At 59.2% G+C, this 55802-nt stretch carries 57 protein-coding genes and 1 pseudogene (2 of these 58 cut by a window edge); 28 read left to right on the top strand and 30 right to left on the bottom strand.

What is annotated here, in order from left to right:
- On the bottom strand, positions 1 to 3634 hold the 5' portion of the coding sequence (locus tag AMC88_RS30865) for an AAA family ATPase (RefSeq protein WP_064824089.1). 2315 nt of this gene lie to the left of the window's left edge; only the first 3634 of its 5949 coding nucleotides appear in the window; the start codon lies at positions 3632 to 3634; its stop codon lies off the left edge, out of view.
- 462 nt (positions 3635 to 4096) lie between these two features.
- Positions 4097 to 4288: a hypothetical protein gene (locus tag AMC88_RS30860; RefSeq protein WP_010021640.1), complete on the bottom strand. Its 192-nt coding sequence runs from the start codon at positions 4286 to 4288 to the stop codon at positions 4097 to 4099.
- A gap of 309 nt (positions 4289 to 4597) precedes the next feature.
- Here AMC88_RS30860 and AMC88_RS30855 point away from each other — a divergent pair, with 309 nt between their 5' ends.
- Positions 4598 to 5692: a nucleotidyltransferase family protein gene (locus tag AMC88_RS30855; RefSeq protein WP_064820393.1), complete on the top strand. Its 1095-nt coding sequence runs from the start codon at positions 4598 to 4600 to the stop codon at positions 5690 to 5692.
- Positions 5693 to 5923: 231 nt separating this feature from the next.
- Here AMC88_RS30855 and AMC88_RS30850 read toward each other — a convergent pair whose 3' ends face one another.
- The 7 genes and pseudogenes from AMC88_RS30850 to AMC88_RS30820 all read right to left on the bottom strand — a co-directional run bounded on the left by AMC88_RS30850 (position 5924) and on the right by AMC88_RS30820 (position 14531).
- On the bottom strand, positions 5924 to 7231 hold the full coding sequence (locus tag AMC88_RS30850) for an HlyD family type I secretion periplasmic adaptor subunit (protein ID WP_064826477.1): 1308 nt from the start codon (positions 7229 to 7231) through the stop codon (positions 5924 to 5926).
- Positions 7232 to 7239: 8 nt separating this feature from the next.
- A complete protein-coding gene (locus AMC88_RS30845) occupies positions 7240 to 8997 on the bottom strand; it encodes a type I secretion system permease/ATPase (RefSeq protein ID WP_064826339.1) in 1758 nt (585 codons plus the stop codon).
- Between the two features lie 68 nt (positions 8998 to 9065).
- The gene (locus AMC88_RS30840; RefSeq protein ID WP_418314176.1) at positions 9066 to 9731 is read right to left on the bottom strand and encodes a calcium-binding protein; all 666 of its coding nucleotides are present in this window, start codon (positions 9729 to 9731) and stop codon (positions 9066 to 9068) included.
- Positions 9626 to 11608, bottom strand: a complete 1983-nt coding sequence (locus tag AMC88_RS30835) for a calcium-binding protein (protein WP_150128067.1) — start codon at positions 11606 to 11608, stop codon at positions 9626 to 9628. Before AMC88_RS30835 ends, AMC88_RS30840 begins: the two co-directional genes overlap by 106 nt.
- A 48-nt stretch (positions 11609 to 11656) precedes the next feature.
- Positions 11657 to 11737 (bottom strand): annotated as a pseudogene (locus tag AMC88_RS34760) (calcium-binding protein); the annotation flags it as partial.
- A gap of 280 nt (positions 11738 to 12017) precedes the next feature.
- On the bottom strand, positions 12018 to 12797 hold the full coding sequence (locus AMC88_RS30830) for a hypothetical protein (RefSeq protein ID WP_064826342.1): 780 nt from the start codon (positions 12795 to 12797) through the stop codon (positions 12018 to 12020).
- Between the two features lie 1278 nt (positions 12798 to 14075).
- Positions 14076 to 14531, bottom strand: a complete 456-nt coding sequence (locus AMC88_RS30820; protein WP_064826478.1) for a hypothetical protein — start codon at positions 14529 to 14531, stop codon at positions 14076 to 14078.
- Between the two features lie 257 nt (positions 14532 to 14788).
- On the opposite strand from AMC88_RS30820, the gene AMC88_RS30815 reads away from it, so the two are divergent.
- Positions 14789 to 15106, top strand: coding sequence for a sunset domain-containing protein (locus AMC88_RS30815; protein WP_064826344.1), 318 nt, complete (start codon positions 14789 to 14791; stop codon positions 15104 to 15106).
- Positions 15107 to 15273: 167 nt separating this feature from the next.
- Here AMC88_RS30815 and AMC88_RS30810 read toward each other — a convergent pair whose 3' ends face one another.
- From AMC88_RS30810 to AMC88_RS30790, 5 genes are all read right to left on the bottom strand, one after another.
- Positions 15274 to 15630 carry a type II toxin-antitoxin system HicB family antitoxin gene (locus tag AMC88_RS30810; protein ID WP_064826345.1) on the bottom strand — a complete coding sequence of 119 codons (357 nt, stop codon included), beginning with the start codon at positions 15628 to 15630 and terminating at the stop codon, positions 15274 to 15276.
- Positions 15627 to 15881 carry a type II toxin-antitoxin system HicA family toxin gene (locus AMC88_RS30805; protein WP_064826346.1) on the bottom strand — a complete coding sequence of 85 codons (255 nt, stop codon included), beginning with the start codon at positions 15879 to 15881 and terminating at the stop codon, positions 15627 to 15629. Before AMC88_RS30805 ends, AMC88_RS30810 begins: the two co-directional genes overlap by 4 nt.
- Before the next feature lie 213 nt (positions 15882 to 16094).
- Positions 16095 to 16670, bottom strand: coding sequence for a dihydrofolate reductase family protein (locus AMC88_RS30800; RefSeq protein ID WP_037146207.1), 576 nt, complete (start codon positions 16668 to 16670; stop codon positions 16095 to 16097).
- A gap of 298 nt (positions 16671 to 16968) precedes the next feature.
- Positions 16969 to 17730, bottom strand: coding sequence for a class I SAM-dependent DNA methyltransferase (locus AMC88_RS30795; protein ID WP_064826347.1), 762 nt, complete (start codon positions 17728 to 17730; stop codon positions 16969 to 16971).
- Between the two features lie 48 nt (positions 17731 to 17778).
- On the bottom strand, positions 17779 to 18024 hold the full coding sequence (locus AMC88_RS30790) for a DUF1127 domain-containing protein (RefSeq protein ID WP_010678589.1): 246 nt from the start codon (positions 18022 to 18024) through the stop codon (positions 17779 to 17781).
- Between the two features lie 95 nt (positions 18025 to 18119).
- Between AMC88_RS30790 and AMC88_RS30785 the strand changes: the two genes are divergently transcribed.
- The gene (locus AMC88_RS30785) at positions 18120 to 18911 is read left to right on the top strand and encodes an AraC family transcriptional regulator (RefSeq protein ID WP_064826348.1); all 792 of its coding nucleotides are present in this window, start codon (positions 18120 to 18122) and stop codon (positions 18909 to 18911) included.
- On the opposite strand, the gene AMC88_RS30780 is transcribed toward AMC88_RS30785, so the two are convergent.
- Positions 18833 to 19204, bottom strand: coding sequence for a hypothetical protein (locus AMC88_RS30780; protein ID WP_064830285.1), 372 nt, complete (start codon positions 19202 to 19204; stop codon positions 18833 to 18835). The genes AMC88_RS30785 and AMC88_RS30780 overlap by 79 nt on opposite strands.
- A 45-nt stretch (positions 19205 to 19249) precedes the next feature.
- The gene (locus tag AMC88_RS30775) at positions 19250 to 20248 is read right to left on the bottom strand and encodes a LacI family DNA-binding transcriptional regulator (RefSeq protein WP_004680351.1); all 999 of its coding nucleotides are present in this window, start codon (positions 20246 to 20248) and stop codon (positions 19250 to 19252) included.
- Between the two features lie 369 nt (positions 20249 to 20617).
- Here AMC88_RS30775 and denD point away from each other — a divergent pair, with 369 nt between their 5' ends.
- The 6 genes from denD to AMC88_RS30740 all read left to right on the top strand — a co-directional run bounded on the left by denD (position 20618) and on the right by AMC88_RS30740 (position 26900).
- Positions 20618 to 21604, top strand: coding sequence for a D-erythronate dehydrogenase (gene denD, locus AMC88_RS30765; RefSeq protein ID WP_037146199.1), 987 nt, complete (start codon positions 20618 to 20620; stop codon positions 21602 to 21604).
- Positions 21601 to 22374, top strand: a complete 774-nt coding sequence (locus AMC88_RS30760) for an SDR family oxidoreductase (protein WP_010023924.1) — start codon at positions 21601 to 21603, stop codon at positions 22372 to 22374. Before denD ends, AMC88_RS30760 begins: the two co-directional genes overlap by 4 nt.
- A gap of 76 nt (positions 22375 to 22450) precedes the next feature.
- On the top strand, positions 22451 to 23518 hold the full coding sequence (locus AMC88_RS30755; protein WP_012489698.1) for an ABC transporter ATP-binding protein: 1068 nt from the start codon (positions 22451 to 22453) through the stop codon (positions 23516 to 23518).
- Positions 23519 to 23674: 156 nt separating this feature from the next.
- Positions 23675 to 24979 (top strand): ABC transporter substrate-binding protein, encoded by a 1305-nt coding sequence (locus tag AMC88_RS30750; protein ID WP_064826350.1) that lies wholly within the window; start codon positions 23675 to 23677, stop codon positions 24977 to 24979.
- A gap of 79 nt (positions 24980 to 25058) precedes the next feature.
- Entirely contained in the window at positions 25059 to 25991 is a 933-nt protein-coding gene (locus AMC88_RS30745; protein ID WP_004680343.1) for a carbohydrate ABC transporter permease, read from the top strand.
- Between the two features lie 9 nt (positions 25992 to 26000).
- Positions 26001 to 26900: a carbohydrate ABC transporter permease gene (locus AMC88_RS30740; protein WP_064826351.1), complete on the top strand. Its 900-nt coding sequence runs from the start codon at positions 26001 to 26003 to the stop codon at positions 26898 to 26900.
- 20 nt (positions 26901 to 26920) lie between these two features.
- Here the strand turns inward: AMC88_RS30740 and AMC88_RS30735 are convergent, their stop codons facing one another.
- From AMC88_RS30735 to AMC88_RS30720, 4 genes are all read right to left on the bottom strand, one after another.
- The gene (locus AMC88_RS30735) at positions 26921 to 27226 is read right to left on the bottom strand and encodes an AzlD family protein (protein WP_004680341.1); all 306 of its coding nucleotides are present in this window, start codon (positions 27224 to 27226) and stop codon (positions 26921 to 26923) included.
- Positions 27223 to 27957 carry an AzlC family ABC transporter permease gene (locus AMC88_RS30730; RefSeq protein WP_004680340.1) on the bottom strand — a complete coding sequence of 245 codons (735 nt, stop codon included), beginning with the start codon at positions 27955 to 27957 and terminating at the stop codon, positions 27223 to 27225. The genes AMC88_RS30735 and AMC88_RS30730 overlap by 4 nt, the downstream gene beginning before the upstream one ends.
- 36 nt (positions 27958 to 27993) lie before the next feature.
- Positions 27994 to 28851 carry an AraC family transcriptional regulator gene (locus AMC88_RS30725; RefSeq protein ID WP_064824289.1) on the bottom strand — a complete coding sequence of 286 codons (858 nt, stop codon included), beginning with the start codon at positions 28849 to 28851 and terminating at the stop codon, positions 27994 to 27996.
- A 142-nt stretch (positions 28852 to 28993) separates the two neighbouring features.
- Positions 28994 to 30940, bottom strand: coding sequence for a putative bifunctional diguanylate cyclase/phosphodiesterase (locus tag AMC88_RS30720; protein ID WP_064826352.1), 1947 nt, complete (start codon positions 30938 to 30940; stop codon positions 28994 to 28996).
- Positions 30941 to 31168: 228 nt separating this feature from the next.
- On the opposite strand from AMC88_RS30720, the gene AMC88_RS30715 reads away from it, so the two are divergent.
- The 7 genes from AMC88_RS30715 to AMC88_RS30685 all read left to right on the top strand — a co-directional run bounded on the left by AMC88_RS30715 (position 31169) and on the right by AMC88_RS30685 (position 38176).
- Positions 31169 to 32206, top strand: a complete 1038-nt coding sequence (locus tag AMC88_RS30715; protein WP_064826353.1) for a class I SAM-dependent methyltransferase — start codon at positions 31169 to 31171, stop codon at positions 32204 to 32206.
- A 296-nt stretch (positions 32207 to 32502) separates the two neighbouring features.
- Positions 32503 to 33387, top strand: coding sequence for a dihydrodipicolinate synthase family protein (locus AMC88_RS30710; RefSeq protein WP_150128071.1), 885 nt, complete (start codon positions 32503 to 32505; stop codon positions 33385 to 33387).
- A gap of 7 nt (positions 33388 to 33394) precedes the next feature.
- Complete coding sequence (locus AMC88_RS30705) at positions 33395 to 34072, top strand: GntR family transcriptional regulator (protein ID WP_012489705.1); 678 nt, start codon at positions 33395 to 33397, stop codon at positions 34070 to 34072.
- Between the two features lie 55 nt (positions 34073 to 34127).
- Complete coding sequence (locus AMC88_RS30700; protein ID WP_064826355.1) at positions 34128 to 35456, top strand: ABC transporter substrate-binding protein; 1329 nt, start codon at positions 34128 to 34130, stop codon at positions 35454 to 35456.
- Positions 35456 to 36397 (top strand): carbohydrate ABC transporter permease, encoded by a 942-nt coding sequence (locus AMC88_RS30695; protein ID WP_037118732.1) that lies wholly within the window; start codon positions 35456 to 35458, stop codon positions 36395 to 36397. Before AMC88_RS30700 ends, AMC88_RS30695 begins: the two co-directional genes overlap by 1 nt.
- Positions 36397 to 37212 carry a carbohydrate ABC transporter permease gene (locus AMC88_RS30690; protein ID WP_004680329.1) on the top strand — a complete coding sequence of 272 codons (816 nt, stop codon included), beginning with the start codon at positions 36397 to 36399 and terminating at the stop codon, positions 37210 to 37212. Before AMC88_RS30695 ends, AMC88_RS30690 begins: the two co-directional genes overlap by 1 nt.
- Positions 37213 to 37228: 16 nt before the next feature.
- Positions 37229 to 38176, top strand: a complete 948-nt coding sequence (locus AMC88_RS30685) for a sugar kinase (RefSeq protein WP_012489708.1) — start codon at positions 37229 to 37231, stop codon at positions 38174 to 38176.
- Between the two features lie 83 nt (positions 38177 to 38259).
- On the opposite strand, the gene AMC88_RS30680 is transcribed toward AMC88_RS30685, so the two are convergent.
- The 4 genes from AMC88_RS30680 to AMC88_RS30665 all read right to left on the bottom strand — a co-directional run bounded on the left by AMC88_RS30680 (position 38260) and on the right by AMC88_RS30665 (position 41178).
- Positions 38260 to 38868: a LysE family translocator gene (locus AMC88_RS30680; protein WP_004680327.1), complete on the bottom strand. Its 609-nt coding sequence runs from the start codon at positions 38866 to 38868 to the stop codon at positions 38260 to 38262.
- A gap of 712 nt (positions 38869 to 39580) precedes the next feature.
- A complete protein-coding gene (locus AMC88_RS30675; protein WP_064826356.1) occupies positions 39581 to 39874 on the bottom strand; it encodes a hypothetical protein in 294 nt (97 codons plus the stop codon).
- Between the two features lie 18 nt (positions 39875 to 39892).
- A complete protein-coding gene (locus AMC88_RS34395) occupies positions 39893 to 40102 on the bottom strand; it encodes a hypothetical protein (protein WP_037118727.1) in 210 nt (69 codons plus the stop codon).
- Positions 40103 to 40257: 155 nt separating this feature from the next.
- The gene (locus AMC88_RS30665) at positions 40258 to 41178 is read right to left on the bottom strand and encodes a LysR family transcriptional regulator (RefSeq protein ID WP_064826357.1); all 921 of its coding nucleotides are present in this window, start codon (positions 41176 to 41178) and stop codon (positions 40258 to 40260) included.
- Positions 41179 to 41275: 97 nt separating this feature from the next.
- Between AMC88_RS30665 and AMC88_RS30660 the strand changes: the two genes are divergently transcribed.
- From AMC88_RS30660 to AMC88_RS30650, 3 genes are all read left to right on the top strand, one after another.
- Positions 41276 to 42067 (top strand): SDR family NAD(P)-dependent oxidoreductase, encoded by a 792-nt coding sequence (locus tag AMC88_RS30660; RefSeq protein ID WP_037146175.1) that lies wholly within the window; start codon positions 41276 to 41278, stop codon positions 42065 to 42067.
- A gap of 13 nt (positions 42068 to 42080) precedes the next feature.
- The gene (locus AMC88_RS30655; protein WP_010003757.1) at positions 42081 to 42383 is read left to right on the top strand and encodes a putative quinol monooxygenase; all 303 of its coding nucleotides are present in this window, start codon (positions 42081 to 42083) and stop codon (positions 42381 to 42383) included.
- A gap of 116 nt (positions 42384 to 42499) precedes the next feature.
- Positions 42500 to 43249 carry a sulfite exporter TauE/SafE family protein gene (locus AMC88_RS30650; protein WP_037146173.1) on the top strand — a complete coding sequence of 250 codons (750 nt, stop codon included), beginning with the start codon at positions 42500 to 42502 and terminating at the stop codon, positions 43247 to 43249.
- A gap of 24 nt (positions 43250 to 43273) precedes the next feature.
- Here AMC88_RS30650 and AMC88_RS30645 read toward each other — a convergent pair whose 3' ends face one another.
- Positions 43274 to 43885, bottom strand: coding sequence for a CGNR zinc finger domain-containing protein (locus AMC88_RS30645; RefSeq protein WP_010021981.1), 612 nt, complete (start codon positions 43883 to 43885; stop codon positions 43274 to 43276).
- 77 nt (positions 43886 to 43962) lie between these two features.
- On the opposite strand from AMC88_RS30645, the gene AMC88_RS30640 reads away from it, so the two are divergent.
- The gene (locus tag AMC88_RS30640; RefSeq protein ID WP_004680318.1) at positions 43963 to 44904 is read left to right on the top strand and encodes a DMT family transporter; all 942 of its coding nucleotides are present in this window, start codon (positions 43963 to 43965) and stop codon (positions 44902 to 44904) included.
- A gap of 78 nt (positions 44905 to 44982) precedes the next feature.
- Here AMC88_RS30640 and AMC88_RS30635 read toward each other — a convergent pair whose 3' ends face one another.
- From AMC88_RS30635 to dinB, 4 genes are all read right to left on the bottom strand, one after another.
- On the bottom strand, positions 44983 to 45990 hold the full coding sequence (locus AMC88_RS30635; RefSeq protein WP_064826358.1) for a DUF3618 domain-containing protein: 1008 nt from the start codon (positions 45988 to 45990) through the stop codon (positions 44983 to 44985).
- Complete coding sequence (locus tag AMC88_RS30630; protein ID WP_029531736.1) at positions 45990 to 46406, bottom strand: phage holin family protein; 417 nt, start codon at positions 46404 to 46406, stop codon at positions 45990 to 45992. The genes AMC88_RS30635 and AMC88_RS30630 overlap by 1 nt, the downstream gene beginning before the upstream one ends.
- Positions 46399 to 46920, bottom strand: coding sequence for a nutrient deprivation-induced protein (locus AMC88_RS30625; protein ID WP_010023844.1), 522 nt, complete (start codon positions 46918 to 46920; stop codon positions 46399 to 46401). Before AMC88_RS30625 ends, AMC88_RS30630 begins: the two co-directional genes overlap by 8 nt.
- 194 nt (positions 46921 to 47114) lie before the next feature.
- Positions 47115 to 48203, bottom strand: a complete 1089-nt coding sequence (dinB, locus tag AMC88_RS30620; protein ID WP_064823871.1) for a DNA polymerase IV — start codon at positions 48201 to 48203, stop codon at positions 47115 to 47117.
- Positions 48204 to 48404: 201 nt separating this feature from the next.
- Between dinB and AMC88_RS30615 the strand changes: the two genes are divergently transcribed.
- The 3 genes from AMC88_RS30615 (at position 48405) to AMC88_RS30605 (ending at position 50732) form a co-directional block, all read left to right on the top strand.
- A complete protein-coding gene (locus AMC88_RS30615) occupies positions 48405 to 48605 on the top strand; it encodes a hypothetical protein (protein WP_012489716.1) in 201 nt (66 codons plus the stop codon).
- A gap of 268 nt (positions 48606 to 48873) precedes the next feature.
- The gene (locus AMC88_RS30610; protein ID WP_064826359.1) at positions 48874 to 49713 is read left to right on the top strand and encodes an SIR2 family protein; all 840 of its coding nucleotides are present in this window, start codon (positions 48874 to 48876) and stop codon (positions 49711 to 49713) included.
- A 137-nt stretch (positions 49714 to 49850) separates the two neighbouring features.
- Positions 49851 to 50732, top strand: a complete 882-nt coding sequence (locus AMC88_RS30605; protein ID WP_064824291.1) for an NAD(P)/FAD-dependent oxidoreductase — start codon at positions 49851 to 49853, stop codon at positions 50730 to 50732.
- 112 nt (positions 50733 to 50844) lie between these two features.
- Here the strand turns inward: AMC88_RS30605 and AMC88_RS33845 are convergent, their stop codons facing one another.
- A complete protein-coding gene (locus AMC88_RS33845; RefSeq protein WP_225881208.1) occupies positions 50845 to 51069 on the bottom strand; it encodes a hypothetical protein in 225 nt (74 codons plus the stop codon).
- A gap of 237 nt (positions 51070 to 51306) precedes the next feature.
- Here AMC88_RS33845 and AMC88_RS30595 point away from each other — a divergent pair, with 237 nt between their 5' ends.
- The 5 genes in view from AMC88_RS30595 to AMC88_RS30575 are tightly spaced (at most 10 nt apart) and all read left to right on the top strand, a layout consistent with a single transcriptional unit that may run on beyond the window.
- The gene (locus AMC88_RS30595) at positions 51307 to 52848 is read left to right on the top strand and encodes a UbiA family prenyltransferase (protein WP_081277778.1); all 1542 of its coding nucleotides are present in this window, start codon (positions 51307 to 51309) and stop codon (positions 52846 to 52848) included.
- 10 nt (positions 52849 to 52858) lie between these two features.
- Entirely contained in the window at positions 52859 to 53290 is a 432-nt protein-coding gene (locus AMC88_RS30590; RefSeq protein WP_064826360.1) for a GtrA family protein, read from the top strand.
- A gap of 6 nt (positions 53291 to 53296) precedes the next feature.
- The gene (locus AMC88_RS30585) at positions 53297 to 54619 is read left to right on the top strand and encodes an FAD-binding oxidoreductase (RefSeq protein ID WP_064826361.1); all 1323 of its coding nucleotides are present in this window, start codon (positions 53297 to 53299) and stop codon (positions 54617 to 54619) included.
- The gene (locus AMC88_RS30580) at positions 54616 to 55365 is read left to right on the top strand and encodes an SDR family oxidoreductase (RefSeq protein ID WP_016735501.1); all 750 of its coding nucleotides are present in this window, start codon (positions 54616 to 54618) and stop codon (positions 55363 to 55365) included. Before AMC88_RS30585 ends, AMC88_RS30580 begins: the two co-directional genes overlap by 4 nt.
- On the top strand, positions 55299 to 55802 hold the 5' portion of the coding sequence (locus AMC88_RS30575; RefSeq protein ID WP_237353195.1) for a hypothetical protein. Its footprint extends 1185 nt past the window's final position; only the first 504 of its 1689 coding nucleotides appear in the window; the start codon lies at positions 55299 to 55301; the stop codon falls past the right edge of the window. Before AMC88_RS30580 ends, AMC88_RS30575 begins: the two co-directional genes overlap by 67 nt.

Below are 55802 nucleotides of genomic sequence, written 5' to 3'. Positions count from 1 at the left end.
AGTGCGCGGCCCAAGTGTCGAGCTGCCGGCGGTGAGCGCGTATGGCCTTGCGATAAAGCGCTCCTTCAGTCGTCGACCCTTGCAAAGCAGAGGCCAATGAAAGGCCGGTATAGAAGTGATATTCCGCCCGCTCGAAAATAGCGGGAGTCATCCAGAGGAGGCTTTCTGCTTTCGCCGCTGCCGAAAGCGCTGCGAGGGTATTCCCGGCAAATACACAGGCCTGTAGCTTGCGGATCCAGTACAGGCAACTGCCCGGCTTGCCGTCGGTCTTAAACTCGAATTGCTGCTCGTCGAACCCTTCATCGTTGAAGCATCCGAAGATTGGCGTCAGCCCGCGAAGCGTTCGGATGAGTTGGAGCTGACCGCTGATGAAACCGACGGCGACCCCGAAACCGGCCTGACGCGCGAAGTACAGGCCGGCTTCCGCATCGCGCTGAACCTGCGAGAGGGGCTCGCCAGCGGCGAGAAGATAAGTCACAAGGTTATTCCGGCTTAAGACGGCGTAGGTGAGATCGCCGACCTGCTGTGCCGTTTCGAATACGCGCTGCGCCAGTGCACGGCCGGTGCGGACATGACGCGGCGACGATTTCGCAAGGTTGCCGAAGGCGAGGTAGACTCGTGCCCTCAGGCGTTCCATTCCGGGCTGTTCCGTCAGGTCCAGTCCAAGCAGGCCGAACCGAAAACCGGCTTCATAGTTGCCGAAATAGGGCCCAAGCACCGTGCCCACAGCAGTGAAGGCATAAGGCGATGTATCGCTGTTGCCGTGTTTGAGGCTGATGTTCCCCATTCGCCCGATAACGAGGCAGCGCAGATTCTCGTTGGTAAATAGGGCCGGAGTAACAAGTGAAGTCAGAACGTCCATGGTCGCGAATGCGACCGGGTCCGCCATAGGGGGCGAATTAAGCAGCGCTTCGATCGGGCGGCCCCCAAGTTGTCGCCAAAGCCGCGCGTATTCCTGGCGCACCTGGCTCCTGGTCGGGTGAGACGACCACGAAATGCCGACCCGGTGTAGGTAGTCGAGACCGAATATGATGGCCTGATCGCTCCGACCCAGGCTCATGAAAAGATCGACGCGCAGGCGCGTGACGCGGGCCAGATCGGCGAGGCTGGTGGCTCGGCTTGCCAGTTCTGCGAGGCGGGCCTGCGCCTCCGCCGGTGCCCCGGTCAAGAATTCGCATTCGGCCCTGTGGAGTTCGAGACTAAAAGCGAGTTCGTATCGGCGCTCCCAGGCATCGTCCGGCAAGTAAGCCACACCCGTTCCGGCATAGGCCAGCGCCGATTCGTATGCAGCCGACGCCTTGGCGCGGCGCGTGGCAAGCAGGTTCAAGTCGGCGAGACGCTCGCGCTCTTCACCGGGCGCGATGAGCGCGCCGCCGCAGTTGAGTTGGCCGACAATTTCGAAAATATTCTCATCGAGTGCCTGCGGCGGCGTATGCATCAGCAGGAGGCGGCCGATGGAAAGATGCGCTGCCGCCCGCTCATCTTCAGGGATCAGCCCATACGCGGCCTCCTGAACACGATCGTGCAGGAAGCGGTATGATGACCCCTCTTCACGCAGCACGAGTCCGGCCCGCGCCGCGGCCCAAAAGGCTACATGAACCGCGTCGTGATTTTCGCTCCTGATCAGAGCCAGTGTATCAACCGCCGCATGGTTGCCGAGACACGCTAGCATGTTCAGGGCAGCCTGCGTGGTATCGGGCAGGCGCCGCAGCTTGCTTAGCATAAGATCCACGACGTTATCGGTATAGCCTTTGGCTCGTATGCGATCGAGATCCCAAACCCAGTGCGTCTGTTCGCGATTGAATTCGAGCAGGCCTTCGTCCGGCAGCGTGCTCAGGAACTGGAGCGCGAAGAAAGGATTGCCTCCGCTCTTCTTGTGCACGAGCCGCGCAAGCGGTTGGGCACGCTTTCTTCCGCAATGAAGCGCGTCGGCCAGCATCCGGGTGAGATCTTCCAGCCTAAGCGGTGTCAGTTCGATTTCATGCACCTGGCCACCGGCCTCCCGGATCGCTGTCAGCCGGCGGATAAGCGGATGGGTGGACGATACTTCGTTGTCGCGATAGGCGCCAATGAGCAGCAGGTGACGCATATCCTGCTGGGTGCACAAATCTTCAAGTAGATCGAGCGTTGCAGCGTCCAACCATTGGAGATCGTCTAGAAACAGCGTGAGCGGATGTGCTGCTGTGGCAAACACTCGCAGCAGGCGCCTGATGTTCAATTGGAAGCGCCGTTTGGCGTCCTGAGGCGGCAGATCCGTAACCGCCGGAAGCTGGCCGATGAGAGACTCAAGTTCCGGAATAAGCGTTACCAACAGCCGACCGCTCGCGCCCAGTTCTTCCGAAAAAGCAGCGCGCCAGGGCGCGAGTTCAGCATCACTCTTACCCAGCAGCACTCGGAGGAGGCCTTGCAGGGCCTGCGCAACGCTCGCATAAGGAATGTGACGCTGATTCTGGTCGAATTTGCCGGAGGCAAACAGCCCACGCGGCGGCACGAGCGCGCGGTGGAGCTCATTCACGACCATGGATTTGCCTACGCCGGCATGACCCGAAACCAGCACCAATGTCGGCCCGGCGCCCGCGACGACCCGGTCGAATGCGGAGGTTAGGGCGGCGATCTCGCGTTCGCGACCGTAGGGCCGCTCGGGAAACACCAATCTGTCCGGAACATCGCGTGTCCCAAGCGGAAATTCTGCGATCCGCCCATACTTCTCGCTCTCTATGAGGGCACGCCGCAGATCCGCCTCTAGCCCGGCGGCCGTCTGGTAGCGTTCCTCTGCGTTCTTGGCGAGCAGCTTCATCACGATTGCTGAGATAACGCCTGGTAGCTCCCTTACACGCTCGGACGGCGGCACCGGTCGCCTGGCAACGTGGCAGTGCACCCATTCCATCGGCTCCGAAGCAGTGAACGGTAACTGGCCGGTGACCATTTCGTAGAGCGTGATGCCAAGGGCGTAGAGGTCACTACGCGAGTCCACCGATCGGTTCATGCGGCCGGTCTGTTCGGGCGCCATGTATGCGAGGCTGCCAGCAATGACCTCAGGGGGCTCGGCGGCCTGGTGCTCACGAGAAAGATGCGACGCCACTCCGAAGCCCGTGAGACGGACCCGCCCTTCCGCCTCGTGCGCCAGTATATTCGCCGGCTTGATGTCCCGATGAATGAGGCCGCATCCGTGAACCTTGCCGACTGCCGCCGCAATGCCCTTGGCAAGGCGCAAAAAGACAGTGAGTTCGTCGGCCATGCCATGGCTGTGCCGTCCCATCAACTGCGGGAGGGGCACGCCGCCGCAATCTTCGAGGACGAGCACGATACGACCATTTTCCGTTTTTAAATCCAGCGGTTTGGCCGCCCACTCCCGGTCGAGTTCGTCTTTCAGGCGATATTCGTGGGCCAGTCTGTCAAGACTGGTTCGACTGGGATGTTCGGCTGCAAGCTGCACCCTCAGAACGGCTTTTGATGCGCCGTTGCCGCTCCCGATCAGCTCCCGAGTAAAGATGCGATCACCGTCAGTCCAGGAGGATTGTGGCTCGTGGTACCGAAGGTCAGTCGATGTCTGCTGGCTGATGGAAGCGAGAGCGCGCTTCCGTCCGAACATGTTCCTCCTGGTGTTCTGCGCATCTTTGACCGTGTCGTCCATGGCACACCGCTCGCTTCGATGCCGCCCGCATGCATCTCAGGTGCAGGCATCGCAGATCCAATCAAGCTTCACCGACTTTCCTCTCATGTCAACGAGCCTATGCTTCGGATTATTGAGGCGGTCGCATCTGGGTTGATCTTCCTCCGCCTCAGGTTCCGGTGCATGTTGTTAAGTCAGTTTCGCGACGAGCAAAGCTGCGGCAACACGGTTTCATGCTTGAAGAAGCGCCGCGCCGGCGGGGTGAAGGTCTCGCGGTCAAGCAAAACGCCGGCGCGGCAAGTCGGCCCGTGATGGGAGGGTGTCTCTTTTAGGGGCCGTTGCAACATTAACTCTGCCTAGAGTGCCCTCGCTATTATGCCGAAGTATATTTGTTTAGCCCTTTCGCCCGATTCCTAAACCAAACCAATTCTGCCGGATGTATCAGGTCGCCCTCTTTCGTGCTGATCAACCAGCCGCGAGCATTCAATACCGGCGGATCCCAATGGAGGCTATCTGCAGCGAGTGGCGCAACTTCTTTAAGTCTGCACGCGGGCCGAACAGGAGCTCAACGCGCTTCAGATGACGCGCAATATGCTCGAACGCCTTCGGGAATCGCAGCAACGGGCCGGGCTGGCGGACGAGGGTGGCGTAGATCTCGTCATCGTAGGCACCCATGGGCGGGCGTACTGAATCTTCCTCTGGGCAGCGTGGCATCTCGTATTGTTAACGAGATTGAGAACGATGTGTTGTTGGTACTGAGCAGCGTTCATTAACCTCCGGCGCGCGACAAGGACGGCAGGTGGAGCGGATGGTGCGCAAGAAGGTTCTCCAACGCTGAAGCGGTCAGCCATTGAACTCGTGAAGGTTCGTGCTTTGCACAATGCGATTCGGCTGCGATGGTGGAGCTTGTCGAGGCGTCTTGTTCCCTTCCCTCCCCACGGTTATACTTTTTTTGAAAAACAGTATAACGCCGGAGTGGAGCTTATGAAGTCCATCGACATCATGTATCAGACGATGCTTGCCGAGCTAGGCCAGCGCTCGCTCGACGCCGCTTGGACGGCCGATTTCCCTCCAGAGGGCCGGTTCACCCCCGCAAACATCAAGGGGCGCAAGTACTGGTACTTCGACATCCCGGATGGACATGGTGGTACGAAACGTCGCTACGTCGGTCCTGCTGACGATCCGGATATATCGCAGCGCGTGGCCGATCATAAGCGGGACAAGGACGATTTACGCGCTCGCAGGCGCTTGGTAAATACCCTGACCCGCGAAGGCGGGATGATCGCCCCCGACGCCATGTCGGGGGACATTGTCGAGGCCCTTGCCGACGGCGGTCTCTTTCGACTCCGGGGCGTTCTCATCGGCACAGTGGCCTTCCAGTGCTATTCAGGACTGCTCGGTGTCCGCCTTCCCATGGCTGCGATCCTGACCGGCGATGCGGACATCGCCCAAGACTATGCCATCAGCAGGGAGGTTGAAGACAGCCTGCCTCCGATCATAGAACTGCTGCAGGGCGTCGACGCCAGCTTCCGCCCGGTTCCCCATCGATCAGGATCCGCGGCCTCGTCGGCGTTTCAGAATGCCGACGGCTACAGGGTTGAATTCCTGACGTCGAACCGTGGTTCGGACGACTACCTCGACCAGCCGGCGAAGATGCCCTCCCTCGGCGGTGCCAGCGCGGATCCACTGCGCTTTCTCGACTTCCTCATCAGGGAACCAGTCAGAACAATGCTGCTCCACCGAAGCGGGGTCCCTGTCGTTGTCCCTGATCCGTCCCGGTATGCGGTCCACAAGCTCATCGTCGCCAGCCGCCGACACACTGGCGGACAAGGGCCGGCGAAGCGAGAGAAGGACATACGTCAAGCTGCGCTGCTCTTTGAAGCCCTGCAGCAGACAAGGCGATCTGCCGACTTGGCGCTCGTCTACAACGAAGCATGGGAGCGCGGGTCTGCGTGGCAAGAAGGTATTCGAACAGGGGCGGGAATGCTGCCGGCACAAGATGCCGAGCGGTTCGGGACAGTCCTGATCGAGGGGGCAAAAAAAAACCGCGAAGTAATTGAACTTCCGTTTGGAGGATAGGTGGTCTTCCGCTTCCAAAGCCAGCCAGTTGATTTAATTCGACGTGGCGGAGACAAATATGGTGCCGAGAGTTCGAGTCCGCTCAAGGCGAAGATTGGTGGCACCAGCCATCCTTTTGAGGAAGAGGCCGAGGGACGCCTTCCAAGCCGCCCTCTTTCCAGGATCTTCCGCAGACGTTGGCGCGTAACGCCGAAGTGCGACTTGATCGCTCACATCACAAGAGGACACAGGCTACTCTTCAACGAATGCGAGCTGCATCGTGTCAAACACCGGCCTCAAAAGGTATTCGAAGAAGGTGCGATCCTCGGTCGTGATAAACGCCTGGACTGGCATACCGGGATGAAGGTCCCCCGCGGTTAATGCAAACGGGAGCGGATCGGATATTTTCAGGAGCGCCCGATAATACGGTTGTTTTGTCGCCTCATCGATCAACTTATCTGCCGATATGTCTTCGACGACTGCGTCGACCTCAGGCGTCAGCCGGGCATTCAACGCCGTCAATCGCAGTCGAGCGGCCTGCCCTTTATGCACGGCGTCAATATCATTCGGCTGCAATCTTGCCTCAACTAGGGGCCTTGACGTCGTCGGCAGGATTTCCATAATACGTTCACCCGGACCAATCACGTTGCCGACGAAATTATAGATCGAACTGACGACGATGCCGTCGGCCGGGGCGCGTATGACAGTCCTATCGAGAACAGCTACTGCCGATGCGAGTTGTTCCTCGACATCGCGCAGGTTGGTTCTCGCCTCATTCAACTTCGTGACTGCATCTTCGATCCGCTCGCTCGGCAGGCGTTCGATCTGTTCCTTGGCCTCGGCGATCTGTGAGGCGGTCGAGGCCTGGCCTGACACGATCGAAGCGGCCTGCCCTCCCAAATCGGCGTCGATCCGGAGAAGCTCGGTATAGTCAGATCGGTTGATCAATCCTTTTTCAAGGAGAGCCTGCTTTCTTTGCAGCTCATCACGGATGACGGCCTGCTGTCTTTCCACGGCTGCGCCTTGAGCCAGCAAGCCTGCCCTCGTCTCAGAAAGTTGGTCGAGCCGTTGCCCCAGGATAATCAGCTCCGACCGAAATCGTGTCAGGCGAGCCGAGAACTCCTTCTGCTCCTCCTCGACTATCGCCGCCCCATCAGATGTGGCGATTGGGATACCTGCAGATGAACCGACAAATCGGTCGGCGCCGTCGCGCTCCGCTCCCAATCGGCTGACGCGCACCGCAAGCGAAAGCCACTGTTTGGAAAGCCGATTCACCTGCGTCCGTGCAGACGTGTCATCCAAAACGAGAACGACATCGCCTTTATGGACTTCGTCTCCTTCACGAACTCTGATTTCTCGAACGATGCCACCTTCTAGGTGTTGCATCTGAACGTTACGCCCTGCCGCCGCGATTGTTCCGGCTGCGACGGCGGCTCCGCCAATTGGTGCTATGGCGCCCCACAAACCGAACGTTGCCAACATTGCCAAGGTGGCAACATAGCCGACCAAGGCCGGCGTATTAGTCGACTTCCTAAGTTTGTGCTCCCATCCCGACGTCATGTGCACGATCACTCCGCCGCGGCCACGGATGCCGGATTACTATCGCTTCTCAAAGGACCGGCTTGCTGGGCTGCAGGGATCGTCGCAGCGCGCCTTCCCTTGACGGTCCCAGATAGGCGCTGCACGACGTCGCCCGCGCGTCCGAACATTTCCGCAGCGCCTTCGTTCAAGACGAGGGCCTTGTCGCATTTGAGAATGATCGATGTCCGGTGCGTTACCAAAACGACGGTCGTGCCGGCTTTTTTCGCATTAAGTAGCGCCTTCTCCAGTGCCGCTTCTCCCTCGGAGTCGAGATTGGCATTGGGTTCATCAAGTACGAGCACCTTTGGAGAAGCATAGAACGCACGCGCAAGACCGATGCGTTGCCGCGTACCACCGGACAAAGTCGATGCCGCTCCCTCGATAACTGTTTGATACCCGTTGGCGAGCCCTGAAATCAGCTTGTGCGCTTCGGCTGCGGCCGCCGCATCGGTGATCGATTGGTCAGAAGCGTCTTGAGCAAACCTAGCTATGTTCTGGGCGATCGTCCCGGGCAGCAGTTGAACATCCTGAGCGAGATACCCGATCGCGCTGCCCAGTTGGATGGGATCCCAGGTCGAGTACTCGGCGCCATCCAATGCGATAGATCCCCCTGTCGGCTCAATGACGCCTGCAAGCAGCCGGGCGAGCGTCGACTTTCCAGCGCCGCTGGGGCCAAGAATTGCGAGACTTTCTCCTGGTTCAAGTTCGAGACTGACCCGTTTCATTATTGGGGTAGATCCACCACCCTGCTGGACTGGTCCCCAGACAAGGTCGCGGGCCGTGAGCTTGCCATTTGGGGCGGGCAGAAAAATTCGCTTTTGCTGAAGATTCTCGATCGAAGCGACGGCTTGCGAAAGCCGATGGAAGGCCTTTCGTGAGTCGGCAACCTGTCGCCATCCTGCTACCAATTGGTCGATAGGCTGCAAGGCCCTTCCCGATATCGTCGATGACGCGAAGATCATTCCGGCCGTCATCTCGCCCGTCATGACGAGCACTGCTCCAGCCGCGAGAATCGAGAGTTGCAGGACCATACGGAGCGTCCGCGAGGATCCGGCGTATAGGGCATTCACAAAAGCCGCGCGGTCCTGCAGCTTCGCGGATTCTGCAAACCGATCACCCCAGACCTCAGCTACGTTGGATTGCATGCCCATGCCGCGGATGGTGTCGGCATTGCGAGCAAAAGCCTGAGCCAGCAGATTTGCGTAAACCTGCGACTCCTGACTTCTTCCTGCTGCCGAACGCGCTGCATAATGGTTTGCCACGACTAGAAGGACGAGCAAGCCCGCCCCACTGACTGTGACAATGGCAAGGATTGGGTGAATGAAAAAGAGCAGACCGACGAACAGCAGCGCGAAGGGTAGATCTATCAGGTTCGCCAAGCCTTTGGAGGCGACAAAATTCCGCACTGTCGACAAATCCCGTAGGGCTTGGATGTCCCCGGCGGCGCCTCGTGATGACAAAAGCGAAGCATTGAAAGCGCTCCTGCCAAGCTCACGATCGAGACGGAGCGCCACCCGCTGGCAGTAGATCGATCTAACGATTTCCATGAGCGCCAGAAACGCCAGCGAAGCGACAGCGATTAGCGAAAGATATACGAGCGTCGGCAGGGTAGAACTGGGAAGAACGCGATCATAGACCTGCATCATATAGAGTGGTGGTACGAGCAGGAAAAGATTAATGACCACCGAGAAGATTGCGAGCTCGACCCAGCTTCGGCGTAGACTGCGACGGATTGCAGAAGACATCAGGAACAAATCTCACAAATAGGCATGAAATGAGGAAACGCGCCAGATCGCGTTTCCTCTCGGCTAGTTTAGATCACCGACCCAATCGGTTCAGGCTCGAACCACAGATCGGAGTCGCTCGTGACCTCCTCGTGACTGTTCATGAAGTCCTGTAGCGATATCACATCGGCGCTAAACTCAGAGTTTGCGCCATCGCCATGAGCAGCGCTTTCTAGTGCGATCGGCTGGATATCATGACGCTCCATGGTGTTGATCATCGGGAACGAGATGATCTCGGCGCTCGCTGTAAGAGAAGCTTCCGAGGTTTCCCCCGACGCCGACTCGATCGACACCGACTCGGGTGCAGCGACGTGCGTGCTCGTGGTGGCGACATCACCTTCCGCAGCGCTGCTACCGGTGTCACCGTTGAGGAAATCATCGATATTGACGATTTCGTCGACTTCGCTGTCCGGATCGTCGAAGACCAACCACTCGCCATCCTCTACCCATATTGTGGTGTTCGGACCATCGATCTGCACGGTAACGTCGTCGTAGACTGAGAGGATGTAGCTGGATCGAGGACCGTCGAATATGACGGTGTCGGATCCTGTTCCACCATAGAGGTCGTTGCTGCCGTCGCCGGCATGGATCACATCATTGCCGGACCCTGCTTCGACATGGTCACCGCCTTTGGCAAAGATCGTATCGCTGCCGCCATACCCATATATAACATCGCGTCCGGACGTACCTTGAATTGTGTCGGCGCCATCTGTGCCAGCGAACTCGCGCGCCACATGTGCATCAAGGAAGCAGCGATATCGACTGAGTGGTCAGAGCCACCCTCTGGGGCGCCAAACGTTATCATCTCCGCGTCCCGGATGATGGAGTTGATGCCATCCGCCTGGACGAGAACAGTATGAGTATCGACCGCGGCCAGAGTGAAGTCTGAGAACACGCCGGTGAATATGACCGTGTCGTCCCCATCGCCGGCGTTAATAACGTCGTTGCCGGCGCCACCATTGATCACATCGTCTCCTGCACCCGCATTGACAATATCGCTGCCGTTGTCAGCGGTGATTGTGTCGTCTCCCTCTAGGCCGTTGATGATGTCGTTGGACGCAGTGCCATTCAAGCTATCGTCGGCGGCAGTTCCCTCGATCAACGCTGCCGTCTGCAAAAGCGGGGCAAGATCGCTGACGTTGTAATTCTGGCCGCCGAGCGCAATGATCTCGACGTCAAGGAGCATGTCGATGCCGTCTAACGCACCGACAATCGTTACGGCGTCATCAGCGGTACGAAAGATTGTATATTCAGCAATATTGCCGCCCGAAAGGGCCACCGTATCGCTGCCATCACCGCCGTCAATCGAGTCATTGCCGACGTCTGCGACGACGAAATCATTGCCCTCACCGCCAAGAACAATATCGTTGCCGATCCCATTCTCTAAGTGATCGTTGCCAGCGCCTCCAAGCAATGTATCGTCGCCGAGCCAGCCATAAAGAGAATCGTCACCAGCGTTGCCGGTAAACACATTGCCAGTGGCACTGCCCCAGAGAGTGTCGTCGAACGCTGTACCGATGACATTCTCAACAGAGTCGAAAGTGTCGCCGCTCGCGTCGCCGCCGTCACCTCCGTAATCGAGGTCAAGCGAGACGCCTTCGGACGACGCACTGTAGTCGACGGTGTCCCGCCCGCCCCAACCGTGAAAATCCTGTTCGTCGGCATTGCCAGCAAGAACGTTATCAGCGTCACGTTGTAGGTTCGTCAAGTCGACCGTGGGGACCGTGTTATTTTCGTAGCCATCCGGTCTCAGGTGGAAGCCTTCCCAACGCACCTCGTGCTCCGATGTCGGATCCCCAACAAGGTCGTATGTCTTCGGCACAATGTAGGCCGCATTCTTGGACGGGTCATATCTCGTGGTGTCGGAAGAGGTGACATTGATCTGCTGAACGGTCGTCGTTACCTCCAACCGACCGGTGATCCCATCCCCGACGAAATGAATGCCAGCAGCGCCGTCCACGAACCCTTCCAGGACGAAGTGGCCGAAAATAGCGACAAGGCCGTTTGCACCCCCGCTAAGCGCCGTCTGATCGAATCCAGGCGTATCGAAGTAATCCATCTGGCTTCTGGTTTCAGTCCGCGTCATACTTTCAGAGTAATGCCAATCCCATCCGTCATTACCGTGATGGTCGAATGTATAATCAAAAACGAATCCAGTATCCTCGTTCTCGATATCTTGAACAACAACAGCATTGGTAATTTCCGTACCCTCTACGAATATCTTATCCTGCTGCTCCAAGTTGATAATGATGTAATCATAGGACCATTCATTGTCGTAATTGAACAGAGAGAATAGCGCGCTCGTGCTCAGGTTCTTTAAGAGATCTTCTGTAATCCCGTCAACGCTCACAGACAACACATACGTGTTGTCTGCAAAATAGAATGAATCAGCACCGTCTCCGCCCCAAATAACGGTTTGGACTTGGGATGACCCGTTGTCGAGCGGCGGCATCACGAAGTGCGCCACATCGTCACCAGCACCCAAAGAGACAATGTCAGAACCACCACCCACTGAGACGATGTCGTTTCCGGCACCAGCAAAAACCATATCGTTCCCAGCGTCTTCAGCCACCGCTTCGCTGCCAGCGTATATGGTATCCGCGCCGCTGCCGCCGTCGATGTAGTCATCCCCGTTGCCGCCGCTGATCGCATCGTCATTGTCGCCGCCAAAGGCAATGTCGTTGCCGTCGCCACCGTCCAGAGTGTCGTCGCCCTCTCGACCAATTAAAGTCGTATAAGAGACCTGCCCTTGTCACACCACGAATAAAGGCGTTCGCCTCGCTGCTGAACGAGTTGGCATTGATCTCAGCAGCTTTTCCCAACCAGTATTCAAAATCGTCATACGCGCTGTCCGATTCGATGATCGAGAGCAGATAATTATAGCCCTCCCAGTAATGTGGCCCACCTTCGTACGTGATCGCGTTCAACACAGCTAACTGCGTTTCCGAGAGCGTAATCATCGAAGCCCTCTTTGAGTCGAGTTATTTAGGTAATTTCCAGCTTCGAAGCAGGCGAGCCAGCGTCTTGCCAATATTAGCGTGAAACGGAATGGCCTCTCCAGGCGCCAAGAAATGCACGGCAAGATGCTCTTCTTTGAGATCGAGGAACCCTTGGCATACTTGGCGCGGAGTTCCCTTTAGGCATGTGAACAAAAGACTTTGCTCAGGGCCTGTCGTAAAGGAAGCAAAGTCTCGGAACTCGGGCCCCTCAGTCTTTACCACGGTGAGTTCGCCCCTCTGTTCTGTCGTTCGGTTCAATTGGAGAACGTTGGCGATTAGTCGATCAGGATTAGTATCGGCAGGAGGCTGAGTTTCGTAATATTTGACGGTCGTGATTTTAATTACCCAATCCTCGAGGGTTGGTGTCGGCCTGCCCTTCTCCGAGGGATTGAACTCAGGTTTCCAGAACAAATCCCTTTCTGGCGCTTCGCCGTCGGGGATCCAGAACTGCACTCCTAAACCCTTCAATTTGCAACTGGCCATGACTTTCGGTGGCCTAGGATGAAGGTACTTCCAGGGAACAGCATAACGATGAGGGCCGATGTCGACATAGAACGGTCGCTCGGGATCAAGAGCGATTCCGTACGTCGCTTCATATCGCTCTTTTGGCTGAACGCATGCGGCAGGTGCGGCCACTTCGTCCCGACCCGCCGCTAATGCAGCGCCCTGTTGAGCGATCAAAAACAACATCGCGGCCTGAGCAACGTTCCGGACAAGGCGCCCGATCGCTTTGCCAAAAATTTTTCTATGATCGGAACGCATGCATCAGCACCCCAGCGGAACACAGCTCCCGACAGAAATAACTTAGTTGTGTTAGGCTGAGTGAAGACATAGGGCGCTCCCACGTCACGCACTGTGCTTCACTGAATTCTGCCTGTAATAATTTGTGCGAATGGCAACGCTTAGTCAATCAGCGTTTGCAATCTTTTCTTCGTACAAGTTATAGTCATCAGGTCCAGTCGAGATGTGCCACGATAGGATAAAACTCGGAGGGCGCCTCGTACTTGGCCTAAAGCAAGCCTGCTTCCGTTGGCCAAATCAAGGATCCAGGGAGTGATTCGCTTTTCGGGATCGGTGCAGAAGGTCGAGCCGATAGCAAACGCGGCCTAATCCCGCGCTCGGTCCTCCCGCTGAAATTCATCGGAATAGTACGGCACCTTCGTCGACGGCGGAATCGCGTTCGACCGAATGTCACGCCGTCGCCCGAGCACGCCAAGAAAGGCCATCATACCTACAACCGGTGGCACCCAGACCGGCCAGAAGAAGATGAATAATAGGCCGATCACGGGCGATATCCCCCAGGTTAGGAACTTCACCAGATAAAATGTGGATACGAGGGCGACGATTGAAATAACGATCCATCTTCGGAGGAATCGAAGAAAAGTAGTCATCTTAAACGCGACTTCTATCAGCATCCTGATGTGCCTCTGCGGAATGATCGACAACTATAGCATACGCCGCTCTAACGCGCATCGCTCACGTTCCTTGCTGAAATACTGGCACCCCTCGTAACGCCCCAAGCCCCGCCCTCTGAGGAAATATTCGATCGCGTGGTTGAGATGAAGCAGGTGGACAATTTCTGCCAATTGCGTGGCACGTTCCTTCGCAAATACAAAGGACGCTCACAGCGTTGCCGACTGTGCCCCGTGTATTGAAATGGCATCAGTCGCAACGTGTGCTCTGTGGAGTGGGTGCTCGGGAGATCGACACTAGCTTCAAATCTTCGGATCAAAGCTGCAGCCCTTTTCCAATTACGGTCTACACTGGCATCATAATCCTAGACCCGGACGGAATCGTTGTCAGCTGGAGCAAAGGCGCCAATCTGCTTCGCTGGACTCCCGATGGACAATAAGTGGTCACCAAGGAACCAAAGCTTTGTCGGCGGCAAACGGTCTATAACGCAACGGAGAAGTTCGGTCGTGTCGTGGAAGCAGGTAGAACTCGTCTGTGGGATCTCCTGCGATGCAAGACTTTGTTGGCACTGAGGAACAAAAGGCCGCTTGCGGCGGCCTTCCGCATTCTGAAAATCTAGGCCTTCGTTCAGCCAGCGGCCTTGATGCTCGTGTTGCAAAGGCTCCAATAGCCGCCGCCCTTCTGGATCCACTTCAGATCTCCAAGCGTGCCGGCGTCCTTGGCCGAATGATAGGCATCGACGCAGGTATGGAGGCGGGCCTTTGCAGGCGTCTCGGTCGAATATTTCTTGTCGATCGCCTTCGGGAACTTGACGCTCTTCGGCGCCGCGGTCGTCGCCTTTTCGGGTTCCTTGTCAGTTGTCTTTGCGACGTCCGCCTCGTCTTCCTTGTCGGCGGCAGCAGCGTCCGCGCCACAGAATTTGGCGCGGAAATCGTTCCACTTCATGTCTTTGGCAGAGCCGTCAGCTTTGGCCGCCTGATATTTTGTGCTGCATTCCTTCATTGTCAGCGCGTGCGCCGGCGTCGACATGATAAATGCAGCAAGCAACGATCCGGCAGCGGAGAGAAGCAATTTGTGCGACATGTGATTGGCCTCGGTCGATGATGTTGACGTTTCCATCTTCTCTTCCGCCTGCGCTATGGCGCCGATGACGGAAGGGCTCCATTGGTGCTCCTGCTCAATGAACCTCCGATGAACAGTGGCGCTGACAAATCATCGCAGCCACACCCGCGCATGCGGGCGACCCAGCAAGTTCTGAACGTCGACATAAGCCTTTTGGATAGATATTCGCCGTGCCCCAGCGCAGTTACAATCCTCGCGCGAAATGATGGGGATGGGGGATGCGTCGCAGTTATCGCAATCCGCAGAAGCGGTCGGTGCTTCTCAAGTTTCCGGGTTTGGTCATCGGCGCGCTCGCCTTTGGTGCTGCCGGCGGCTGGACCGCGAGCGACTTGCTGGCCTCATGGAGCGCTTCGGGCAGCTCCGGACAAACGTGCAAGATCAAGGGCAATGTCAGCATCAATACCGGCGAGCGCACCTTCCACGTACCGGGGCAGCGATACTACGCACAAACGAAGATCAGTCCCCAGTATGGCGAACGTTGGTTCTGCTCGGAAGCCGAAGCTTGGGCGGCCGGTTGGCGGAAATCGAAATCGTAATGAAGTGAGGATTCGGAATGGACGATCCTTTGTGGCACCGCGTGCTTTCGGGGCCACTGCCTGACTAGTTGCTAGGATGTTCATGTTTTCGGCCAGAAAGATCGCATAATGGATCGAAGGGAACAGCAATTCATCGGACACGCCGAGGGGCGGTACGGTGAAGGGAACTACGCCGGCAAGCGCGCCTCGGCAAAATGGTCGGCGGCCTCTTTCAGCACCTCTTCTGCCCACTGGTTCAGACTCTTTCCCGAAAGCTCAGCAGCAAGAGCTGCTCGGCGATGGACTTCGGGAGCGACACGAAACATCATCTTCCCAGAATAGGGTCGCTGAGGCTCTTTGCCGATTTTCCTGCAGGTCTCCAGGTAGTCATCGACTGCCTCATGGAAGGCTTTCTTGAGTTCAGCGACACTGTCACCGTGAAAGCCGATTACATCGGAGATACCTGCAATCCTGCCGAAAAACACATCGTCCTCAGCGTCGAATTCGATGCGAGCGTGATATCCGTTGTAGGTCATGATGTTCATGGCGTTCCTCCAATCTGCATCAGGAACTCGCGAGCATCGCGCACCTGATAACGCTTTGCTTCCTTGGCCGGATGTGGTCTATGGAAGCTCGCAATGATCCCGTCCTTTTCAAACTTAACGCGGGAACCGTTCCCCTCAATGAGGTCGGCCCCGGCAGCCACAAGCAGATTCTCTATAGCGGCCCATTCGATGGTTCCCGAGACCGGGTCCTTGAAGACCGCCGCGAGAGTCTTTCTCTGCTTGCTGTTCATGCTAGCAAATATAGAGACGCTTGCTGATTATGCAAGCACAAACTCAACCTCTGGAATTCATCCCAAAGGTCGAACGGAGGGCGTGGTGGGGCAATAATCGGGTCGGCAGTTCGTATCCCTTCAAAGGCGTGGTATTCGAACCGGCGACCCTGCTGTTCCAGCACCTATCCTTTTGACGACTATTTACTAATGTGGCATGGCAGTTGCCTTCTCTTACTTCACAACGCGATACGCGATATGCCGAGCGAGCGGCGTCTCGAGCATGCTGGTGGGCTCAAGCTTGATTTGCTCGGGCAGCGTGTCAAACAGGCGAGTCCCAGCGCCAAAGAGCACCGGCACGATATGCAACTCGATCTCGTCGACGAGCCCGCCGGCCAGAGCTTGACGAAAGATATCGGCTCCGCCCATGAGGCTCACATCCTTGTCTCTGGCCGCCGACGTCGCCTGCTTCACCGCGTCGGGAATTGTCCTAACCGCGTGATAGATTCCAGTGCTGTGCGAGGCGAGTAACGGCCGGTGGGTGACGACGAAAAGCGGCAGCCTTAGCGCACCCGTCGGCCCGTTCTCGTCCCAGTATGGGATCGAGTCGTCATAGCATTTGCGCCCGCAGATCACGGCGCCAATATTGCTGGTGAGGCGCTGGACATATGCATCGCCCTCTGCACCGCTGCTGAAGAACCATTCGTGAAGAAATTCGCCGTTCTTGCCGAGTGGTTCCTCCCTGGTCTGGTTTCCTGCGGTAATGAAGCCGTCGAGCGACATGCTGATATTGAAAGCGACCTTGGTCATGTTCGTTCTCCGCGACCGATCGGTTAAGGTTACGCTTTCATGACGTATGAGCGTCGGTCAAATCTACATCTGGGGCAGCGAATACGTCGCGGCCTTTTGAAGCGTCCCAACCCCTCGGCCATTATCGGACTTATGGGGGTGATCCGGACGCTGCGGTCGGAAGGCATAATCCGGTTTGAGTTTCCCACACCCTTATCCGTTATCAGGACCGAGAGTTTTCCCGATGCACCTATCGCAGAAGTGCAGATCAAAGCCGTCGGAAAGTCGGTGCATGCAGCGCGGGTCACCATAGTAGAAGTCACGGTCCAGGGGCTTGAGCGTGTTCCCTATTTGCGATCTTCTGCCAAACGGAAACATGTCGATCGCTGACCTTTGTAAACGGCTCCTTTTTCCAGCCACCCCATCGGTCTTTGAGTTTCAAGCCGGCCAGTCGCGCCATAAGATCGAATTCCGCTGGCCATGCATAACGAAATGGGACGGAGAAATGCCTATAGCTTCCGTCCCGGAACCAGATGTGATGGGACGAGAAGTTTTGGTTTACCACGTCGTATTCGTCGATGCCCCAATGCGTCTCGGAGCGGCCGAACGCCAGGAGCGTCTCACCGAGCGGAAGCCGCTGAAGCGGCGGTACACCAACCTCGATCAGGAAGTACCCACCAGTTTCCAGATGCGCGGCCGCGTTTAAAAAGCAAGCGACCTGCGCTTCCTGCGAAGTCAGGTTGTTGATCGTGTTGAAGGCCAGATAAACGAGGGAAAAGCGCCGCTCGACACGGGTCGTGACCATGTCGCCGATCACCACCGGAATTTCCGCGCCGCCCTCTTTGGCGCGAAGGCGAGACACCATCGCTCTCGAAAGCTCGATGCCTTCCACCTGAACCCCTTTCCGCGCGAGAGGGAGCGCCAAGCGGCCCGTACCGATCGCGAACTCCAGGACCCGCCCACCTCCTGCCAACTCGGCCAGGAGATTGACCGCCGGATCAACGACCTCCGGGGCCGAGATGCCACCCTCGTCGTCATAGGTTGCTGCAATCTCTTCGTCAAAAAGCCCGTCGTCGTGCATCTTGCTTACCTCGCTGATAATGCGGTTGCTTGAGGACCGGTTTCGCCATCACCTTGCCCGCCGCTTCGCGGGCATCGCAAAAGTTGGCGCTTGCGACCGCGCCACCTCGCGGATCTCATGGCGCGCGACACCTATATCGGCCAGATCACGGTCCGATAGCCACTGTAGTGCCTCTTCCGTCTCGCGCCGTTGCCACCAGCTAAAGATGACGGGCGCTCGCAAAGCTGCCAGCTTCGTCAACAAGCTCGGAGCAAAGCGATCCGAAAATTCAGTTTGTCGGAGTTCGAATGTCATAACTTACGTCCAAGTTGTTCTGCGGTGATATCAATCTAGTGAAATGTCGTCCGACGTGTTATCGGCAGTCTGTCAAATTGTGTCTGTGAGACGCCATGATTGCCCGTGACAACCTGACCAATGTTCATCTGCCGGAAGACGAGTTCGGGGACTATCCGCACACGGCCGTTGCCCAGGGTGGAGCAGAGCCGGCCGGGCGAACCTATTCTTTCCACACGCACCACCGCGCTCAGCTTTTCCAGATCGTACGTGGATCGCTAAGACTGGAGACCGAGCGGGGCTACTTCATCGTTCCGCCTGAACGTGCCGTATTCGTGCCGTCCGGCGTCCTCCACGAAGTGACATACCTGCAGGAGACGGAGCGCAGCTACCTCTTCTTTCGCCCCGACGCGGTCGTGAACCTCAGCTCCCACGTCTGCGTGATCGGTACGACACCGCTCCTGCGCGAACTGATCCTGGCGTTCCTCGAGATACCTCGTGCGGACGCCGGCAGTGCCCGTGCCGAACGGCTTGTCGCCGTCATTCTCGACCAGCTTGAGACGAGTCCGGTCGCGCCGCTGTCCCTTCTCTCGCCGGCATCCGAACGCCTCCGGAGAATCGCTTCGGATATCCGGAACGAACCGGGTGCAGATTGGCCTCTCGATGAACTTGCGTCACGGGCGGCCATGTCCCCCCGAAGCTTCCAGCGCCATTTCCAAGCGGAGACAGGCGTGAGTTTCCGCGCCTGGCGCCAGCAGGCGAAACTCCTCAAAGCAGTGGAGTGGCTCGCCGCCGGTCGAAGCGTCAGCGATATCGCCTTCTCGCTCGGCTACTCGGGCCCCAGCGCCTTCATTGCGGTGTTCAGGACGGCCTTCGGGGTCTCTCCCGGACAGTATTTCCAGCCGTAAACGAAGCCTTGTCTCCGGCGGGCGTCTTCCTTTGGGTCTGCCCTTGCCTGTACGCCCTCGAAAAGGTGGCTGGCGGATAGCTTTCTGCTGCGATGAGTGTGTTTGCGCGCGTTTCGTGACACTTTGATCCCGATGCCGGCGACGAAGGCACCGAGAACCGTGTGCACACCGATCAGGTCGGTGATTATCGCCATCGCGCCCATGATCGCGACAATGGCGCTGCGGACAGGCAAATCGCTTTTGAATTTATCTTTAGTCGGCCGAATGATTTCGAAGACGACGCCATCAGCCATTCCACAAGCGGGGTGGAGCGGCTTTGTTGACGGGATTCCCGGAGCCTAATCGACGCCGGTAATCTCGGGATCGAAAGCAATGATCTTTTCTGCAGGCGGATTTCCGTCGCGTCTGCTCGCAGCCAGCAGAAGTGCGGCGGCGACTTCGCCCATCTGACGCCGCGGCGAGATCGACGTCGCAATCCTGACGGGGAGGGCGCGGGCGACGTCAAGCCCGTTAAACCCGGCAATCAGAATGTCGGCGGGGCTGGAAACGCCGAGTTCCAGGCACGCGAAGACGCCGCCGGTCGCCATGTCGTCGTTGGAATAGTAAATGCAATCGAGATCGCGCGTCTCCGCGAGCATGGACATTGTCAGCCGCTTGCCGTGGGCCACCGAGGAAAAGGCGGCGTTGAACCGCTCATCGACGAAGGAAAGGCCGCTTTCGCGCAGGGCCTTCTCAAAACCGGCCTTGCGTTTGCCCGCCCGCAAGTCCCTGTCGATCGCGCTGCCGATATAGCCAAACCGCCGCCGGCCGCCGGCCAAAAGCGCTTTTGCCATTTCCTCTCCCGCCTTCCCGTGAGACAGCCCGACGTTGAAATCGATGGGGGTGCCGTCGAGGTCCATCAGCTGGATGACCGGGATCTCCGCATTCCGCAGCATTTTGACCGTTTCTGCCGGCTGGTCGAGGCCTGTCACGATGATGGCGGCAGGCCGCCAGGAGAGCATGTCGCGGATGATCTCGCGCTCCTTCGCCATGTCGTAGTCGGAGATGCCGAACACCGCCTGCATGCCGGATCCCCGCAATCCGGCCGAAATGCCCGCCAGCATCTCGGGAAAGACGATGTTGGACATGCTCGGAACGACGACGGCGACGAGGTTCGTGCGCTGTGACGACAGCGATAACGCCAGCCGGTTGCCGACATAGCTCAGCCGCTCGGCCTGCTGGAGCACTTTCTCGCGCGTCTCCTTGGAGACGTCGGCCGCACCGCGAAGGGCACGCGATGCCGTCATCTTGCTGACGCCGGCCGCGGCGGCAACCTCTTCCAATGTGGATTTACGCATCGAACCGATTCCTTAGTCGAATTGCCTCGCCAGCGGCCAACACCAGATTCATAGGCTCTTTTCCAAAAAAGGAAAACACGCACTACTTGACATATGCGACCAAAATAGGCGTTGTTACCGATACCGGTATCGATACCAACGACAAAATTCTGGAGCAGAAACGGGACGGACGAGGCTTCGGGCGTCCCCCATCGTACGAATGTTTGACTGCGAAGATCTGCGGATCGGCCAAGCCGGCTTGACCTGCAGGTTGCAGACCTATCTGAATTCGATCGGACATATTCCGATCGCGCCGCCGGCTGCATCACAGAAGGCGACGAGCAGCGCGATCTTGCCGAAGACGCTGGCCGAACGGGAGGAAGAGCCGCTATGCATGTGATGATTTTGGGCGCGGCCGGTATGGTCGGCCGCAAGCTGGTTGAGAAGATCGCGCGCGAGCCGCTGGCTTTCGGCCGGCCCGTCACCCGGCTGACGCTGGCGGACGCCTTTCAGCCGCCGGTGCCGGAACCGCTCCGGCCGGTCTCGACGGCGCTGACGGTCGACCTCGCCGGGGCCGGCGCCGCCGACAGGCTGATCGAAGGCCGGCCGGACCTGATCTTCCATCTCGCCGCCATCGTATCGGGTGAGGCGGAAGCGGATTTCGACAAGGGTTACGCCGTCAATCTCGACGGCACGCGCGCTTTGTTCGATGCGGTCCGTCAGGCCGGTCTCACCAGCAACTATGTGCCGCGCCTCGTCTTCGCGTCCTCGATCGCCGTCTTTGGCACACCGTTCCCCGAGGTCATTCCGGACGAATTCTTCACCACGCCGCTGACGAGCTACGGCACGCAGAAGGCGATCGCCGAACTGCTGCTCGCCGACTATTCCCGCCGAGGCATTTTCGACGGCATCGGCATCCGGCTGCCGACCATCTGCGTGCGGCCCGGCGCACCGAACAAGGCGGCATCGGGCTTCTTCTCCAACATCCTGCGCGAACCGCTGGTCGGCAAGGAAGCGATCCTGCCGGTCAGCGACAACGTGCGGCACTGGTTCGCAAGCCCGCGCGCCGCCGTCGGCTTCTTCGTCCATGCCGCGACGATCGATACGGCACGGATCGGCGCGCGGCGAAATCTCACCATGCCGGGCCTCTCGGCGCTGGTCTCCGAAGAAATCGAAGCTCTGCGCCGCGTGGCCGGCGACAAGGCGGCCGCGCTCATCAAACGCGTGCCCGATCCTGTCATCGAACGCATCGTCGCCGGCTGGCCGACCCAGTTTGATGCCGAGCGCGCTTCTTCGCTCGGCTTCAAGGCGGAGACAAGCTTCGACGAAATCCTGCAGGTGCATATCGAGGATGAACTCGACGGGAGGATCGCATGAGCATATCGGCCAGCGGAGCGGCAAGGATCGCGCTTGTCACCGGCGGCGGCACCGGCGTCGGGCGGGCCATATCGCGGGGGCTCGGCGCTGCCGGCTACACGGTCGTCATTTCAGGACGGCGGGCCGACGTGCTTGAAAAGGCCGCAAGCGAGCTTGGCCGCGAAACCGGCGCGGAGTTCTTCGCGGTTTCCGCCGATGTCGGCAATCCCGACTCCGTTCGCGGGCTCTTCGACGCCATCTCCGAAAAATACGGGCGGCTCGACCTCCTGGTCAACAATGCCGGCGTCACCGTGCCGGGCGTGGCGCTGGAAGAGGTCTCGTTCGAGCAGTGGAGCGCCATCGTCGCCGCCAATCTCACCGGCGCCTTTCTCTGCACCCAGCAGGCCTTCCGGCTGATGAAGAGCCAGAACCCGCGCGGCGGGCGCATCATCAACAACGGCTCCGTCTCCGCCACGACGCCGCGTCCGAATTCCGCGCCTTACACGGCGACGAAACACGCCATCACGGGGCTGACGAAATCCACCGCCCTCGACGGGCGCGAATTCGACATCGCCTGCGGCCAGATCGATATCGGCAATGCCGCAAGCGATATGACGACGAAGATCGCGGCCGGCGTGCTGCAGGCAAACGGCAGTATCGCGGCGGAGGCGACGATCGACCCCGCGCATATTGCCGATGCAGTCGTCTACATGGCGGGCCTGCCGCTCAGCGCCAATGTGCTGACCATGACAGTGATGGCGACGAAGATGCCCTTCGTCGGGCGGGGGTGAGAAGGCGGGCTGCCGCCGGCTGAAAACGACATAGATATATTGCTTGCGTAATGCTCATGATCTGGGAGGAGGGAGTATGGCAAACGTTCAATTTGAAGACGTCCGGAAATCATTCGGCGCGCATCCCGTCATCAAGGGGGTGGATATCGATATTGCCGATGGCGAATTCGTCATCCTCGTCGGCCCGTCAGGCTGCGGTAAGTCGACCCTTCTGAGAATGCTGGCCGGTCTCGAGAATATTTCCGGCGGCGAGATCAAGATCGGCGGGCGGGTCGTCAACACACTGCCGCCCAAGGACCGCGACATCGCGATGGTCTTCCAGAACTATGCGCTCTATCCGCACATGACCGTGGAGCAGAACATGGGCTTTTCGCTCATGCTCAACAAGGCGCCCAAAGCGGAAGCCGAGAAACGGGTGAAATATGCGGCCGGCATCCTCGGCCTCGACAAGCTGCTCGACCGTTATCCGCGCCAGCTTTCCGGCGGCCAGCGCCAGCGCGTCGCCATGGGCCGCGCCATCGTGCGCGATCCCGAGGTCTTCCTGTTCGACGAGCCGCTCTCCAACCTCGATGCGAAATTGCGCGTCGCCATGCGCGCCGAGATCAAGGAACTGCACCAGCGCCTGAAGACGACGACCGTCTACGTCACCCATGACCAGATCGAGGCGATGACGATGGCCGACAAGATTGTCGTCATGCATGACGGCATCGTCGAGCAGATCGGCTCGCCGCTCGAGCTTTACGACCGTCCCGCCAATCTCTTCGTCGGCGGCTTCATCGGCTCGCCGGCGATGAACATGATCCACGGCAGGCTCGATCCGGAAAATCCCGGTCAATTCGTTGCGGCCAACGGTACGCGGCTGCCGGTCGCCAACCCGCCAGCAAGTGCTGTCGGCCGCGACCTCGTCTACGGGCTGCGCCCCGAATACATCTCGCTCGATCCGAACGGCCTGCCTGCCGAAATCGTGGTGATCGAGCCGACCGGTTATGAGACCCATCTGACCGTCCGACTTGGCGGCAGCGAAGTCAGCTGCGTCTTCCGCGAGCGTGTCGATGCCCGCCCGGGCGAAGCCATCCGCGTGGCGATCGACGCCGCGCATGTCCACCTCTTCGATGCCGAAGGCGGTAAGAGGTTGACCGACTGACGCCATCCGGCGGCGGCCCGGGAGAGGAGGAGTCTTCCCTGCCGCCGGACAGCAAGCATCGGGGTAGCTAGCGCTCCCGGGATGCCAGACCGCCGTTCACCAAGCGGGAGGTGGACGTCGGAGAATGCTCCCGCTGTTTCAATGAGGAGGAATCTCATGAGGATCAAGAGACGTGAATTTCTTGCCGCATCGGCAGCCGTTGCCGGCGTTGCCGGTCTCGGCATCAAGCCATCCTTTGCGCAGGCCGAGCCGACCTACACGCCGGAAAGCGGCGCAAGCCTCAGGCTGCTGCGCTGGACGCCTTTCGTGAAGGGCGACGAGGAGGCCTGGATCGCCAACACCAAGAAGTTCACCGAAGCCACAGGCGTGGAAGTGCGCATCGACAAGGAAAGCTGGGAGGACATCCGCCCGAAGGCAGCCGTTGCCGCCAATGTCGGCTCCGGACCCGATCTCATCATGTGCTGGTTCGACGACGCCCACCAATATCCCGACAAGCTGGTCGATCTCACCGAACTCGGCAACTATCTCGGCAACAAGTACGAAGGCTGGTACGACGGCGTGAAGGGCTATGCCACCCGCGGCGACACCTTCATCGCCATGCCGCTGACGGCGATCGGCAATGCCGTCGTCTATCGCGACACCCATGTGAAAGCCGCCGGCTTCAACGAATTCCCGAACGATACCGCAGGCTTCCTCGAGCTTTGCAAGGCGATGAAGGCAAAGGGCACGCCCGCCGGCTTTCCGCACGGCAAGGCGGTCGGCGACGGCAATAACTATGCGCATTGGCTGCTCTGGAGCCATGGCGGCAAGATGGTCGACGAAGGTGGCAAGGTGACGATCAACAGCCCCGAGACGCTGGCGTCGATCAACTATGCCAAGGAACTTTACGCGACCTTCATTCCGGGCACGGAAAGCTGGCAGGATGTCAATAACAACCGCGCCTTCCTGGCCGGCCAGGTATCGCTGATCGCCAACGGCGTCTCGGTCTATTACACGGCGAAGAACGACCCGAAGCTCGCCGAGATCGCCAAGGACATCCGCACGACGAACTTCCCGATCGGACCGGTCGGCAAGAGCGTCGAGCTTTTCCAGACGAGCTCGCTGCTTCTCTTCAAACACAGCAAATATCCGGAAGCGGCCAAGGCCTATATCAAGTTCATGATGGAGGCCAACCAGATGAATGCCTGGATCCAGGGATCCAGCGCCTATTGCTGCCAGCCGCTGAAGGCCTTCGCCAACAACCCGATCTGGACCGCCGATCCGGTCCACGCGCCCTATGCCCGCGCCTCGGAAAGGCTGCGCCCGAACGGCTATGCCGGCCCGCTCGGTTATGCCTCGGCCGCGACCATGGCCGACTATGTGCTGGTCGACATGTATGCCGCCGCCGTCACCGGCCAGATGTCGCCGGAGGATGCGATGAAGGAAGCCGAACGCCGGGCGAACCGCTACTACCGCGTCTGATCCAGAGTCAGGAAGACGGCATGCCGGCAGCCGGCATGCCGTCGTCTCTCAAGAACTGAATGCAATCTGGAGGCAAGCAATGTCGACCTTGAAATCCGGGGATAGGCGTGGACCGATCTCCTCGCTTATGCAGAACAACAATGTGCTCGGCTTCCTGTTCATGCTGCCGGCCGCGGTGTTCCTTGTCTGCTTCCTGACCTACCCTCTGGGGCTCGGCGTCTGGCTTGGCTTCACCGATACGCGGATCGGCCGCGACGGCATCTTCATCGGCCTGGAAAACTATCAGTTCCTCGCCGACGACGCCGTCTTCTGGTTGTCGGTCTTCAATACCATTCTCTATACGGTCATCGCTTCGGCGCTGAAATTCGCGCTCGGTCTCTGGCTGGCGCTGCTTTTGAACCAGCACCTTCCGTTCAAATCCTTCTTCCGGGCGATCGTGCTCCTGCCTTGGGTGGTGCCGACGGTGCTTTCGGCGCTCGCCTTCTGGTGGATCTACGATTCCCAGTTTTCGATCGTTTCCTGGTCACTGATGAAACTCGGGCTGATCAGCGGACCGATCAACTTCCTCGGCGATCCGACCAATGCCCGCATCTCGGTCATCGTCGCCAATGTCTGGCGCGGCATTCCTTTCGTGGCGATCTCGCTGCTCGCCGGCCTGCAGACCATTCCGGCCTCGCTGCAGGAGGCCGCCTCGCTCGACGGCGCGACCAGCTGGCAGCGCTTCCGCTATGTGACGCTGCCGATGCTGACGCCGATCATCGCCGTCGTCATGACCTTCTCGGTGCTCTTCACCTTCACGGATTTCCAGCTGATCTACGTGCTGACCAAGGGCGGGCCGGTCAACGCCACGCATCTGATGGCGACACTCTCCTTCCAGCGCGGCATTCCGGGCGGCCAGCTGGGCGAGGGGGCGGCCATCGCCGTCGCCATGGTGCCCTTCCTGCTCGGCGCCATCATGTTCAGCTTCTTCGGCCTGCAACGCCGCAAATGGCAGCAGGGCGGCCAGGATTAGGGGAAAACAATGTCGACCAATCTCAAAACCGCCAATGAGGTCCTGACGGACAATGCCGAGGGCATGAGCTATCTCAACCGGCTGCCGCGCCGCGTGGTGATGCTCTACCTGCCGATGGCGGTCTTCGTCTTCGTGCTGCTCTTTCCTTTCTACTGGATGGCAATCACCGCGGTGAAGCCGAACGAGCAGCTGACCGACTACAACAATTTCAGCCCGTTCTGGGTGGTCAAGCCAACGCTCGATCACATCAAATATCTGTTCCTGGAGACGTCTTATCCGGGCTGGCTGTGGAATACGATGTTGGTGGCGGTCGGCTCGACGGCGCTGTCGCTGGTAGCCTCGGTGTTCGGCGCCTATGCAATCGAAAGGGTGCGTTTCACCGGCTCGCGGCAGATCGGCCTCGTCATCTTTCTCGCCTATCTCATCCCGCCGTCGATCCTCTTCATCCCGCTCGCCTTCATCGTCTTCAAGCTCGGCATCTACGACTCGCGCCTGGCGCTGATCTTCACTTATCCGACGTTCCTCATTCCCTTCTGCACCTGGCTGCTGATGGGCTATTTCCGCTCGATCCCCTTCGAACTGGAAGAGAGCGCGCTGGTCGACGGCGCCAACCGCTGGCAGATCCTGGTGAAGATCATCCTGCCGCTCGCCGTGCCCGGCCTGATCTCGGCCGGCATCTTCGCCTTCACGCTGTCGTGGAACGAATTCATCTACGCGCTGACATTCATCCAGTCCTCGGAGAACAAGACGATTCCGGTCGGCGTCTTGACCGAACTGGTGCGCGGCGACGTCTTCGAATGGGGATCGCTGATGGCGGGCGCGCTGTTCGGCTCGCTGCCGGTCGTCATGCTCTATTCCTTCTTCGTGGATTATTACGTGTCCTCGATGACGGGTGCGGTGAAGGAGTAGCCAGATGCGGCGGCATCGGCTCAGCCGAAGCCGATCGCCCTGAGCAGCGCCACGCAGACGACGCCGGTGGCGACAGCGACCAGCATCGGCAAACGCAGGGCAGCTAGTGCGGTAACCGCACAGGCGGCGCTCTCTGCGATACCTGTCGCAAAAGCGGTCGGCGCCACCACGGCCATGAGCACGGCGGGCGGTATGGATTCGATCGCCTTGCGCCTGCTGCCGTCCAGCGACACATACCGCAGCAGAAAGAGCCCGCTGACACGCGTCAGGATCGTCGCAGCCGCCATGGCCAGAATGGCGAGCAGGGTCTGCAGGTCGAACGTCATGGCGTCACCTCCAAGCGGCGCATACCGCTGAAGGTCGCGGCCGCGACACCGGCGAGAGCGCCGGCCGCGACGTACCAGACGCCGGGTACGAAGTGGTGGGTCAGCACGGCCGCTGCCGCGCTCGCAAGCAGAATGGCGCCAGTCTCTCGTCCTTTCCAGAATCCCATGACGAGCACGATGAAAACGGCAGGAAAGGCAAAATCCAGCCCAAGCGCTGCGGGATCGCCGAGAAAAGCGCCGAGCGTGGCGCCCGCCAGCCCGGAAAGAACCCATGCCAGATAGAAGGGCGCTGCCAGCCCGGCAAACCATGCCGCCTTCAGCCTCGCCACACCGGCGCGGAATTCCGCCATTGCCCAGATTTCGTCGGCCAGAAAAAGCACCGAGAGATAACGGGCGCGCGGTGAAAACGCCTGCATCTTTGTGACGATCGATGCTCCCATCAATACGTGGCGGATGTTGACGAGAAGGGCTGCGAAACCGAGGCTCGTCCAGGAGGCGGGATGCGTCCAGATATCCATCGCCACGAATTGCGAACCGCCGGCAAAGACGAGCGCGCTCATCAGCCCGGTTTCCAAGGGAGAAAGTCCCTTCGTTGCGGCGACGGCGCCGAAGACAAGCCCAATCGGAATGACGGCGGCAACGAGTGGCGCGATCGCCCGCATTCCGCCTGAAAACTCCGCCCAGATTTCATTGTTGTGCACGTTCAAACCTCCGCTTGATGCCGAGGTCATAGAGCCGGGCCGAACGGACGTCTTGAACGAAAGTGATTATCGCGCCCGATACTGGCCGGGCGTTAATCCGGTACGGGCCTTGAAGTGCCTGGTGAAATGCGCCTGGTCGGCAAAACCGCATTCCAATGCGACCTCTGCCGGCAACTCGCCGGCCTGCAGCCTGCGGCGCGCGCTCCTGATGCGGATATCGGTAAGGAAGGCGTGCGGCGTGATATGGAATTCCTTGCGGAAGGCGCGGATCAGATGCGCGCGGCTGAGCCCGGCAACCGCGGCGAGCTCCTCCAGACCCAGATCGGTCGCGTAATGCTGCGTCAGGTAATCCCGCGCCCGCCGAACCGCTGAACGCTCCGCGGTATCGGTCGGCACGATGATCGAACTTCCATGCTGGCGAAACATCGCGTCAAGCACCAGGAACATGCTCTGGCTGGTCTCCAGCGCCCCGGCTCCCGCCTCCAAGGTCCGGTGCGCACAAAGAAACGCCGCGGCCAGTTTGGGATCATGCAGGATCTGCTTGCCGAAGGCCGGCGTGCCGTGAAAGACGCGGCCGGTGATATCCTCCAGTATTTCGCGAAACAGCGACAGGTCGGGATAGATCATGCGATAGCGATAGCCGCCATCGGTCGGCGCGCCGTCATGCGTCTCGCCCGGATTGATCAAATAGAGATCGCCGGGGCCGGAGGCCTCGCGGGCGCCGCAGATCGTGGCAATCTGGCTGCCGCTCTCGATGGCGCCGATGCTGAACGTATCATGGGCGTGCGGCGCGAACTCATGCGTCAGGAAGGTCGCGCTCAGGCATTCCATGCCGCCGAAGCGCGGATCGCGCCAAAAGCGCGTCGTCTCCGCTCCTGCGAGCGGCATGGCTTCGGTCGCCTGTTCCTGTGAAATGCTCTGCATCGGGCGGATATAGCAGTTTTTCCCCGACGCTTCTTGAACAAAAGTGATCAGCGAAACTGACCCTTTCGCCTTCGAGGCGTCGGCAACACATTCGCAACCGATCGGCAAAAGATAGCCGTCTTCCGGAAGAGTTGAGCTCGAGTTATGCCGCGTTCAGACGTTCGGCGCTCACCGGCATGCCCATATGAAAGCCTTGGACACGATCAATGCGAAGATCCTTGAGCAGGGACAATTGTGCGGCAGTTTCGACGCCCTCCACCAGGATCGTATTCCCACGATTGCGGATGAGAGAGATCATGTCCTGAAGCATCGTCAATCCGCGTGGGTCGGAGCAATCGTGCAGGAAGGTTCGATCGACCTTGACCGTCTGAAACTCGATCGCCCGCAGCCAAGAGAGGCCCGCGAAGCCGCAGCCGAAATCGTCAAGCCAAATTTCGACGCCGAGAGCCCGCAGGTCGGCAACGCATTTCAGCACCTCCGACTGCATATCCATGTCCAGGCCTTCGGTGACTTCCAGGGCCAGCCGCGACCCGCTGACTCCGCACCGTGCAAGAATATCACCGACACTCGCAGCGAAGCCGGGGGAGCGCAGCTGTATCGGCGACACGTTGACGCTCACGGTAGCCATCCGATCTGTCATCAGTATATCGCGGCATGCCGTCTCGATCGCCCACTTACCCAATTCGAGGATAGCGCCCGTTCGCTCCGCAACCGGAATGAACGTCCTCGGCGAAACCGCGGTGCCATCGGGCATCCTGAGGCGCATCAAAGCCTCGACAGCTTTTGCTCTCTCATTCGTCAGGTCGAAGATCGGTTGGTAAACGAGCGAGACCAGTTTGCGGTCAATGGCGGCCGTCAGCAGCGGGACGAGTTTACCGGCGTTGTCGTCGGGGCGAGGCAACGAGGGATCAAACCGACGAATGCAGTTTCGGCCGCTTGCTTTGGCATTGTAGAGAGCAAGATCGGCTTCACGCACTATCCGCTCAACTTTCTCTCCAACGTCCTCGCGGGTGAAAGCGACGCCAATGCTGACGGTGACGATCGGGCTGTCATCTGGTCGCTCGTCATGAGCAATCGCAAGAAACTCGACTTCCATTCTGATCCTTTCGGCGAGACTCATGGCAATCGAGGGAGTTTCGGCCGGCATGACCACGATAAACTCCTCGCCGCCGTACCTGCCAATCATGCCACCCGACGATTCGACAACCGCCTTCAGCACATTGGCGACGACAGTCAGGCATCGGTCGCCTTCCTGATGCCCGTAGCGATCATTGAAGCGTTTGAAGAAGTCGACGTCGATAAGGAACACGACAAAGTCGCGGCCTTCGTCCTTCCAGGCGGCCCAGCATTCGTCGAGTCGCCGATCGAGCGCACGCCGGTTGCTTATGCCTGTCAGGTAGTCGGTATTCGAAAGCTCGAGCAGCGACCTTCCGCGTTCGGACGCTTCCCAGTGCTGATAGCGGGCCTCCGCCGCGTTCAGCAACACGTTTCGGCGCTCGACATTCAATCGCCAATTGATGGAAGACGTGAAGACAAAGCAGGAAATGTAGAACATCCCGAAGGCAAGCTTGTAGATTTGACTTGACGGAAAATAGGCCTCGATCGTCACGAAAAATGCGCAGAGCACGAAGCTGGACGTGATCACCGACAGCCGAAACGGGAAACTGAAAAAGAGATTGGCGCCCATCATGAAGATGGCGCCGAAAATCATGTAGTAAGACATGGCAGTGACGTCACGGGTGCCGATCGCCGGGTAAAGCCAGGCCAAATAGCCCGCAAGCAGCGCAAGGGCGCATGTGATGTCCAGCCAGACGGTTTTCGCTTTCGCCAGTCGCAAGACTTCAAAAGCCAGCAGCGCCATCGCCGCGACGACGAATCGCGCGGTGATCGTCGCAGGCGCAACGTCGGGGATAAGCCACCGGTCGGGAAGTGCGAAGGAGACATAAACGGCGACTGCGATCCAAAGACCATGCCGTGAGCTTTGCCTCCTGACAGAATCATTTTCGGCTTCCAGAGATTTGCAAGCCTCGGAAAATGAAAAGCTGTCGGTTGATTCATCACGCCGCACAGTAGGGTAAGCCGCGCTCATGTAACGATGCCAGCCCGGCCACGATCTACCGAAAATAAACTGCAAGCCATGCTTCGGCGCCCTCCAAATTTCGTTCGGCAACCTGCAACGGGTTTGTCTTGTTATTTAACATTCGTAGAGAAGCAGGCTCCCACCCGCAACAGTAGAATTACCCTTATCCCGTGTAGATTCCAGTCGCATCCTATTTCGAGGTTGATTATGCTTAACGCTAGGTCAAGGGGTCTCGAAATGGCACGAAGTCTTATCTTGGATGGTGAAAGTCTCGTCGCGCCCGGTGAAATTCGTCGGGTGGCAAGGAGGTTTGCTGCGCCGAAGCCCGGCGAGCTTGTTGTTGCCAAAGCCGAGCTTGCCCTCAGCCTTGACGTGTCGATGCGTCAGTTCAAATCCGGGGTCGAGCCTGGCGCGATAATCGAGCGTCTCACCGACGCCCTGCATCAGTTGCGGCGCCGCTTTCACGCCGACGTGTGGGACGTCATCGTTCCGATCGCGCAATCTCATCCGGTTGCTCACTATCTGCATCAGGATCCATTGACCCGCTGGTCGTTCGAAAAGCCGCGCGGCTATTCCGGCGACGCACGTCTTCTCGACTTCATCTACGGCAGGCCCGAGATCGAGGACGCGGTCGCATCATCGAGCAACCTGGGACGTTCGATCTACGCCTATACCCGAAATGCTTCGTCATCCGTGGCGGTAAGGGAGCGTCGAGATATTCTGGCGCGCCGCGTCGACCAAATCGCTTCGGTTCAGGCTGGTTCCACCGAAATCCTGGCCATCGCGTCGGGGCATCTTCGGGAAGCGCCTTTGTCGCGCGCGCTCGGCACCGGTTCGATCAAACGCTGGGTAGCTTTGGATCAGGACCCAATGAGCGTTGGAACCGTGGCCCGCGATTTCGCCGGCACGTCCGTCGAGGCTGTGAACGGTTCGGTCAAATCCCTGCTGGGGGGAAGGCATGCGCTGGGAATGTTCGATTTCGTCTATGCGGCAGGGCTCTATGACTATTTGCCGGACGCGGTCGCCGTCAAACTGACCAGAAAGTGCCTCGGCATGCTTAAGCCCGGCGGGACATTCCTGTTCGCCAACTTCTCCCCGGAAACGGACGTCGATGGTTATATGGAGACGTTCATGAACTGGGCGCTGCTATTGCGGTCAGAACGCGAAATGGGCTCGATCGCCCATGAAAGCATGAGAGGGACAGATGCGGAGGTGTCTGTTTGGTCCGGCTCAAACCGCAGCATTGTCTACTGTGAAATTGAGAGAAAGTCCTAGGCCCGCAGTTGGCCGACATGCAGATGGCGCATGAGCGAGTTGGCGCACGCGAGGAGCATGGATGCCTTGGAGAACGCCCCCGAAGATTTGCCATTGCTCTTTAAGTTCCGAATAACTGCCAGATAGCCGGCAATAGCTATCGCGAACCTCGCAGCGGAAGCGGGCCATGGCCGCGAGGGAAGTTATTGCCCCTTGCCGCCGCGCTGCTCCCGGATGAAGGAACTTCCCGCGCCAGGTCTTTACAGCTAACATGTTAGTCTGCTAGATCTGATCCACCAGATGGGGGAGGAATGATTTTGCCACCAAAATTCGGGCTTTCTGTCGCCCTTGCCACGCCGTTTGACAGCAACAGCGAGATCGCCCTCGATGCGATGATTGCTCAGGGGCGGCGGTGCCTGGCGGCTGGCTGCGGCAGCGTGACATTGTTCGGGACCACGGGCGAGGGCTCCTCCATCGGAAGCCGGGAACGCGAGCGCGTGCTCGCAGCCTTCCTGGATGCAGGGATCGCGGCAGAGGAGATCATCGTCGGCGTGCTGGTCGACTCGGTCGAGGATGCGGCGACGCAGGCGGGTCATGCCCTTTCGCTCGGAGCGAGGAATATCCTGCTGGCTCCGCCGTCCTATTTCAAAAATGTCGGTGACGACGGCGTCTTCCAGTGGTTTGCGGCCGTCTTCGCCATATTGGGCGATCGGGCGCGGGACATCATCGTCTACAATATTCCCTCCATCACAATGGTTCCACTGACCGTGTCGCTGATCGGCCGCTTACGGACCGCCTTTCCGAACATCGTCACAGGCGTCAAGGATTCTTCCGGCGACTGGCCGTTCACGGAAAGCCTGCTCAAGACACATGGCGACCTCATCATCCTGATCGGCGACGAGCGTCATCTCGCCAGGGGCGTTCGGCTGGGCGGCCAAGGCGCGATCTCGGGCATGGCGAATTTTGTACCCCGCTACGTCAAGCTGATGGCCGAAGACGGCAAGGACGATCCCCGCATCGAGGCATTCGTGGACGAACTGCTCAACTATCCGGTCGTGCCAGCCGTGAAGGCCATGGTGGCACACCAGACCTCGGATGAAATCTGGCTTGCGGTTCGTCCGCCGCTCGTTTCAATATCCGGCGAGGGGCAGGCCCAACTCGCCCGCGCTTTCGACAGTCTTTTCCGGTCGAAAGCAGCATAGGTCGGACATGGTGCTGGAGGAGGCGATGGACGGTACGGACGAGCAGCCGACGCTGCGGGAAAAGGCCTATGCAAGTTTCACGCGCCACCTTCTTGCGCGTGACGTGCGTCCCGGCCAGTTCGTTTCGCAGCGCCGTCTCGTGGAATTGACGGGATTGACGCTCGGCGCCATCCGCGAGCTCATCCCGAGGCTCGAAGCCGAAGGGCTGATCAAGACCGTGCCGCAGCGGGGCTTGCAGATCGCCCACATCGACTTGAACCTCATTCGCGAAGCGTTCCAGCTGCGTGTGTTCCTGGAGAAGGAGGCCGTAGCGCTCTTCACCCGCTCTGCCTCGGACGAGACGATCGCCGGGTTGTTGAAGCAGCATCGCGATATTGCCGACGCCATTCGAAACGGCGATGGCTCGCACGAATTGGAGCTACGCGCCCAGGCGGTCGACTGGGGCATGCACGATTCCTTTATCGATGCCCTTGGAAATACCATCATTTCGAACGCCTACCGCGTGAACTCAATCAAGATGCGGCTGATCAGCCAGGATCGCTTTCGCATCGACGGTCACGTCGGGCCCGTCATGGGTGAGCATCTGAAAGTGCTCGAAGCAATCGAACGTCGATCGGCGGAGGATGCCGTCAACAGCCTTGTCGCACACATCAATCACGCAAGGGATCGTGCGCTCAGGATCTAATCGGGAATGAACAGCCGGGGATGAGGAGATCGCCGGCATAACGAGGAGGATCAACATGCCATCATTCTTCAATCCGACGCGACGCGGTTTTCTGGCGGGGACGGCCGCGCTTGGGGCCAGCAGCATGCTCGGCATGCGGCCAGCTGCTGCTGCCGTCGACTGGAAGCGCTTCGCCGGCACCACACTCGAAGTCAATCTGGTCAAGAGCCCACGCAGTGAGATCCTGACTAAGTACCTGCCCGAGTTCGAGGAGCTTACCGGCATCAAGGTCAATGCCGAAGCAACCCCTGAACAGCAGCAGCGCCAGAAAACGACGATCGAACTGAGCTCCGGCAAGCCGAGCTTCGACGTCGTGCACATGAGCTACCACGTCCAGAAACGCCAGTTCGAAAAGGGCGGCTGGCTTGCCGATATCAGCGGCTTTCTGAAGGATCCGGCTCTGACCGATCCGTCGCTCACTGAACCCGACTTTGCAGAAGCTGGCCTTGCCTTCGCCAAGGATGCGGATGGCGTTCTGCGTTCGCTGCCTTTCTCGGTCGACTACTGGATCATCTACTGGAACAAGGCTCTGTTCGAGAAGAAGGGACTTGCCTACCCCTCGACCTTCGACGAGCTGGCAAGTGCAGCCGAAGCGCTGACCGATCCTTCGACCAACACCTACGGCTTCGTCGCCCGCGGCCTGAAGAACGCCAACACCCCGGTTTGGACGACGTTGCTGCTCGGCTACGGTTCGAGCCCGCTTGGCCCGGACGGCAAGCTGCGTACGACATCGCAGGAAGCAGTCGATGCCGCAAAGCTTTACCAGAAGCTGATGACCAAGACCGCCCCTCCCGGCGTCTCCGGTTTCAACTGGGCCGAAGCGCAGTCGGCCTTCCTGCAGGGCAAGGTCGGCATGTGGCTGGATGGCGTCGGCTTTGCGCCGCCGATCGAGAATCCGGAAAAGTCGCGTGTTGTCGGCCAGGTCGGCTATGGCATCATGCCGAAAGGCCCGAAGGCGCAAGCCGCGGGAACCTTCGGCGACGGCCTTGGTGTCGTCGCGGCAAGTCAGAAGAAGGAAGCAGCCTACCTCTTCTGCCAATGGGCAATTTCGCACGACATGGGGGCTCGCCTGCTGCAGGCCGGCGCCGGCGTTCCTTTCCGCCAGTCCGTTCTTGAGGATGCAAAGGTCCGCGAAGGTGTCAAGATGCCCGGCGCATGGCTGGATGCGGTCGCCGGCTCCGGCAAGATTTCGCAGCTCGCGCTGCCGGTCATCATTCCGGTCACCGAGTTCCGCGACATCTATGGCGTCGGTCTCACCAACATGATCGGCGGCGCCGACCCGGAAACCGAGCTGAAGGCGGCAACGGCCCAGTTCGAACCCGTGCTGGCGAAAAGCGAGGGATAATGGCTTCGGCGAGCATCGAAACGGCCGCAGCGGCCAAGGCCGCCTCCAAAGGAAGGGGCAAACCGGATCGGTTTGCTCCCAACTACTGGCCCTTTGTCATCCCGGCGCTGATCGTCATATCAGCCGTCATCGTTTTTCCATGGGTCTTTACCCTGTGGATGAGCGTCAACAGCTGGACGCTCGGGCAATCGCAAGTCTTTGCGGGGCTGGACAATTATGCCCGCCTGGCAGTCGATATGCGTTTCTGGGAGTCGCTCTGGCACACGGTGCTCTATACTGTCCTCTCCGTGGCGGCGCCCCTGTTTTTGGGGACGCTCGCCGCGCTGATCTTCGATGCCCAATTTCCGCTGCGCGGGCTCCTCCGTGGTATATTCGTGATGCCGATGATGGCGACGCCTGTCGCCATCGCGCTGGTGTGGACGATGATGTTCCATCCGCAGCTCGGCGTTCTCAACTATCTCCTGTCCTTCATCGGCATTGGACCGCAGGAGTGGATCTATAATCAGAGCAGCGTCATCCCCTCGCTGGTCCTGGTCGAAACCTGGCAATGGACTCCGCTCGTCATGCTGATCGTGCTCGGCGGCCTGGCGGCGGTTCCGCGCGAGCCCTATGAAAGTGCTGAGATTGACGGTGCGAATGTCTGGCAGAAATTCCGCTATCTGACGTTGCCGATGATTGCGCCATTTCTGATGATCGCGGTGATCATCCGCAGCATTGACGCGGTGAAGAGCTTCGACATTATCTACGCCATGACCCAGGGCGGCCCGGGCACGGCCTCCGAAACGATCAATATCTACCTCTACAACACCGCCTTCGCTTACTACGATATTGGCTATGGCTCGGCCATGGCGGTCGTCTTTTTCATCCTGATCGTGCTGCTCTCCTTCGTCCTTCTGATGGTTCGGCAGCGAGCGAACTGGTCCAATGCGGAGGGACGCTGATGAAGCGCAAGACGCTCGACCGCATCGGACTGCTGTTCGTCGCTTTGGTGATGATCTCGCCGGTCATCCTGTTCTTTCTCTGGATGATCTCGCTGTCGCTGAAATATGAAATCGACAATGGCGCCTATCCACCGATCTTCATTCCGGAGCGTTTCGCCTGGACGAACTACCTGAAGGTCTTCGAGGAGAACAACTTCTTCCTTTATCTCTGGAATTCGCTGCTGGTGACAGGCAGTGCCACACTTCTGGCGCTCGTGATCGGCGTGCCCGCCGGCTACGGCATTGCGCGCCTGAAGGCGGAGAAGTCGGCGATGGTCATCATGATCGCGCGCATGACGCCGGGCCTGTCCTTCCTGATCCCGCTCTTCCTGCTGTTCCAATGGCTGAACCTGCTCGGCACGCTGATGCCGCAAATTATCATCCATCTCGTGGTCACCGTGCCGATCGTCGTCTGGATCATGATCGGCTATTTCGAAACGACGCCGATGGAGCTGGAAGAGGCGGCAAGCATCGACGGCGCCACACCCTGGCAGGTCTTCCGCCTGGTCGCCTTGCCGATTGCAAGACCCGGCATCGTCGTCGCCTTCATCCTGTCGGTGATCTTCTCGTGGAACAATTTCGTCTTCGGCATCGTGCTCGCCAGTCGCGAGACGCGCACACTTCCCGTCGCCGTCTATAACATGCTCTCCTTCGAACAGGTCAGTTGGGGTCCGCTTGCAGCGGCGGCGTTGATCGTTACCTTGCCCGTGCTGATCTTGACCGTGTTTGCGCAACGGCAGATCGTGGCAGGGCTGACGGCCGGAGCCGTCAAGTGAACGGGCGAGACGACGATTGACCACTTCTTCCGACTTCAATCCGCCCCGCCGCGTCCTGTGTGTCGGCGCGGCGGTTCTGGACACGCTGTTTCGTGTCCGTGCATTGCCCGCCGGCCAGGGCAAGATCCTGCCCTATGAGATGCTGCAGGTTGCCGAAGGCATGGCGTCGAGTGCGGCCTATGCCATCGTTCGGCTTGGCGGCGCTGCCAGCCTCTGGGGTGCGGTCGGCAACGATGCCGCCGGCGAACGCATCATTGCCGACCTCAGCAAGAGCGGCATCGATACGAGTGACATGCTGCGGATAGACGGCGCCCGCTCGGCCGTCTCGACGATCCTCGTCGATGATCGGGGCGAACGGCTGATCGTGCCCTTCTACGATGCGCGGCTGCACGATACGGTCAGGCCGGTGACCGAACGCGACGTCTCGTCCTTCGACGCGGTGCTCGTCGACGTCCGATGGCCAAAGCTTGCATTGGCAACTTTGTCAGCAGCGCGAGAGGCGGGCATACCGGCCATTCTCGACGGCGATGTTGCGGGCGAGGGCATCATCGAGATGCTTGCGCCGGCGGCCAGTCACATCGTGTTTTCGCAGCCGGCCGCCGAGCGACTTGCCGGAACGGCAGGTCTCGTCGAAAGCGTCGGCCTGCTGAAGCGGAAATTCGAACATGCTTTCATCAGCGTGACCGCCGGCGAAACCGGCTGCCTGTGGTTCGATGAACCAAGCGGCAACATCCGTCATCTTGCCGCGCCGAAGGTGAGAGCGGTCGACACACTTGCAGCAGGAGACATCTTCCACGGCGCTTTCGCTCTGGCGATCGCTGAAGGCCTGCCGATCGAAGAAACGATGCGCTTGTCGTCGATGGCCGCAGCTCTCAAATGCCAAGTCTTCGGGGGACGTACCGGCGCGCCGACCAGAGCCGACGTCTGCGACGCCCTGCGAGATTGGAACGTCCGCGTTTCCTGAGGGCGAACTGTTAGACGCGGGACGATCGGATGGCTAGCCTATGGATGTCGTTGCGACATAGCTTCGAGTCCCCCGTTCAAGGACTAGCTGCGGGTCGCGATAGCCACCGCTGCGCCTCCCATGCAAAAAGCAGCACTCCGGTTCATCATAGTCATCGCCCTCGGCGATCTCAGGGCCATTCGCACCCGGGTGCCCGCGAGAGCGAAGGGGTACTGGGCAACGGCGAGGATCACGGCCGTCATGGCAAGCAGCAGGGTGATATCCAGGCCTGATAGCGCGTTCACGTCCACGACTGTCGGCAGAATGGACACGTAGAACAACACCGATTTTGGATTGCCCAGTGTCACCAGAATGCCGGAGGCGAACACGCCGCCTGCGGTGGAGGGTCCGTGCTGCGGCTGCAGCGAGTTGGGAGCTATCCAGAATTGATAGGCGAGCCAGCAGAGATAGACGACGCCAGCCCATTTGATGACGACTAGCAACGTAGTGAAGGTTGCTGCGATATAGGCAAGCCCTGCCAGTGCGGCCGAAAGATAGATCACGTCGCCAACCACCATGCCGGCAGTCATCCATGCAGCCTTGCGATAGCCTGAGTGCAGCGCCTGCGCGACGATGGCAACGATCTGCGGTCCCGGTATGATCGCGGCAATGGCCAACGCGCCGGAATAGGCCAAAAAACCGGAAAGCGTCATCACAAGCTCCAACAAAACTTTGCAAATTAGTATTCAGATTATCGGACGAAAGCCAATGGCTAGTGGAACTTGCCGCCGGCGCCCGGAAAGCGCTGTCCGTCGTCAAGACGTCGCTTGTTTAGGCGCAACTAGGCAGAGACCAAACCGCTTGTTCTCATGACGGACGGGCAGCTTGAGCACTCAGATCGCTGTCCGCGGCCCGAGTGTCCCGAATACCGCCCTGTCATCCCGTGTCCCAGTCGAGGTTTTCGCGACCAATAACCCCTTCAGAAGTGATCGAAGAGGTCCGCGAGGGATCTTGTCTGCCTCCCCGGCCTCACTATCTCAGTTATGTCCTCGAACCTGGAGAACTCGAGATGGAAAATCTCCCAATAGCACGGATCGCTGTCCATGACGTCGAAATCCTGCCGCCCGAGCGGGAAGACAACCAACAGGCCGGCTTCCAATGTCTGTGCTGTGGGCGATCCGCTCAGGCCTTCGACGACGACGGCTGCGGCATCTGCGACGAATGTCTGGCACCATCAGTGATTGGTGGGATTTCTGGAATCGGCGTCCGTTTTCAGATGACCGAAATCCAGGAAGCTGGTCGGCTACTGCTAGACGCGGACGAAACCAGAATCAAACGGCCGCCCTCGAAGTACACCGGAGATGGCTCGAGGAGTAGCGTAGGAATCAGGCTGAGGCAGTCTCGGCCGATTCCGCGGCGACCGCGCTAGAGGCGCTCAACTTCGCTCGCCCTGATCACGATCTCTTCCTGCTCGAGCGCGAGTTCCAGCTCCTTCCGAAAAGCCGCCCACCATTTCCGATCCAGATTGTTGGTCATCACTTCAACGACGACAATCCTGTCCCAATCGACGTCGCCTTCGTTTTTCCAGAGACCCTCCGCAGGGGCGTTGACATGCATCGTGACGCCGCCGAAGGTTTCGGTCAATTTGTGGCTGATCGGCTCCAGGATAGAACCGGCATCGTTCCCAACGGGGAGAAGCACCTTGACCAGATAGCTCATGAAGCGCCTCGCAAAGGGTCATGCGGTGCCATGCTTCGGACGTGCGAGCTGCCTCTCCAGGTCTCTCTTCTCCTCCCCGTCGACGGCGCCAAGATTGTTTCGTATGGCCGCGATTTCATCGTCGGATGCATTGATCGGCGTGCCGGATCCGTCGGGATTGCCGCTTCCCGAGCGATCGATGGTTTCGTCCTTGGCTCGGTCGCCGACTCGGTCCGCAATTTTCGACATTGGATGTCCTCCATCTCCGAAACCAACTTCATTGGAAGTGAGGAGTTCCGCCAAAGCTGGAGTTCCGATGCCGGCAGAGAATTTGGGGAAGCAGAAACGATGAGGTGGGGACGATCGCCGCGACGCAGAAGTTCGCTTCCTTTCCACCGCCGCGATCAGGAGTCCGCTCGCAAAAGCGGTGATGCACCCAAGGTGACGACCATATACTCGATGAAGTCCCGAACACGGTGTGGCAAGGGGCCGCCACCGACGTAAACGGCGTGAACCAGTTCCAGATCGCCCGGATTATATTCTTCGAGCAACGGAACAAGCCGTCCCGTCGCAATCTCATCGGCCACATGAAACAGACCGACCCTGGCAATGCCGGCACCAGCCAGTGCCATCTGTTTCATCGTCTCGCCGTTGTTCACGACAATGCTGCCCTTGACGGGTTGCGCGACGTCCTGGCCGCCGCAACGAAACGGCCAGGAAGGTCTTGCGCGCCGGAAATTGAATGTCAGGCAGTCGTGATGCTCAAGATCCGCCGGCTTGACCGGGGAACCGCAGCGCACCAAGTAGTCGGCTGATGCGCAGACCACCCGTCGACTCTGCCCCAGCTTGCGAGCGATCAGCCCACTGTCCGGCAGGTCGCCCATACGGATGGCGACGTCGGTTTTTTCCGCAACCAGATCGACAATGCCGTCGGTGAAGCTGAGATCGACGATCAAATCCGGATTGCGTGCGATGAAATCGGGGATAACCGGTGCGACGAACATGGTCCCGAAGGGGATTGTCGTGTTGATCCTCAGCCGGCCGCGAACCGCTCCTCCAGCAGCCGCCTGATCGGCGTCATTCAGCTCCTGCAGAATCTTCAGTGCGGCATGGTGATAGGCCTCGCCCTCCTCCGTCAGTGTCAGAGCGCGGGTCGTCCGTACCAGAAGGCGCGTGCCCAGCCTCGCTTCCAGGCGTGCAATCAGTTTGCTGACTGCCGACGGAGTGATGTCGAGATTGCGGGCGGCGGCTGAGAAACCACCGTCCTGTACAACGCGCGCGAACACTTCCATCTCACCGGAACGCTCCATCAAAATAGGCGGCATTGATGACCCTCATTCACAGGTGCATGTCTCTCGCAGGCAATAGTTCCTCGCCTTGCTTAATCATAAATTCTCTCCAGCAACAATCTGGAGAAAAGACATGGATCTGCAACTCACCGCAAAAACCGCCCTCGTTACTGGCGCCACGGCAGGCATTGGGTTGGAAATCGCCCGTGCGCTTGCGCTTGAAGGCGCGCGCGTCATCATCACAGGACGCGAGCGCGCCAAGCTCGACAGCGCGATCGCGGCCGTCAGGACATCCGGGGGAGGGGAGATCAGCGGCGTTCTTGCCGACGCCGCCAGCCCAGAGGGTGCTGCGATCATCGCCGAGGCCGCACCTTCGGTCGATATCCTCGTCAATAATCTCGGGATTTACGAAAGCAAGGCCTTCGGCGACATCACGGATTCAGACTGGAGCCACCTGTTCGAGGTCAATGTCATGAGCGGCGTGCGTCTGTCACGGGCCTATCTTCCCGGGATGCTGGAACGCAACTGGGGCCGCATTGTCTTCATTTCCAGTGAATCGGGCCTCGCCATTCCCCAGGATATGATCCACTACGCGACCACCAAGACGGCTCAGCTGTCGGTCTCGCGTGGATTGGCGCAGCTGACCCGCGGCACCAATGTCACGGTCAATTCCGTGCTGCCGGGACCGACTCGTTCGGAAGGCATCGAGACCTTCCTGCGCAGCCAGGCAAGCGATCCATCCGCGCCAATCAAGCAGATCGAGGCTGAATTTTTCGCCACGGCTCGCTCGGCTTCGATCCTGCAGCGCATGGTGGAAGCGGAAGAAGTGGCAAACCTCGTCGCCTACCTCGCCAGCCCCCGCTCATCCGCCACGAACGGCGCGGCTCTGCGCGCCGAGGGCGGTCTCGTCAACACCATCGCTTGAGAGAGGCGTATCCATGTCGAATGTACCTCTAACCATCATTGCTATCACCACGGCAAAGCCCGGCAAGGAGGCGGCTCTGGGTGCCGCCCAGGAAAAGCTCGTCGCAGAGACGTTGATTGAAGACGGCTGCCTTCGTTACGAGTTGCATCAGTCACTCGATGATGGACGCGTTCGCGTCTTCGTCGAGAGTTGGGCAAGCGAACAGCAATGGCGCGCGCATATGGAGGGTGCCGCCATGCAACGATTTCAGGCGAGCGGCGTCGGCGAATATTTTGCCGACTTCGCACTGCATCGGTTGACCAAGGTCACTGGGTGAGTTGCTTCCCCTCGAACGCGCCGGCTTTTCCACAGGACTTAAACTGGCGCGATTGCCTTAGGCCGCGATTGCAGACAAGTCTCTGAGCGAAGCTTGAGTGCTAAGGCGACCCGAACATGTACGATATCGTTCTTCTTTTCCTCGCCGGCTTGTTGGCAGGCAGCATGAACGCGTTGGCGGGGGGCGGGTCTTTCGTGTCCCTGCCTGCGCTGATATCGGTCGGAGTGCCGTCGGTTGCCGCAAACGCGACGAGCACTTTAGCCCTGTTTCCCGGCGGCCTGGCGAGCTCGTGGGTCTATCGTGATGGGGTTCAGAGTGTGTGCGGCATCAATGTCCCGGCCATTGCTATCGTGACGGTGTCGGGCGGCGTGGCCGGAAGCGTCTTATTGCTTCTGACGCCATCCAGGATTTTCGATGGTCTCCTGCCATGGCTTTTGCTGGTGGCGACGATGATGCTGGCTGCAGGTCCAAGGCTCAGCGTCAAGCTTCGGACGCAAGCGCACCCAAATGCTTTGGCCTTCGCAACGGTTCAGTTTTTTCTCGGTCTTTATGGCGGCTATTTTGGCGGCGCAGTGGGCCTTATGATGCTGGCGGCATGGAGCGTGCTTGGGGGCGGGGAGATCAAGAGCCTCAATCCGACAAGAATGGTGATGGTAACCGCCGCAAACGCGGTCGCCGTAGTGGTCTTCGTGCTGGCCGGGGCAATCGTCTGGCAACAGTGCATTTCCATGACGTTCGGAGCCGTTATCGGCGGCTGGATCGGAGCTCACGTCGGACGCAGGTTGCCATCACCGGTCGTCCGGATGCTAACACTCGCGGTCGCCCTGTTGACGACTGCGGTGTTCTTTTCGCGGGCTTATCTTTGAGCCGAGGTCCGGCACCTGGACGAACTACGTGCCTTTCACTCGGGATCGGAAGCGTCTGATGCGAGCGCGGCTGCCACAGCTCGCGTCGGAGCACCACACTCGTCGCCCGCTCTTCGAATGATCAATGAATAGCCACCCGCAATTACTGCCCTTGCACTCACGCACTGCTCGCCGCCGATCGCGCTCCATCAACAGATCGACCGCCTTGATCGCAAAGAGCTGAACCAGCTGGGAAAGGTCGTCAAAGGGCGAAGTCCACGCATAACCAGCTTCATTTGCGACGAGGACCTGTTGGGCTCGGCCACGTCGTGCCCAATCCTCCACCAGACGAAGATCTGCGACCGGATGGGGCTCTGCGGCATCCTCTGAAAGGAAGAGTCGGTACATCGATTCACGCAGCGCGAGAGCGTCTGCCAACGCTGCGGCGGCCTTCGACGGATTATCTTCCGCCTGCTTGCGAAGACACGCCACCGCTTGCTGATCGACAAGATCTAGCCGGTCGGCCAGAACAAGCAGGTCTGCGAATGACCGCAGAAAATCCGGCCCCCAGCGGCCACGCCTGCTATCGACGGTATTAGTGAAGTCGAGGGCCGGATGACCGCCGCTCAGGCGCATGTCAGCTGTCGAGGTGGCCATGCCTGGAACAACTCCCTCAGAGACAAGTTGTAACGGTATTAAATGGTCTTTAATCGTTACATTCGCAAGGCCGGAACATGTCGTCCAAGCGCAATCTACTCAAATTTTTCGTCTTATGCTTCGTTTGGGGGCTGACCTGGATTGCCGTCAAAATTGGCGTAGAGACGGTGCCACCGATAATGTTTGCAGCAACGCGGTTCATCGTGGCGGGTGGCGTGTTCCTCGCATTGGCGTGGGCGAGAGGTCAAAGGAAAGGCCTCAGCAAGGCGGATACGATACGCCTGGTCATCGTCAGTCTGCTGATGATCACGCTCTGCTACGGGCCCTTGTTCTGGGGCATGCAGTTCGTACCTTCCGGAACCGCGGCTGTGCTCGAGATGTCGCTCACGCCACTTGCGCTTCTCGCATTCGGAATTGCCATGGGCGAAGAGAGTTGGAATGGCCTTCGCGCGCTGGCGATGCTGCTCGGAGCTTTTGGCCTTGGTCTCCTTTTCGCGCCGTCCGTCGATCTGACAGGGATTGGAAAAGGGATGCCATTGGTCGGGCTCATCGCCATCGCCTGGGCGGCGATTTCGTCGGCCTGGGGATCCGTGCTGGCAAAACCTCTGATATCAAACTACGGCAGCGCGCCTGTTTCCGGGTTCACGACGACGGTCGGCGGTACCGTGTTGCTGATTGCCTCGCTGGCAATAGAGCCTCGCTCGGCCGAGAGCCTGGTCACGCTCTGGGAATGGCAAGCGGTTGCCGGCTGGCTCTTTCTCGTCATCTTCGGTTCGCTGCTCGGCTACAATATCTATATGCAACTCTTGCGGGACATCGGCCCCGCAAGAGCGGGCAGCTTTGCTTTCGTGTCCCCTGCCATCGCGGTATCAGTCGGCGTGATCTTCGCCAATGAGCCGGCTGACCCGCAGAGGTTCATCGGGATGGTACTGATGATCGTCGCCGCAGCGGTCTGTTTATCCGCCGACCGCCTGCCGCGCTTATCGAGAGTTTCGGCAGGCCTTGGGCTGGACAGATGATGACGGGCAGAATCGTCTCGCCGTTGGCGGACCGCTCGATCCGGCTGCCGAACTCCGGCCAGGGTCCCGGTTTGCGGGTCAGCCGGATACCATGGGATCTCGGGCTCCTGGCTTGCGTAGGGACTCGACCTCTTCAGAAAGGCGATCCTTGATGTCGTCGTGAGCGTCCGATGCGACCGTGACCACGCGTTGGTAGGCGTTTGAAGCGATAGCGGCGCCTTGGTCGACAAGTTCAGAAGTCTCTGCGCTTATCGCTTCCTTGGTAGCATCCGAAACTTCGCCGGCCAGTTCATCTTCAATTTCGGTGCTCGGAAGCGCTGCGCCGATCGCGGCTCCGACCGCAAAAGCCAATGCGCCGCCGACCAGCGGCTGATCGCGAAACTGGTGGAGGATCATTGAATTGAGCCGGTTTGTCTGTTCATGCAGGTTCGTCACAGCAGAAGAGGCCTGGTCGGCGAGTGCATTCGCCGTCCCAGTCGCGCGGTCGGAAGCGCCTTGCACAGCAGTCTTTGCTTGCTCCCACTTTTCGGCGGCCCAACCGGATGCAGCGTCCAGCATAGCTCCCGTCTCATCGACAATCTGATCGACCCGCTTGCCGCTGGCATCGACGAAACCGCGATAGGTCTTGCCAGTCTCATCGACAAAATGACCTGCCCGGCGTCCGGTTTCGTCGGTCACGGCCTTCAGTGTCCTGCCGGTGCTATCGGAAAAATGGCTGTAGTGGACGCCCTCGACAGAGGTCGGCGGCCCAAGACGGCGCACAGGCCCCTGAACGGGATAGAGGTCATATTCCGGCTCGGTTGACGTCGTTGGTTCAATCGCTGCTGCAGGATTGCCTTTGGCCATCAGCCAAGCGAGACTGACGCCCATCAGCGCCACCGGAAGCGGATTTTCCTTCAGTGCTCGGCCGAGGTTCCCGACGAACTCGCTGCCCCCGCTGTTCTTGGCGTAAGCAATAACCTCATCCACCAGTTGGCCAGGCGACATTCGCTCCTGGATCGCGTTGATCCGTTCCCCAAGACGCTGGCGATCTTGATCAATTTCTCGCTGAAGCTCCAGCGACGTTTTGTCTGAAGACGTTTCCATCAGAGTTTGTCCTTCACAATTTGCACGTCTCGACGAAGCGACGTCGTTGTGCGTGCAAGCGTCAGATTGCTGCGACGGAAGCTGGCCAGGCCTCGCCTGACCATGATCCATGCAATGAGACCGATCACCACGCTGACGATGATTGAAGCGAGCGCACTGGCCGTAGGTTCACTGAATCCTTGCGCCACAAACAATGCGGCGACACCACTGACGACGGCGCTCAACAGCACGCCGATGGCTCCGATCGCCAGGATCGTTCCGATGAGGAGGATTTCGATGCCGCTCAAAGCAGCCGACAGCTTCTCCGATGCTTCGGTTTTGGCGAGGTCGATCTCCTTGCGCAGAAGACCAGCAACGTCATTCAAAAGGCCGCCGATCAGTTCGGCCAATGGTGTGTTTTCTGATGGCCTAGCCATTTTGGTTATCCTTGCTTGCCGAAGCGAATGCCTGTGCCGGTGGAGCAGGCGTCCGAGCTTTCTCGGCGCGTTTCGCGGAGGCAGTCAGAAACCGGCTCGCGGTCAGCCCAGCGAGGGCCGCAATTCCCAGAAATGCGATCGGTTGCCTGCGGCCGAAATCCTCAGCCAGCACAGCCATCTCGTCGAGGTTCTTGCCCTCTACCCGCCTTGCCGCACTGGCAACGCTGCGGCCGAGCTGCCGAGCGTAGCGGCCGACCTGCCGTTGGTCAGAGCGCTCCAGTTCCGCCCCGACCTTTTCGAGTGCCGTTGCAACACCGCTCATCTGGCGAGCGGCAAAGTGCGCCTGCTCGGAAACCGCTTCCTTTGCCTCTTCCAGGCCGGCTGCGGATGTCTCCTTCACCAGCTCCCTGGTCGAACTGATATCGTCGCGGATCTTATCTCTCAACTCGGTGGTCGGAGAGGCGCTCGCAGACCGGCTGCGTTCTCCTTCCGGCGCGGAAAATTCGTCAGCCATCGAGGCCTCCCTGACTTGGAATGTTCGTGAGCGCCGAACCGCGATCTTCGGGCTTTGTTCCAGCAGAGTAAGAAGTTCCTCGGCTTGCTTCCCAGTCGACGCGGAGCTCCCAGCCTTCCAATGAAGCGGTTGCGACACACGAGCACGGTGGGTCACATCGGGTCCGCAGCTTCTCCTCCAGCCGATGCTGGCGTCTAGAAGGCCAACTGCAGCTGTGGCTCCGTCCGAGAGGCCCGCCGTTCCAGCGAGGACAGGGTAATGCCGAGCAGCCGAATGCCCTGTCGCGGCGGAAAGATCGGCGCCAGCATCAGGCTGATTATCTCTTCAAGCTCCGTGATCCCCCGCAAGAGGGTCGGAACTGTCTTGCTGCGGGTGATCTGATTGAAGTCTGCATATTTGACCTTGAGCGTCACCGTCTTGGCGCCGATGGCATTGGCCTCGCAATAACCCCACACCTTTTCGATCAGCGGCTGAAGACCTTGGCGAGCCGGTTCATAGGCATGGAGGTCGTGGGAGAAGGTATCTTCGGCGCCGACCGATTTGCGCACTCGGTTCGGCTTTACCTGACGCTCGTCGATGCCGCGCGCGATACCATGGAAATAGGGTCCTGACTTGCCGAAATGCTCCACCAGGAATTCCAGTGTCTTCCCCTTGAGGTCGGCGCCGGTGTCGATTCCGAGCCGGTGCATCTTGTCGGCCGTTGCCGGGCCGACGCCATGAAATTTCTTGACGGGGAGGGCCTCGACGAAGGCCGGACCGTTCTTCGGGGTGATGACGGCCTGACCATTCGGCTTGTTGAGGTCGCTCGCCATCTTGGCGAGAAACTTGTTGTAGGAAATCCCCGCCGATGCATTGAGCCCAGTGGTCTGCTTGATTTTGGCACGGATCTCCAGTGCGATCTCCGTGGCGATTTCCATGCCCTTGAGATTATGGGTAACGTCGAGATAGGCTTCATCGAGAGAAAGCGGCTCGATGACGGCCGTGTATTCGGCGAAGATCTCACGGATCTGCTGCGACACCGCCTTGTAGACGTCGAACCGCGGCGCCACGAATATCAGCTCCAGGCATTTCCGCTTGGCGGTGACTGATGGCATGGCCGAGTGAACGCCGTACGCACGTGCCTCGTAACTCGCCGCCGCCACCACGCCGCGAGCGGCCGATCCCCCAACGGCAATCGGCTTGCCCCGCAAGTCCTGATTGTCTCGTTGCTCAACCGACGCATAAAACGCATCCATGTCGATGTGGACGATTTTTCGGACGGAAGATGCACTCATCTCATTCATGACGGCTTCGGCGATCTCAATGGCATCGGCATCTCAAGATTGAGTCCGAAACAAAAAGAGAACATAGCAGGCCTTAACGCGAGATCAACCAAGCAATAGCGATCACCACCATGAAGCCAACCCGGAGGCGACCTTTTACCCAGCCGATTGAAGATGATGCCATGCAGGTCTATCCTTGATGAAGGGATAGTGAGGCTAATCATGTTCCCGTGGCATAATTCCCGAGCTGCAAATGCCCTCGACAGCGCTGATCTGGCTTTGTGCCAGAGGGTGTTCCACCACCTCGTTGCTGCCAAGCGAATTCATTCGGAGGCGAAGCGCGAGGAACTAGCCAATCGAATTCTTCAGTCATTCCAGCACGGCGTGAAGGACGAGGATGCTCTGATGCGGCTGCTCATGTGAAGGTCGAACTTATTTCCACGCGGTGAGTTCGACGCGAGGATGCGGGTTCCTTAGTTCCCATCCGCCTTTCCACTTAAGACCTGCCCCGCGATTTTGCGGGGCTTTTTATAGAGCAATCACCGGATGCCGGCTTCCTCCATCTGAGTGGCGGTCTATGGCGACAACGTGGCGGGTAAAGAGTTAGTCCGCACCTTCCGGCCCACCGGCCGTGCGCTAGCGGACAGAAACCAATTCCCTCCAGGCGGATTTCATCCTGACTGGAGGTAAGGTGGTATACGACGAGCACATCGCTGCGATCGCAACTGCGCTTGAACGGCGGCAAGCCATCTTGTTCGTTGGCGCGGGGATATCGATGAATGTCGGTCTGCCTTCATGGACCTGCCTAATCGAACATATGTTGGCGGACCTTGACCTTGCGCAGTCGTGGCTCGGCAGCCGCGATGCCACATATCAGGAAATTGCCGAATATTACCGCTTGAAGCACGGTTCATTGTCGCGTTTGGTGGAGTGGATGAAGCGCGAGTGGCAGATCTCTCCGCAACAACTGAAGAACTCGGAGTTGCATCGGCTTATCGTGGCGCTTGATTTTCCTCTGATTTATACGACCAACTACGATGCTAATCTTGAGCTCTCCTATCAGGCGTTCGGCCGGCCCTATGCTCGCATCACAAGCGCGAAAGATCTCGCAACCGCCACTGTGGGCGTGGCACATATCATCAAATACCATGGCGACTTCTCCGATCCCGATACGCTCGTCCTGACAGAGTCGGATTATTTCGATCGCCTCTCATTCGATGCGCCCCTTGATATCAAGTTCACGAGCGACGCCTTTGCCTCGACCATGCTCTTCGTCGGCTACAGTATGTCCGATTTGAATATCCGCTTCCTGCTTCACCGCCTTTGGTCGATCTGGCAGCGAACCGGACTAGGCCAGCACCGGCCGCCGCTATTCCTATTCATGCACGAGCCGAGTGAGGTTCAGACGCACGTTCTGAAGAGATGGGGCGTAACCGTAATCTCTGGCGATGGCCAAAGCTCCGGGCACTCCCTTTCTCGCTTCCTCAAGCGCCTGGTGGAACAACGCTCGACCGTTGGCCTGGATCAGTGACATTTTGGTGGCTCCGCTGCGACCGCCGGAGCCATCGAAACCTTGCGGAGACCGGGAGCACCGGTTGCAAAGGAGCCGTAGTGATGACGAGGCCAGCAACACTGGACGCCTTAGTAATAGGGGCCGGCCCGGGAGGCATGACAGCCGCTCTTTACCTCGCGCGGCTAAACCGACGAGTGCTTGCCGTCGATTCAGGTCAAAGCCGTGCACTGCTTATTCCGCTGTCGCGTAACCACCCGGCTTTTCCGGAAGGCATCAAGGGTAGTGAGCTATCGAGACGCATGAAAACGCAACTGCGGAAAGTGGGGCTCGAGGTCGGGGCAGTGGCGGTATCGCAGGTGTCGCGCGGCGCTGACGCCGGCTTCGTAGCCGAAATTGCCGGCCGGCCGATATTCGCACAAAACATCATCCTTGCAACCGGAGTCGAAGACACGCTCCCGCCAATCGACGACGCAAATGATCTCATACGGTCAGGCCATCTTCGCCTCTGCCCGATTTGCGACGGCTACGAGATCGCCGGAAGATCGGCGGTGGTGATCGGCGCGACAGAGCGCGCCGCTGCAGAAGCCCTCTTCCTGACATCGTTTACCAAAAGCATCACCATCGCAACTCTCGGCGAAAGGCTTGATGTGAACGAGAGTATGATGGCGCGGCTGATCGAGCACGGCGTCTCGGTCCGCTTCGGCCAGTTGGTGCGTTGCGCTCGCTCCGTGGACGGAACGGTCGATCTCATCATGAGGAACTCGTGCGCGTTGGAAAGTGTTGTTCTCTATTCGGCGTTGGGAATTCGCCCGCGATCGCGCCTCGCCCAACAGCTGGGAGCGGAGTTGGAGCAGGATGGGCGCATAAAGGTTGATGCACATCAGGCGACTCTGGTCCCAGGCCTATATGCAGTTGGCGACGTCGTGACCGGCCTCAATCAGCTCGGCGTGTCCATGGCGCAAGGAGAGATAGCGGCGGTCGCAGTGCATAACCGCCTCCGGCAAATGCAAGCGAACAATAAAACGCCTCTCGGCTGAATTGGCGATCGCGGACGGGAAATCCGTCGTCGCTTCTCATGAGGCATTCCAGCCAGTCCCGCACTGCGAGGCAACCTCGTCACCAATACCTAGATCCCGTTTGCACGTCAGCTCATGTCGTCAAGACAACGGCCGCCATGGCAATCGCGCATACGACCCCGAAGAGGTTGAGGCCCAGCGAAAGGAATTCGGTCATCTCTTGCCGATGATGAGAATGCTCGGCAGTGCCGAGCACCGCGACGGCTCCACCCACCATCCAGCAAATCAGGGTCATCGCACCTAGAAGCAAGGCTAAATTCATCACATTTCCCGTTTTGTTGACTATCCTTTCGATCATCGAACCGGCCCATCCTAGCTTTGTTCCCATCGTCGAAACTTCGTCCAATAAGACACGGGCTTGGGTCAATCCTCCGCAAGCCACACGTTTTCCGGGAATGTTTCGGCACGGGTAGCTCAATCGCAGCCTGCAGGAGCATTTCTGACCACAGCCGGAGCGTCCGGATCGTGGCGATGGAACTATCCGCCTCGACCGTGGTTCGGCGAACTCCGAGTGTTTTAAGCAGAGGGGAGTCCTTTGAGCGAACTGCATCGTGAGTTCCTCCTGCAAAGAGATTTTCCGCCGGAACTCCAGGAGGATGATCGCCTTGAGCCAACGCATGCATCGCCGTCGGCTGTCTGTCCCGGAAACCTTGAAACACTACTGCAGCCTTGCCCGTTGGTGGTCGATCTGGACGGCACCCTGCTAAGATCGGATCTGCTGATCGAAACCGCCTTCGCCGAACTCGGCCGCCGCCCCTACTCGGCCGTGGATCTCGCCAAGGCCCTGTGCGGCGGAAAAGCCTGTCTAAAGCACCATCTTTCGCAACCAGTCGATTTCGATCCGGCCTTCCTTCCGTATGACGAGGAGGTTTTAACGGTGATCCGGGCAGCAAGGGAGCAGGGACGAGCCATATATCTCGCCTCGGCGAGCCATGAGCGTCTCGTTTCGGCAGTCTCCGAATATCTCGGCCTTTTCGACGGCTGGTTTGCAACCAACGAAACAACGAACTGCGCGGCCGATGTCAAAGCAGAAAAACTCATCGCCGCTTTTGGAAAAGGCGGGTTTGACTATATCGGCAACGACGTGGCCGACCTTCCTGTTTGGCGCCATGCCGCCAAGTCCTACGCCATACGGACATCGGCTGCGGTCGCAAAAAAACTCGCCAGGCAGTGCGCCAACGTTCAACATCTTCCATATGAAAAAGCGACCTGGCGCACTTGGGCGCGCTTGTTACGTCTGCATCAGTACGTCAAAAACGGGCTGGTCTTCGTCCCGCTTCTGATAAGCCAGGTCTTCGATACCCAGAGTATGGTCAACACCGGGCTGGCGTTCCTCGCATTCTCACTTTGTGCTTCCGGCGTCTATATCCTCAATGATCTGGTAGATCTTCAGGACGACCGCGGCCATCGTACGAAATGCCGGAGGCCTCTTGCTTGCGGTGACATCCCGCTTTCGGACGCCATAGCCGTCATCCCCATCCTGCTTCTCCTAGCGCTCGCGGTCGCCATCATGGTGACGCCAGGGTTCGTTCTTGTGTTGGCGGGATATTTTGTATTGACCACTGGCTATTCGTTCATCTTCAAACGCAAAATGATCCTGGATGTCGTGGCACTCGCGTCGCTCTACACCATGCGAGTGATTGGAGGAGCGGCAGCTATTTCCATTTGGCCGTCGCCTTGGCTCCTGGCCTTCATGATGAGCTGGTTCCTCTCGCTCGCTTTGGTGAAGCGATACACCGAACTGATCGGACGTCGCACCGCGCGCCTGCCGGACTCCAAGGGCCGGGACTACAGGAAGGCCGACATCGGCATGGTGGGTGCCTTGGCAGCAGGGGCGGGGATGAATGCACTGACGCTGTTTGCCCTTTATGCGGCCAGCGACAACGCGCGGGACGTCTATGAGCGGCCCGGGATGCTATGGCTTGCAGGACCCGTCCTTGCCTGCTGGATCGCGCGCATCCTCATGCTCGCTCACCGGGGGCAGATGCATGATGACCCGGTGGTCTTCGCCATCAGGGACAAGGTCAGTCTCGCCACGCTGGCGGTCGCCGGCCTGTTCGTGTTTTTTGCGATGTGAGGTGGTCGTGATGGGCTCGCAGTTCCAGACGCGAAGCACTCCTACCGGCGTCGCAGCTCGCTATGTCGCCTTCGCGGTGCTCTCCACCGCCGCCAATTTCCTGGTCCAGGCGATTTTTCTCCATATAGCGCCGTGGTCGGGCCTGATGCCGTCGATCCTTGCGGGCACCGCCGCCGGCTTCGCCGTCAAATATGTTCTCGACAAAAAATGGATCTTCTTCGACCGTTACACCTCCCATGGCGACGAGGTGGCGAAGGTTGCGCTCTACGGCCTGTTCAGCGTGCTGACAACGGTCATATTCTGGGGGTTTGAAATCTCCTTCTGGACGCTCTGGAAGACGGAGTTCGCCAAATATGCCGGCGGAGCGATCGGCCTGGCGATTGGCTATATCTCGAAATACGCTCTCGACCGCAGGTTCGTCTTCAAGCCGGGGGAGGCGTGACGGACGATGGAGGGCTGGGGACGTTATCCACGTCATGAGAGCGAGGTGTTGAACTGCCGGGTTCCGCAGGCGCTGAGCGGGATTGCGGCATCACTCCCAGGATTGATCGCTCGCGGCAACGGCCGCTCCTATGGCGATGCTGCGATCGGCGAGAATTCCACCTTGATGTGCGGTGGATTGAACCGGATGAAAAGGTTCGATGTCGCCGATCGAGTCCTCACCGTAGAGGGCGGCGTCATGCTTTCCGACGTCCTGCGCGCGGTGGTACCGCGGGGCTATTTTCCGCCGGTGGTTCCGGGCACGAAATTCGTCACGGTGGGCGGAATGATTGCATCCGACGTTCACGGAAAGAATCATCATTGCGACGGCGGATTCGGCGACCACGTCAGCGAACTGAAGCTGGTGACCGCCAGCGGCGAGGTCCTCAACTGTAGCCGCTCGCAGAACGCGGAGCTTTTCTCGGCGACCGTCGGCGGGATGGGCCTGACAGGGATTATCGCCGAGGCAACCTTTCGTTTGAGACCGATCGAGACCGGCTGGATCATGCAGAGGACGACCGTAGCCGAGAACCTCAGCGAAGCATTAAGGGCGCTACGACAATCGGAGGACGCGACCTATTCGGTGGGCTGGATCGATTGCCTCTCGAAAGGCGCCTCTCTCGGACGGTCTTTGATTTTTACGGGTGAGCACGCGACGCCGGATCAGGTCGGCGAGACACCGAAGACCGATCGCTTTCCTTCGCCAAACAACGCCGCCTTTTCCCTGCCGCTCGACATGCCGGGTTGGCTGTTGAACAAGGCGAGCGTGTCCGCCTTCAATGAGCTGTATTTCCGATCCGGCATCCGCCGGTCGGCCAAACCCTTGTTGGTCCATTGGGACAATTACTTTTTCCCTCTCGACCGCATCCTCCGATGGAATAGATTGTACGGCAAACGAGGTTTCATCCAGCATCAATGCGTGGTGCCGGATGTTGACGCGCTGCAGGTCCTCACCGGTATCCTCGACCGCTTTGCGCACTCGGGCAAAGGTTCATTTCTGGCCGTGCTCAAAAGGCTGCGCGGCGGTGCAGGTCTGCTCTCGTTTGCTGCGCCGGGCTATACGCTCGCGCTCGACCTGCCAGCCACGCAGGACGTCTTGCGGCTGCTCGACGAAATCGACGAGCTGGTTGTCAAGGCGGGGGGCCGCCTCTATTTGGCCAAGGACGCGCGCCAGTCCCGCCTTACATTCGAATCCGGTTACCCCAAGCTGGATGCGTTCAAAGAGTTGCGAAGAGCAACCGGAGCCGATGGTCGCTTCAGTTCCCGCTTGGCAAAAAGGCTTGGCATATGAAGGGGATCGGCAAGACACTGCTTATGATCGGCGCGACCTCGGATATCGGCCGGGCGACGGCAATTACCTATGCGGAGGCAGGCTGGGACATCCACCTGACCGGCCGGACGCATGCGGCCGTTCAGCGTGAAGCCGATGACATCGCTGCGCGGACGGGCGCAACTGTCACGGTTCATGAGCTCGATATTCTTCAAACAGCTCGCTTCCCGGCATTCCTCGGCGACGTGTCACCCTTGCCTGACACGGTGGTCTGCGTCGTTGGCGAACTCGGTGAGCAGTCCCGAGCTGAAAAAGAGCTCGAACACGCCACCATGGTCATGCGGACGAACTTCGAGGGACCGGCCTTGCTTCTTGGCCTTCTGGCTGAGCGTTTTGCGGCGCGCGGATCCGGCACGATCGTGGGAATAAGCTCTGTCGCCGGCGATCGTGGACGAGCGTCGAACTATGTCTATGGCGCCGCCAAAGCCGGCCTGACCGCTTTCTTGTCCGGCCTGAGGAACAGGCTGTCCCGGTCCGGGGTGCGCGTGGTGACCGTGAAACCTGGCTTTGTTCGAACGCGCATGACGGATGGAATGAAGCTCCCTCCGCTTCTCACCGCCGAACCGCAGGAAGTGGCGCAAAAGATCTTTGCTGCGGCCGAGGACGGGAGCCGCAGTGACGTCGTCTACGTCAGAGGTATATGGCGACCCCTCATGACGGTAATCCGGTCAATTCCCGAGTCCATCTTCAAGAGGTTGCGGCTGTGACTGAACCCACAAATCCGGCCGCCTACACAGCCGTCGGAGCGCAAACTGGTGCCCATAGGAGACCTGCAGCCCGGTTACGGCGACTGCTGTCGGCGGAGATCGCAATCATCATCGTCAGCTTGGTCTGCGCAGCCATGCTCGCATTGCCGGCGAGAACCATCAATGCCGCCTTCATCAATGACGTGTTGATCTTCATCGACGGTGCACATCGCATTGCCTTAGGTCAGGTGCCGAATCGCGATTTTCACACGGCGCTCGGGCCGCTCGTGTTTTACATTCCGGCTGCGGGATACTTTCTGTCAGGAAATTTCGGAGCTGCCATACCACTGGGGATGGCGATCGTCCTTGTCGCCTTCATTCCCGCGATGATCCGTGTCCTTGTGTCGCGCCTCGGCCCTCCATTGGCAGCCACGCTCGGCATATTTCTTATCCTCATT

Origin of the sequence: Rhizobium phaseoli (assembly GCF_001664385.1) — a bacterium.
In the GTDB taxonomy this organism is placed as follows: Bacteria; Pseudomonadota; Alphaproteobacteria; order Rhizobiales; family Rhizobiaceae; genus Rhizobium; species Rhizobium phaseoli.
The sequence above is the reverse complement of the archived record's forward strand: the minus strand, read 5'-3'. Positions and strand labels throughout refer to the sequence as shown.

Coding starts and splice junctions, on each gene's coding strand:
- AMC88_RS30860 (WP_010021640.1), bottom strand. CDS start 4,288: ATGGGTGCCTACGATGACGAGATCTACGCCACCCTCGTCCGCCAGCCC.
- AMC88_RS30855 (WP_064820393.1), top strand. CDS start 4,598: ATGAAGTCCATCGACATCATGTATCAGACGATGCTTGCCGAGCTAGGC.
- AMC88_RS30850 (WP_064826477.1), bottom strand. CDS start 7,231: ATGACGTCGGGATGGGAGCACAAACTTAGGAAGTCGACTAATACGCCG.
- AMC88_RS30845 (WP_064826339.1), bottom strand. CDS start 8,997: ATGTCTTCTGCAATCCGTCGCAGTCTACGCCGAAGCTGGGTCGAGCTC.
- AMC88_RS30830 (WP_064826342.1), bottom strand. CDS start 12,797: ATGCGTTCCGATCATAGAAAAATTTTTGGCAAAGCGATCGGGCGCCTT.
- AMC88_RS30820 (WP_064826478.1), bottom strand. CDS start 14,531: ATGTCGCACAAATTGCTTCTCTCCGCTGCCGGATCGTTGCTTGCTGCA.
- AMC88_RS30815 (WP_064826344.1), top strand. CDS start 14,789: ATGCGTCGCAGTTATCGCAATCCGCAGAAGCGGTCGGTGCTTCTCAAG.
- AMC88_RS30810 (WP_064826345.1), bottom strand. CDS start 15,630: ATGAACATCATGACCTACAACGGATATCACGCTCGCATCGAATTCGAC.
- AMC88_RS30805 (WP_064826346.1), bottom strand. CDS start 15,881: ATGAACAGCAAGCAGAGAAAGACTCTCGCGGCGGTCTTCAAGGACCCG.
- AMC88_RS30800 (WP_037146207.1), bottom strand. CDS start 16,670: ATGACCAAGGTCGCTTTCAATATCAGCATGTCGCTCGACGGCTTCATT.
- AMC88_RS30795 (WP_064826347.1), bottom strand. CDS start 17,730: ATGCACGACGACGGGCTTTTTGACGAAGAGATTGCAGCAACCTATGAC.
- AMC88_RS30790 (WP_010678589.1), bottom strand. CDS start 18,024: ATGACATTCGAACTCCGACAAACTGAATTTTCGGATCGCTTTGCTCCG.
- AMC88_RS30785 (WP_064826348.1), top strand. CDS start 18,120: ATGATTGCCCGTGACAACCTGACCAATGTTCATCTGCCGGAAGACGAG.
- AMC88_RS30780 (WP_064830285.1), bottom strand. CDS start 19,204: ATGGCTGATGGCGTCGTCTTCGAAATCATTCGGCCGACTAAAGATAAA.
- AMC88_RS30775 (WP_004680351.1), bottom strand. CDS start 20,248: ATGCGTAAATCCACATTGGAAGAGGTTGCCGCCGCGGCCGGCGTCAGC.
- denD (WP_037146199.1), top strand. CDS start 20,618: ATGCATGTGATGATTTTGGGCGCGGCCGGTATGGTCGGCCGCAAGCTG.
- AMC88_RS30760 (WP_010023924.1), top strand. CDS start 21,601: ATGAGCATATCGGCCAGCGGAGCGGCAAGGATCGCGCTTGTCACCGGC.
- AMC88_RS30755 (WP_012489698.1), top strand. CDS start 22,451: ATGGCAAACGTTCAATTTGAAGACGTCCGGAAATCATTCGGCGCGCAT.
- AMC88_RS30750 (WP_064826350.1), top strand. CDS start 23,675: ATGAGGATCAAGAGACGTGAATTTCTTGCCGCATCGGCAGCCGTTGCC.
- AMC88_RS30745 (WP_004680343.1), top strand. CDS start 25,059: ATGTCGACCTTGAAATCCGGGGATAGGCGTGGACCGATCTCCTCGCTT.
- AMC88_RS30740 (WP_064826351.1), top strand. CDS start 26,001: ATGTCGACCAATCTCAAAACCGCCAATGAGGTCCTGACGGACAATGCC.
- AMC88_RS30735 (WP_004680341.1), bottom strand. CDS start 27,226: ATGACGTTCGACCTGCAGACCCTGCTCGCCATTCTGGCCATGGCGGCT.
- AMC88_RS30730 (WP_004680340.1), bottom strand. CDS start 27,957: ATGACCTCGGCATCAAGCGGAGGTTTGAACGTGCACAACAATGAAATC.
- AMC88_RS30725 (WP_064824289.1), bottom strand. CDS start 28,851: ATGCAGAGCATTTCACAGGAACAGGCGACCGAAGCCATGCCGCTCGCA.
- AMC88_RS30720 (WP_064826352.1), bottom strand. CDS start 30,940: ATGAGCGCGGCTTACCCTACTGTGCGGCGTGATGAATCAACCGACAGC.
- AMC88_RS30715 (WP_064826353.1), top strand. CDS start 31,169: ATGGCACGAAGTCTTATCTTGGATGGTGAAAGTCTCGTCGCGCCCGGT.
- AMC88_RS30705 (WP_012489705.1), top strand. CDS start 33,395: ATGGTGCTGGAGGAGGCGATGGACGGTACGGACGAGCAGCCGACGCTG.
- AMC88_RS30700 (WP_064826355.1), top strand. CDS start 34,128: ATGCCATCATTCTTCAATCCGACGCGACGCGGTTTTCTGGCGGGGACG.
- AMC88_RS30695 (WP_037118732.1), top strand. CDS start 35,456: ATGGCTTCGGCGAGCATCGAAACGGCCGCAGCGGCCAAGGCCGCCTCC.
- AMC88_RS30690 (WP_004680329.1), top strand. CDS start 36,397: ATGAAGCGCAAGACGCTCGACCGCATCGGACTGCTGTTCGTCGCTTTG.
- AMC88_RS30680 (WP_004680327.1), bottom strand. CDS start 38,868: ATGACGCTTTCCGGTTTTTTGGCCTATTCCGGCGCGTTGGCCATTGCC.
- AMC88_RS30675 (WP_064826356.1), bottom strand. CDS start 39,874: ATGAGCTATCTGGTCAAGGTGCTTCTCCCCGTTGGGAACGATGCCGGT.
- AMC88_RS34395 (WP_037118727.1), bottom strand. CDS start 40,102: ATGTCGAAAATTGCGGACCGAGTCGGCGACCGAGCCAAGGACGAAACC.
- AMC88_RS30665 (WP_064826357.1), bottom strand. CDS start 41,178: ATGCCGCCTATTTTGATGGAGCGTTCCGGTGAGATGGAAGTGTTCGCG.
- AMC88_RS30660 (WP_037146175.1), top strand. CDS start 41,276: ATGGATCTGCAACTCACCGCAAAAACCGCCCTCGTTACTGGCGCCACG.
- AMC88_RS30655 (WP_010003757.1), top strand. CDS start 42,081: ATGTCGAATGTACCTCTAACCATCATTGCTATCACCACGGCAAAGCCC.
- AMC88_RS30650 (WP_037146173.1), top strand. CDS start 42,500: ATGTACGATATCGTTCTTCTTTTCCTCGCCGGCTTGTTGGCAGGCAGC.
- AMC88_RS30645 (WP_010021981.1), bottom strand. CDS start 43,885: ATGGCCACCTCGACAGCTGACATGCGCCTGAGCGGCGGTCATCCGGCC.
- AMC88_RS30640 (WP_004680318.1), top strand. CDS start 43,963: ATGTCGTCCAAGCGCAATCTACTCAAATTTTTCGTCTTATGCTTCGTT.
- AMC88_RS30635 (WP_064826358.1), bottom strand. CDS start 45,990: ATGGAAACGTCTTCAGACAAAACGTCGCTGGAGCTTCAGCGAGAAATT.
- AMC88_RS30630 (WP_029531736.1), bottom strand. CDS start 46,406: ATGGCTAGGCCATCAGAAAACACACCATTGGCCGAACTGATCGGCGGC.
- AMC88_RS30625 (WP_010023844.1), bottom strand. CDS start 46,920: ATGGCTGACGAATTTTCCGCGCCGGAAGGAGAACGCAGCCGGTCTGCG.
- dinB (WP_064823871.1), bottom strand. CDS start 48,203: ATGAATGAGATGAGTGCATCTTCCGTCCGAAAAATCGTCCACATCGAC.
- AMC88_RS30615 (WP_012489716.1), top strand. CDS start 48,405: ATGTTCCCGTGGCATAATTCCCGAGCTGCAAATGCCCTCGACAGCGCT.
- AMC88_RS30605 (WP_064824291.1), top strand. CDS start 49,851: ATGACAGCCGCTCTTTACCTCGCGCGGCTAAACCGACGAGTGCTTGCC.
- AMC88_RS33845 (WP_225881208.1), bottom strand. CDS start 51,069: ATGATCGAAAGGATAGTCAACAAAACGGGAAATGTGATGAATTTAGCC.
- AMC88_RS30590 (WP_064826360.1), top strand. CDS start 52,859: ATGGGCTCGCAGTTCCAGACGCGAAGCACTCCTACCGGCGTCGCAGCT.
- AMC88_RS30585 (WP_064826361.1), top strand. CDS start 53,297: ATGGAGGGCTGGGGACGTTATCCACGTCATGAGAGCGAGGTGTTGAAC.
- AMC88_RS30580 (WP_016735501.1), top strand. CDS start 54,616: ATGAAGGGGATCGGCAAGACACTGCTTATGATCGGCGCGACCTCGGAT.